The sequence below is a fragment of the Leptolyngbya sp. FACHB-321 genome, assembly GCF_014695975.1.
Taxonomy (GTDB): Bacteria; Cyanobacteriota; Cyanobacteriia; order Leptolyngbyales; family Leptolyngbyaceae; genus Stenomitos.
In genome coordinates, this window is the sequence record NZ_JACJPI010000070.1 from 1 (window position 1) to 57671 (window position 57671).

General features: G+C 48.0%; 48 protein-coding genes and 2 tRNA genes (1 of these 50 running past the window's edge). 26 read left to right on the forward strand and 24 right to left on the reverse strand.

Features of this window, described 5'->3' with window-relative positions; all coding sequences use genetic code 11:
• Window positions 1-209: 209 nt before the first annotated feature.
• The 5 genes from H6F76_RS18880 to cruF form a co-directional block, all read right to left on the reverse strand.
• Complete coding sequence (locus H6F76_RS18880; RefSeq protein WP_190510612.1) at window positions 210-887, reverse strand: tetratricopeptide repeat protein; 678 nt, start codon at window positions 885-887, stop codon at window positions 210-212.
• A gap of 92 nt (window positions 888-979) precedes the next feature.
• A complete protein-coding gene (locus tag H6F76_RS18885; RefSeq protein WP_190510614.1) occupies window positions 980-1984 on the reverse strand; it encodes a DNA-formamidopyrimidine glycosylase in 1005 nt (334 codons plus the stop codon).
• Between the two features lie 90 nt (window positions 1985-2074).
• A complete protein-coding gene (locus tag H6F76_RS31555) occupies window positions 2075-2473 on the reverse strand; it encodes a photosystem I reaction center subunit IV (RefSeq protein ID WP_190448344.1) in 399 nt (132 codons plus the stop codon).
• A gap of 259 nt (window positions 2474-2732) precedes the next feature.
• On the reverse strand, window positions 2733-3911 hold the full coding sequence (cruG, locus tag H6F76_RS18895; protein WP_347276066.1) for a 2'-O-glycosyltransferase CruG: 1179 nt from the start codon (window positions 3909-3911) through the stop codon (window positions 2733-2735).
• Window positions 3908-4885 carry a gamma-carotene 1'-hydroxylase CruF gene (gene cruF / locus H6F76_RS18900; RefSeq protein WP_190510621.1) on the reverse strand — a complete coding sequence of 326 codons (978 nt, stop codon included), beginning with the start codon at window positions 4883-4885 and terminating at the stop codon, window positions 3908-3910. The genes cruG and cruF overlap by 4 nt, the downstream gene beginning before the upstream one ends.
• A 326-nt stretch (window positions 4886-5211) precedes the next feature.
• On the opposite strand from cruF, the gene H6F76_RS18905 reads away from it, so the two are divergent.
• Together H6F76_RS18905 and H6F76_RS18910 are read left to right on the forward strand one after the other, a co-directional pair.
• Window positions 5212-5285 (forward strand) — tRNA-Pro (locus H6F76_RS18905).
• 527 nt (window positions 5286-5812) lie between these two features.
• A complete protein-coding gene (locus H6F76_RS18910; RefSeq protein WP_190448342.1) occupies window positions 5813-6670 on the forward strand; it encodes an SDR family oxidoreductase in 858 nt (285 codons plus the stop codon).
• Between the two features lie 323 nt (window positions 6671-6993).
• Here the strand turns inward: H6F76_RS18910 and H6F76_RS29795 are convergent, their stop codons facing one another.
• The 6 genes from H6F76_RS29795 to nuoB form a co-directional block, all read right to left on the reverse strand.
• Complete coding sequence (locus tag H6F76_RS29795) at window positions 6994-7812, reverse strand: DUF4142 domain-containing protein (protein ID WP_199322208.1); 819 nt, start codon at window positions 7810-7812, stop codon at window positions 6994-6996.
• Window positions 7813-8217: 405 nt separating this feature from the next.
• Window positions 8218-9030 carry a beta-carotene ketolase CrtW gene (gene crtW / locus H6F76_RS31560; RefSeq protein WP_190510630.1) on the reverse strand — a complete coding sequence of 271 codons (813 nt, stop codon included), beginning with the start codon at window positions 9028-9030 and terminating at the stop codon, window positions 8218-8220.
• Window positions 9031-9510: 480 nt separating this feature from the next.
• Window positions 9511-10260 carry a bifunctional 2-polyprenyl-6-hydroxyphenol methylase/3-demethylubiquinol 3-O-methyltransferase UbiG gene (gene ubiG, locus H6F76_RS18925; RefSeq protein ID WP_190510637.1) on the reverse strand — a complete coding sequence of 250 codons (750 nt, stop codon included), beginning with the start codon at window positions 10258-10260 and terminating at the stop codon, window positions 9511-9513.
• A 658-nt stretch (window positions 10261-10918) separates the two neighbouring features.
• The gene (locus tag H6F76_RS18930) at window positions 10919-11158 is read right to left on the reverse strand and encodes a hypothetical protein (protein ID WP_190510639.1); all 240 of its coding nucleotides are present in this window, start codon (window positions 11156-11158) and stop codon (window positions 10919-10921) included.
• Window positions 11159-11607: 449 nt separating this feature from the next.
• Window positions 11608-12222, reverse strand: a complete 615-nt coding sequence (gene ndhI, locus H6F76_RS18935) for an NAD(P)H-quinone oxidoreductase subunit I (protein ID WP_190510641.1) — start codon at window positions 12220-12222, stop codon at window positions 11608-11610.
• A 4-nt stretch (window positions 12223-12226) separates the two neighbouring features.
• Window positions 12227-12970: an NADH-quinone oxidoreductase subunit NuoB gene (nuoB, locus tag H6F76_RS18940; RefSeq protein WP_190510643.1), complete on the reverse strand. Its 744-nt coding sequence runs from the start codon at window positions 12968-12970 to the stop codon at window positions 12227-12229.
• 661 nt (window positions 12971-13631) lie between these two features.
• On the opposite strand from nuoB, the gene H6F76_RS18945 reads away from it, so the two are divergent.
• Entirely contained in the window at window positions 13632-14348 is a 717-nt protein-coding gene (locus tag H6F76_RS18945) for an SAM-dependent methyltransferase (RefSeq protein WP_190510737.1), read from the forward strand.
• A gap of 634 nt (window positions 14349-14982) precedes the next feature.
• On the opposite strand, the gene H6F76_RS30605 is transcribed toward H6F76_RS18945, so the two are convergent.
• The 3 genes from H6F76_RS30605 to H6F76_RS18960 all read right to left on the reverse strand — a co-directional run bounded on the left by H6F76_RS30605 (window position 14983) and on the right by H6F76_RS18960 (window position 16574).
• Window positions 14983-15561: a WGxxGxxG family protein gene (locus H6F76_RS30605; protein ID WP_190510645.1), complete on the reverse strand. Its 579-nt coding sequence runs from the start codon at window positions 15559-15561 to the stop codon at window positions 14983-14985.
• 256 nt (window positions 15562-15817) lie between these two features.
• On the reverse strand, window positions 15818-16027 hold the full coding sequence (locus tag H6F76_RS18955; protein ID WP_190448334.1) for a chlorophyll a/b-binding protein: 210 nt from the start codon (window positions 16025-16027) through the stop codon (window positions 15818-15820).
• 103 nt (window positions 16028-16130) lie between these two features.
• Window positions 16131-16574 (reverse strand): DUF4383 domain-containing protein, encoded by a 444-nt coding sequence (locus H6F76_RS18960; protein WP_190448333.1) that lies wholly within the window; start codon window positions 16572-16574, stop codon window positions 16131-16133.
• Window positions 16575-17581: 1007 nt separating this feature from the next.
• On the opposite strand from H6F76_RS18960, the gene H6F76_RS18965 reads away from it, so the two are divergent.
• Window positions 17582-20662: a PAS domain-containing protein gene (locus H6F76_RS18965; protein WP_190510647.1), complete on the forward strand. Its 3081-nt coding sequence runs from the start codon at window positions 17582-17584 to the stop codon at window positions 20660-20662.
• Window positions 20663-20708: 46 nt separating this feature from the next.
• Here H6F76_RS18965 and H6F76_RS18970 read toward each other — a convergent pair whose 3' ends face one another.
• Entirely contained in the window at window positions 20709-21107 is a 399-nt protein-coding gene (locus H6F76_RS18970) for a hypothetical protein (protein ID WP_190510649.1), read from the reverse strand.
• Window positions 21108-21499: 392 nt separating this feature from the next.
• The gene (locus tag H6F76_RS18975; protein ID WP_190510651.1) at window positions 21500-22213 is read right to left on the reverse strand and encodes a Crp/Fnr family transcriptional regulator; all 714 of its coding nucleotides are present in this window, start codon (window positions 22211-22213) and stop codon (window positions 21500-21502) included.
• Window positions 22214-22812: 599 nt separating this feature from the next.
• On the opposite strand from H6F76_RS18975, the gene H6F76_RS18980 reads away from it, so the two are divergent.
• The 21 genes from H6F76_RS18980 (at window position 22813) to H6F76_RS19075 (ending at window position 47232) form a co-directional block, all read left to right on the forward strand.
• On the forward strand, window positions 22813-24786 hold the full coding sequence (locus tag H6F76_RS18980) for a glycoside hydrolase family 2 TIM barrel-domain containing protein (RefSeq protein WP_190448329.1): 1974 nt from the start codon (window positions 22813-22815) through the stop codon (window positions 24784-24786).
• Complete coding sequence (gene galT / locus H6F76_RS18985) at window positions 24698-25798, forward strand: galactose-1-phosphate uridylyltransferase (RefSeq protein WP_190510653.1); 1101 nt, start codon at window positions 24698-24700, stop codon at window positions 25796-25798. Before H6F76_RS18980 ends, galT begins: the two co-directional genes overlap by 89 nt.
• Window positions 25799-26112: 314 nt before the next feature.
• On the forward strand, window positions 26113-26340 hold the full coding sequence (locus tag H6F76_RS18990) for a hypothetical protein (protein WP_190510655.1): 228 nt from the start codon (window positions 26113-26115) through the stop codon (window positions 26338-26340).
• A 109-nt stretch (window positions 26341-26449) separates the two neighbouring features.
• On the forward strand, window positions 26450-26980 hold the full coding sequence (locus tag H6F76_RS18995; protein WP_190510739.1) for a DUF2243 domain-containing protein: 531 nt from the start codon (window positions 26450-26452) through the stop codon (window positions 26978-26980).
• Window positions 26977-28089 (forward strand): M24 family metallopeptidase, encoded by a 1113-nt coding sequence (locus tag H6F76_RS19000; protein ID WP_199322211.1) that lies wholly within the window; start codon window positions 26977-26979, stop codon window positions 28087-28089. Before H6F76_RS18995 ends, H6F76_RS19000 begins: the two co-directional genes overlap by 4 nt.
• Entirely contained in the window at window positions 28089-29147 is a 1059-nt protein-coding gene (galK, locus tag H6F76_RS19005) for a galactokinase (RefSeq protein ID WP_190510742.1), read from the forward strand. The genes H6F76_RS19000 and galK overlap by 1 nt, the downstream gene beginning before the upstream one ends.
• A gap of 452 nt (window positions 29148-29599) precedes the next feature.
• Window positions 29600-29854 (forward strand): hypothetical protein, encoded by a 255-nt coding sequence (locus H6F76_RS19010; protein WP_190510657.1) that lies wholly within the window; start codon window positions 29600-29602, stop codon window positions 29852-29854.
• A gap of 29 nt (window positions 29855-29883) precedes the next feature.
• Window positions 29884-30111 carry a hypothetical protein gene (locus tag H6F76_RS19015; protein WP_190510659.1) on the forward strand — a complete coding sequence of 76 codons (228 nt, stop codon included), beginning with the start codon at window positions 29884-29886 and terminating at the stop codon, window positions 30109-30111.
• A gap of 69 nt (window positions 30112-30180) precedes the next feature.
• A complete protein-coding gene (locus tag H6F76_RS19020) occupies window positions 30181-31221 on the forward strand; it encodes a hemerythrin domain-containing protein (protein ID WP_190510661.1) in 1041 nt (346 codons plus the stop codon).
• A 417-nt stretch (window positions 31222-31638) separates the two neighbouring features.
• A complete protein-coding gene (locus H6F76_RS30030) occupies window positions 31639-31785 on the forward strand; it encodes a hypothetical protein (RefSeq protein ID WP_206754397.1) in 147 nt (48 codons plus the stop codon).
• Window positions 31786-31787: 2 nt separating this feature from the next.
• The gene (locus H6F76_RS19025) at window positions 31788-32252 is read left to right on the forward strand and encodes a DUF4383 domain-containing protein (protein WP_190510663.1); all 465 of its coding nucleotides are present in this window, start codon (window positions 31788-31790) and stop codon (window positions 32250-32252) included.
• Between the two features lie 155 nt (window positions 32253-32407).
• Window positions 32408-33253, forward strand: coding sequence for a phytanoyl-CoA dioxygenase family protein (locus H6F76_RS19030; protein ID WP_199322213.1), 846 nt, complete (start codon window positions 32408-32410; stop codon window positions 33251-33253).
• A 778-nt stretch (window positions 33254-34031) separates the two neighbouring features.
• Window positions 34032-35012, forward strand: a complete 981-nt coding sequence (locus tag H6F76_RS19035; RefSeq protein ID WP_190510665.1) for a glycoside hydrolase family 43 protein — start codon at window positions 34032-34034, stop codon at window positions 35010-35012.
• Between the two features lie 583 nt (window positions 35013-35595).
• Window positions 35596-36495 (forward strand): manganese catalase family protein, encoded by a 900-nt coding sequence (locus H6F76_RS19040; RefSeq protein ID WP_190448319.1) that lies wholly within the window; start codon window positions 35596-35598, stop codon window positions 36493-36495.
• A gap of 790 nt (window positions 36496-37285) precedes the next feature.
• Window positions 37286-37828, forward strand: a complete 543-nt coding sequence (locus H6F76_RS19045; protein WP_190510667.1) for a hypothetical protein — start codon at window positions 37286-37288, stop codon at window positions 37826-37828.
• A 667-nt stretch (window positions 37829-38495) separates the two neighbouring features.
• Entirely contained in the window at window positions 38496-39824 is a 1329-nt protein-coding gene (locus H6F76_RS19050; protein ID WP_190510669.1) for a glycosyltransferase family 1 protein, read from the forward strand.
• A 65-nt stretch (window positions 39825-39889) separates the two neighbouring features.
• The gene (gene glf, locus H6F76_RS19055; protein WP_190510670.1) at window positions 39890-41173 is read left to right on the forward strand and encodes a UDP-galactopyranose mutase; all 1284 of its coding nucleotides are present in this window, start codon (window positions 39890-39892) and stop codon (window positions 41171-41173) included.
• A gap of 39 nt (window positions 41174-41212) precedes the next feature.
• On the forward strand, window positions 41213-43456 hold the full coding sequence (locus H6F76_RS19060; protein WP_190510672.1) for a family 1 glycosylhydrolase: 2244 nt from the start codon (window positions 41213-41215) through the stop codon (window positions 43454-43456).
• 15 nt (window positions 43457-43471) lie between these two features.
• Window positions 43472-44323: an MBL fold metallo-hydrolase gene (locus tag H6F76_RS19065; RefSeq protein ID WP_190510674.1), complete on the forward strand. Its 852-nt coding sequence runs from the start codon at window positions 43472-43474 to the stop codon at window positions 44321-44323.
• Window positions 44324-44648: 325 nt separating this feature from the next.
• Window positions 44649-45572 (forward strand): isoaspartyl peptidase/L-asparaginase family protein, encoded by a 924-nt coding sequence (locus H6F76_RS19070; protein WP_190510676.1) that lies wholly within the window; start codon window positions 44649-44651, stop codon window positions 45570-45572.
• A gap of 391 nt (window positions 45573-45963) precedes the next feature.
• Complete coding sequence (locus H6F76_RS19075; protein ID WP_190510678.1) at window positions 45964-47232, forward strand: ATP-grasp domain-containing protein; 1269 nt, start codon at window positions 45964-45966, stop codon at window positions 47230-47232.
• Window positions 47233-47624: 392 nt separating this feature from the next.
• Here H6F76_RS19075 and H6F76_RS19080 read toward each other — a convergent pair whose 3' ends face one another.
• The 7 genes from H6F76_RS19080 to H6F76_RS19110 form a co-directional block, all read right to left on the reverse strand.
• Window positions 47625-48554 (reverse strand): hypothetical protein, encoded by a 930-nt coding sequence (locus tag H6F76_RS19080; protein WP_190510680.1) that lies wholly within the window; start codon window positions 48552-48554, stop codon window positions 47625-47627.
• Window positions 48555-48667: 113 nt separating this feature from the next.
• Window positions 48668-50731 carry a glycogen debranching protein GlgX gene (glgX, locus tag H6F76_RS19085; protein WP_190510682.1) on the reverse strand — a complete coding sequence of 688 codons (2064 nt, stop codon included), beginning with the start codon at window positions 50729-50731 and terminating at the stop codon, window positions 48668-48670.
• 137 nt (window positions 50732-50868) lie between these two features.
• Window positions 50869-52077 (reverse strand): HhoA/HhoB/HtrA family serine endopeptidase, encoded by a 1209-nt coding sequence (locus H6F76_RS19090; RefSeq protein ID WP_190448309.1) that lies wholly within the window; start codon window positions 52075-52077, stop codon window positions 50869-50871.
• A 177-nt stretch (window positions 52078-52254) separates the two neighbouring features.
• Window positions 52255-52326: transfer RNA gene (locus tag H6F76_RS19095), tRNA-Val, on the reverse strand.
• Window positions 52327-52371: 45 nt separating this feature from the next.
• Window positions 52372-53103 carry a DNA repair protein RadC gene (gene radC / locus H6F76_RS19100; protein ID WP_190510684.1) on the reverse strand — a complete coding sequence of 244 codons (732 nt, stop codon included), beginning with the start codon at window positions 53101-53103 and terminating at the stop codon, window positions 52372-52374.
• A gap of 176 nt (window positions 53104-53279) precedes the next feature.
• On the reverse strand, window positions 53280-53705 hold the full coding sequence (locus H6F76_RS19105) for a photosystem I reaction center subunit II PsaD (RefSeq protein ID WP_190510686.1): 426 nt from the start codon (window positions 53703-53705) through the stop codon (window positions 53280-53282).
• Between the two features lie 143 nt (window positions 53706-53848).
• The gene (locus H6F76_RS19110) at window positions 53849-55882 is read right to left on the reverse strand and encodes a DICT sensory domain-containing protein (protein ID WP_190510688.1); all 2034 of its coding nucleotides are present in this window, start codon (window positions 55880-55882) and stop codon (window positions 53849-53851) included.
• Window positions 55883-56199: 317 nt separating this feature from the next.
• On the opposite strand from H6F76_RS19110, the gene H6F76_RS19115 reads away from it, so the two are divergent.
• A complete protein-coding gene (locus H6F76_RS19115) occupies window positions 56200-57561 on the forward strand; it encodes a lipid-A-disaccharide synthase (protein WP_190510690.1) in 1362 nt (453 codons plus the stop codon).
• 82 nt (window positions 57562-57643) lie between these two features.
• On the opposite strand, the gene H6F76_RS19120 is transcribed toward H6F76_RS19115, so the two are convergent.
• Window positions 57644-57671 carry the end of a hypothetical protein gene (locus H6F76_RS19120; RefSeq protein WP_199322215.1) on the reverse strand. The gene runs 575 nt beyond the window's last position, so the window shows 28 of its 603 coding nt (coding positions 576-603); the start codon falls outside the window, past its right edge; it ends in the stop codon at window positions 57644-57646.

The window sequence follows — 57671 nt, forward strand, 5'->3', positions numbered from 1 at the left end:
GCAAAAAAGTGCTTCTAGACTAAGCATGAGGGCAAACCAGGCATGAGATTTTGCATTTTCAGCCTATCGGGTTTGCCCCTTTCTTGTCCCAGTTCTTATCCCGAACTCAGGTTAGCTAGCAAGCTTTTAGCGATCGCTCCGACGCTTAACTTGTTCTGCTACCTTAATTCGTTGTTCACGGGCAGTTCAACGACTCACTGTTAGGCTGCCTAGCGCACGGTTTGAAGCACTAGTTTCGATCGCTCAATCTGATCCTGGCTGAAACCTGCTTCATCCAAATAGTTGAGGAAAGCAGCATCGCTATAACGTGGATCGACGCTGAGTGCTTGACGATATGCCTGTTGCGCCTGAGCGTTCTCACCATTGCCCCAATGCGCGATCGCCAGCGCTACAAAGGGGTGTGGATTTGTGGGTTCTAAGCGAGCGGCTGTTTTGGCAGTGGCGATCGCGAAGTTGTATTGTCTAACTCGCTCAAAGGCAAGACTGAGGTTGTAGGACGGAATTTCGTTTGTGGGTTGCAGTGTCGCTGCCCAGGCGTGAGCGGTGATTGCCGCTGTCAAGCGTCCCTCCACAAGGTAAACAATGCCTAGCGCATTCAGAGTTTGCACATTGAAAGGGTTTAGCTGCAAGGCTTGCAAGAGCGTTTTGGCAGCAGCCGCATTCTGCTTTGCCTTATGTTGCGTCCAGCCCAGTAAAACCTTGCCAGACAGATTTGTTGGTTCAAGGGCAACTGCTTGCTCAAAAGCAGCGATCGCCTCCGAGTAGCGCTCCTGCTCTCGATAGCTCAAGCCCTGTTGCCGATATTTGTCTGCCAATGTTGCTGATGCGGGAGTACCTAGTAGCAGACTAGCGCTCACCAATACCCCTGCAACTACTAATCCTTTCATCCCTCGTTCCTCAGCAGTTAGCAGTCAGCAGTCAGCAGTCAGCCATAGGCTTCCACTCAAAACTCAAGCTTTTATACTTTATCCTTCATCTTTTATCCTTTCTTCAGACTTTGACACGTTGGGCAAAAGTGCGCCGATCGCCCTGCCATTCTAAGACGCTCGATTTCGGTTGTACAATTGCGGCAAACATCGCCATCCCGCCCATACACCCAGGCAGAACCGCCATAGTTACCGTTGACTCCTGCCACACTACGAAACGTGCGAAACGTGGTGCCTTTTGCCTCAATGCTTGCTTCAAGGACTTGAATAATGTGCGATCGTAGTCGCTCAATTTGCGATGGCTGAAGATCAATGCAAAGCGTTTGGGGATGAACGCCGCTGAGAAAGAGCGCTTCATCCGCGTAGATATTACCAATGCCAGCAACGATCGACTGATCCAGCAGCGCATTTTTGATGGGACGGCGGCGCTGGAGTTTCTGAGTAAAATAGGGAACCGAAAACTCTTCTGAAAACGGTTCGGGTCCTAGCTGTTGCAAGCCCGTGATGATCTGTTCTGGCTCGTTCTCTGGCGGCACCCACCACATTTGTCCAAATGTGCGCTGATCCACAAAGCGTAATTCTTTCCCACCCCCAAAAAATAATCGAACTCTAGTGTGTTTTTCCAGCGGTTCAGTTTGGTCTACCCAAAGGAGTTGCCCTGTCATGCGAAGGTGGACACCGAGCCAGGAGAGGTGAGGAGTGAAGGATGGGGAGTGGGGAGTGGGAAGTGGGGAGTGAGAAACGGCTGAATAGGTAGCTGAGGGAGAGGCGGCGATCGGGCGATACGGTAGTGCAGAAATTTCAGATCGGCTGACGGTTGACGGCTGACGGCTGACCACTGACTGCTCTAATGACGGCTCTAATTCAGCTAACAAATACTTACCGCGTCGATGCCACTGCACGATCGCAGTTCCTTTCAATGCCGTTAAAAAATCTGGCACTGAAAAAGGGTGGGCGATGGTGCGATCGAGCAACACATCCCCACCCTGAATTGTTTGGGCCAGGGTTACGTCGTTTAACCCCCGCCGAACTGTTTCTACTTCAGGCAATTCAGGCACAGAACACGAAACCCTAAACTAAAGATGTGCAGCGCTGGACATTGAACTTTAGTCTAACGTCTACAGTCCCAAGTCCAGAGTTAGCGATCCCTAGCGAGCTTCTGTACCTTGGTTAGGATCGCCTTCAACAACGGTATTGCCGCCGGGCGTTTCTGCCTTGGTCGTAGGCTTGTTGACTGCTGAACCGTCTGGTGAAACGCCAGGTCTGCCGACCTCACCATCGCTGCTTGTTTTACGGATAGAAGCGTCGATCGGGGTTTGTCCACCGGTCGTTTTTGCTTTACCTGTTTTCTTCGATGGCGGTGCTACTTCAACTACTTCATTGGCAGCAAAGTTGTTGGTGTTCACGCCCGCGTAATTAACTTTATCAAACCGCACAATCACGGAGTATTTAATGCCGCTCTGATCGATCGATGCAACTGTTCCATAGTCCTGGAACCAGTAAGACTCTTTACGAAGAATTTTGACTTTAGAACCGCGCTGAACCATGAGTGTTTTTCCCTCTTGATTGTTAAGCTTCAACTCATACAGCTTTATTGCCCTTAACTCTACTACGAACCGAAGGCACATTCAGCGTGAGCATCAGTGGTTGAAACAATCTGAAATATTTGGAGGGTGAGAAGGCAAGGGAGGGAGGTGGTAAAGGCTAAAGGCTTAAATAACTCGAAGCTCCCTTCAGCTTAGCTTCGACGTTTAGCGCAGCCGAAACGAGCTTAGGTCGAAAGCAACACTCAAAACGGCTCCTTCCTCACCCCTTCCCATAGCTTCGACCTCTCCACTGGGTCGGCGTTTGCAACGAAGATAGAAAGAGCCGCAGAACGGCAATTGGGTCAGCGAGGGGAGACAGCCAGAAGAGCCAGGCAGAGCTAGCGTGGGTGCGATCGCAGGAAGGCGAGATCGCAAACGTCAGACCCACACGGATGAGTACCAGCAATACATTCAAGCTAAACGCCGCTAGCACCACAGGCGTACTGCCACCGCTGATTATGTCACTTAGCAGTAGCAGCACGATCAGGATCGGGAGTCCTTGTACTGCCAGCAGCAGCAACCAATCGCCCCAAACTTGACCAGGCGAAGCAGCATCTTTGAGGTCGAGCGATCGTCCCCATTCGCGCCAGGTTTCGGCGGCACCTTCATACATCCGCACTTTCAGCAGGTTTGCGCCATCCAAAAAAGCGACCTTAGCACCCTGAGCCGCGATCGCGCGTGCTAGCGTCACATCATCACAAAAGGAACGACGGGCAACCGTGTAGCCACCCACCTGAGCAAGCTGTGATCGACGGCAAAAAAAGCATTGCCCATTTGCCATCACGCGATCAGGACGATTTCCTGTTTCGCCAGCCGGACCAAAGCGGTAGACCAGCGTCAGCAGTAGCGCCGGATGCAGCAGCAATTCACCTGGATACTTCAGGAGAAACTGTGGTGCCAGCGAGATTAGGTCGTAGCCCTCACGTTGTGCGGTTTCAAGTAGGCTAGCGACCAATCCCGGCTGAGGCTGCGTGTCTGCATCAATGCCCAATACCCAATCACTCTTCTCGGCGCTCGACAAAAAGCCGTGCTGCAGCGCCCACGGACGACCCACCCAATCCTTGGGCAGTGGATCATCATTTAGGAGACGAAAGCGTGGATCAGCTTCCTGGGCTGTCTTTACCAGCTCTGGAGTGCGGTCAGTGGAGTAACTGTCTACAACCAGAATTTCCCGCACCTCGTAGCTTTGACGACTTAGCCCATCAAGACAGGGCGTAAGACGCTCTGCCTCATTTAACGTTGGCACAACGACGCTTACTGCGCCTAACTGCTCTGGCGTTGGTGTCTTAGGCTGCAAAGGCGGATAGCGACTAGGACCGCGCAGCAAACGGGATAGCAAAAGGGCTGTGGCTGGTAGTTGCGCTAGCAGCAGCACTAGCAATAATGCGTCTCTGATCACGAGGATGATTTTGATACAACCGCGATCGGCACTGTTGATACATCACTCTGTGAAGCAGCTGCCTTGCTTGCCTCACTGCGAGCAGTCGCATCGGATGGGATGATGAGGATTGTCGGCTCGGTCGCGGCAGCAGGCTTAGCTATCCACCAAAGCCCGATCGCAGGGAACACGCCCAACAGAGCACCGATCGCAGTGGGAATCCAAAACCGTATATCCAACTGGTTGAGCGTGATAACGGCTCCAAAGGCAAAATTCACCAGATAAATGACAAGCGGCACCGTTAATTGAGCGCGCGTAAGGGCGATTGTCGTCTTGCGCCAAAAGAACGCTCCAACAGACATAAACAGTGCCCCTGTGCCCAGCCAACCCGTCAAGTTGCGGTACGGCATCCCAAAAAACTGACCCGGATCACGGAACTCCCAAAAGGGATACGCTGTCTGGCTCATAGCAGGATCAAGCACGAAGTCCCAGGCGGTGAGAAGCAGAGAGCCAAGGGCGATCGCACCCACTTGCTTCACCCAACCTTTGAAACCGATCGCCTCTAGCCCAACCCATGCCAGCAGATAGGTAGATAAACCGACGTAGAACCAGGAAAGGGGAATCGTAAATGGCACCAACCCAGCAATCTTGTAGCCTAATCCATTGAGATAGCCATAGTGTCCAAACGGAAAACCTGTGCTGGTGCCTAGCAACTCGCTGCTTAGCGATAGCCCCATCGACGGCAGCATAAATAGTAAACAGGCACGCCATCCCAACGTGCGAGATGCATACAGAGCGACTGTCACCGCTCCTAAAAGAATATAGACAACGCCACCCCCTGCCATGCTCCAGCCAAAGAGACCTTGACCAAAAGCAGGCAAAGTAGCAATAAACTCAGGGTTTGGCAAAACCAACAACAGCCCTGCCAGCCCAAACACCAACGATAGAATATGACCCGTCAGGCAAAAACGCTCGATCGCAACCAGCTGTCTCATGGAGACTCCTCAAAACACAGGGTACTGAAAAACCGCTAGCTATAAGTTTACAAATGTTTATGTAAATAGTGCAGACTGCGATCACTTTTTCGATGAGATTAGTGAAAAAAAGCAAGAGTAGCAAGTAAGAAGATGACCAGGTACCTGGTAACTAGTAGCCTAATCAGTCTTAAAACCACGTCCCCCCATAATCCCCCAAATTTGGGTAGTGCGTTAGCTAGAGACATTGAGATCATCGATCGCCAATGCCGCTAATGATTCACGTTCGCGCTGAGCAGATATGATATCCTAAACTAGAGCAAAGCAGTAGAAGCTTTTTGCTTTCGCGGGATGTGGCGCAGCTTGGTAGCGCACTTCGTTCGGGACGAAGGGGCCGCTGGTTCGAATCCAGTCATCCCGATTTTCGTTAGGTGTATAAATAAATCCTTGAACTACCTCCGTTTCTATGCTGTTGTGTAGAGCCTGAGAAAACAATAGAGGATTTTGTCTTAATAGTCTCTCCCTACAATCTGTTGTAAGCGTTGCGTTAAATAAAGCGTTGAACAAACTATCTGATTACCAATAGAGCGTAATCGAGAAAATTGACCTAATTGGAGACTCAATGCCGTTGAGTGGCTTGAGCTAGTTTGGCTTCACACAGCAACTTTTCTTGTCAAAACAGGCTTACTAATGGCTTACCAATTAAAGCCTGAGCTTATACCTTGAGCAGTGTTTTAGGCTACAAGTTTTGTTGCTCCAGGATTGCTCTGTCGGCAGACTGATTGACTCTGCCATTAGTAAGAGCAATTAATGATCGGCTTTTCCTAAAGTGAAATCTCCCACCGCTGGTAGCGATTACCTGGCTGCAACGCTGAAAGGATTGCACCATAAAAGCGGTAAGACTCAGAAAAAGCATTTTACAAGCGATAGAAAGGAAGGATTAAAACGATGTCTCAAACACAAGAATTACAACCAGCGCAACAGCAGAATCCACCTGGCAGCGAAGCGGAAATGACACCAAAGCCTCAAGCGCAAGGCTCTTACTATCGGGGGAGCGGTAAGCTTGAAGGTAAGGTTGCGTTAATTACAGGCGGCGATAGCGGCATTGGTCGCTCTGTTGCCATTCTATATGCAAGAGAAGGGGCAGATGTGGCGATCGTTTACCTTAACGAGCAGCAAGATGCTGAAGAAACGAAACGTCTGGTAGAAGCCGAAGGCAAAAAGTGTCTGCTGCTGATGGGTGATGTGGGTAGTGAGGAGTTTTGCCAGCAGGCAGTGCAACAAACCACAAGTGAGTTAGGGCAGCTTGATATCTTGGTCAATAATGCGGCTGAACAACATCCTCAAGAGAGCATCGAAGATATTACGGCTGAACAGCTAGAACGCACGTTCCGTACTAATATTTTTGGTATGTTTTTTCTGACCAAAGCCGCACTGCCGCAGCTAAAAGAAGGTAGCGCCATCATTAACACAACCTCTGTTACAGCGTACAAAGGTAACCCTCAGTTGTTGGACTATTCATCAACAAAAGGGGCGATCGTATCGTTTACTCGATCGCTATCGCAATCGTTGGTAAAGAAAGGCATTCGTGTTAACGGAGTGGCTCCTGGCCCCATCTGGACACCGCTGATTCCATCAACCTTTCCAGAAGATAAAGTTGAAAGCTTTGGTGCCCAAGTGCCAATGCAACGAGCCGGACAGCCAGAAGAAGTTGCGCCTAGCTTTGTGTTTTTAGCAGCGAATGACTCCTCTTATATGTCAGGTCAAATCCTACATCCTAATGGAGGTGAAGTTGTCAATGCTTAGGCGTTGACACTATGAGAAAGCAAGTGGGTACATCAGGCGATCGTTAATGCTGGATGTTTATCCATAAATACTTTTTTCACTTCGATCGCCATGATTACGCTGTGTTCTCAATTGCCCTCATGAGGCTGCTCGAAACTCCGTAGTTCATGGCGATCATGGCGTTTGATGGAAAGCTGCTTAAGCGAATAAGCCAATATCAAAGCCTATTTATCAATCCGCGTGCTACCAGTTCACAACGGTGCCCCCACTCCATTAGCAATGGCTAACGGAATGGGGGCAGGTTTGCTCTTTACAGAGTATTTCGATGCTTTAGCGCAAGGCTACTATTGTGCTCTTGCAGGTACAGGACTAGCCTGCGGCAGTGAGGCACCTGAGCCGCCCTGGGTATTGTTATATTTGCGAGGCACTTGAGCAAACTTATAGTTAGTCAAAGTGCTTGCAGTTTCAAAGTGTTGCCGAATAGTAGGCAGTCCTTTGTTAACAAGTGTTAGCAGGTCTGGGTTTTGACCAAAGGCAGCTTCGCGTTGATAAATAGACGCATTTTCTAAGTGAGCATTAACGCCGCCTTCATCTAGATAGGCACGATCGAACTCTTGACCAGAAAGCTGGGATAACCGTGCTAAAGCAGCCTGATGACGAGGTGCAGGAGTGGTAGGAGGCGTAATGCCAATCTGTGGACCAATGCGCGCTAATTCGGTCTTCGCTTGTGTTTGTTCATTAATTTCAGCTTGAGCAAACTGCTTTACCTGAGGAGCAGAGGCTCGCTGTAGCGCCAGTTGACCCAATTGAATGTTACCAACCCCAGCTTGAGCTGCGTCCATCACAAAGGCTCGGTCAATAGCATTTGATTGAGCATTGCTGCGTGCAGGGGCAGTTTGGGCACCAGGGATAGTTTGCTGACCTGGCGCAGTTTGCTGGCCTGGTGCAGTTTGCTGACCCGGTGCAGTTTGCCGACCAGGGGCAGTTTGCTGACCCGGTGCAGTTTGTCTACCAGGCGACGTTTGTGCACCAGGGACAGTTTGCGTACCAGGGGCAGTTTGGGCATTGACAGCTTGATTTCCTTGAAAAATTGCGTTGACTCCTAAGGATGTCAACAACCCGATTGCAATAAAAGCGATCGTAAGGAGAAATCGTTTAATCATGATGAAAACGTTCCAATGCTACTGAGATTTGCTAACGTGCAATTTATAGTTAAGGCGGTCAGGAGCTAGCAGCACTACTCAGGCATCTTGAAAAACATTTTGCTCTCAACTCTCAATGCTGCTCTGCTGCTTATGTAACCGTTAGTCATGTTTTGGCTGAGCAGCGCTTGGCTCAGTGACCGCAATTACTATAAAAAGGTCACTTCTTCAATAGTGGTTTGCTTAAATGGGAATCCCTCTCTCTGGAGACGTGTTCGCTTATTAAATTGCGATGTAAAGATGTTGCTTCAAGGGACACGATCACCATCTTTAAACCGCTGGAACAAAATATAAAAGCTCTGCAAGACAGCGGTAATGTTCACAAGCGCAATCCATAGAGCAATATTATGGCGAGTGGAAGAAAAGCTACCCGTATTGAGAAGAGAGCTTCTTCCTTAGCTGATAAATTTTGGGCAGTTGCCACCAAGGAGCTTGAGGGTATTCATGATGTTCTTGGTGGTAGCCAAAGTGATAGCAGGTAAGAAACGACCAAAGGATAGAAAAATTGGTACTTTTAGCGCGGTGAGCATTGGTATACCCTCCCTCTGGCTCACGATGAGTTAAATACGTACCAAAATAAAACAGCTGCACCGAGCTTAAGATAGAAGGAAGAACCCAAAACAGCAGCATATTCAGTTCAGGAACATGGAGAAAAAAGTGAATTCCGTTAAATAGCAGTACTAATGCTGCCATCCTACGCCAGCTCCAGTAGTGCTTCATAAATTGCAGATACCAGATCAGGCTAAAGCTATTACCACGATGAAAATCGGGATCATGCTCTGTACTAGGGTGCTTATGGTGTAGCCAATGTTTTTTCAAAAGATCTTGGTAGGAAAATAGACCGTAACACATTACTGCTAAAGCACCAATAGCGTGATTGATTCTAATATTGGTAGGAAAAACGGTCCCATGCATTGCATCATGAGCAGTAATGAACAAGCCAGTATATAAAAAGGTTTGCCAGATAAAAGCAGCAGCAATCATCCAAAGGTTCATGGTAGAAACATTGATTGAAAGCAGCCATGAGAAGCTAACTAGCCACGTAGTTAAAATCACCCCTGAAATAACAAGCCCTTTCCATGGTTGAGGATTTAGCTCTCGAATGGGAGATTCTAACTGTTTAGCTCTAAACGATAGCGTTTGCTTTGCTTTTGTCTGAAAAGATGTTGACTGAACCACGCCTAATAATTCCTTAGTACCAGAGAATAAGCTTCTAACGATCGCAGAAAAAACAACCGATGGAACGCTTATTGGTTTTCTATTTGAATCCTAGCGGCTTATTTGTTAACTTTTGTATATCTTTTGTCTAGTTGTATCACTATAGCTAAAGTTCTAAATCTGTTTTTCCGCTTAATTAACTAACAAAATGCCTAAAACCTCTGCTTTTCCGTAGGTTGACATTGAGCAGAGCAAAATTAATGGAAGCTATAGCAGTCCTAAATCATTTGTGAGCAAGACTAAATCATTTAGCGGTCAGCGATCTATTTTTTTGCTGGCTGCTAACCGCTGACTGCTGATCGCTCATATCAGTGTAATTCTCATTATCTAAATAGGAGCGCTATGTGCCAGCGCTAGGTTTTACTAAGTTTGACCAAATTCCCTTCACAAGGTTTGCCGCTACAGCTTTTTTCTACAAACTTGGCTATCGTTCCATATGGCTTATTGTTTAATTGCTTTGCCGATATAGCAGACAGAAACGTCATTATTTAGTTGGATTGGAAACAAGCCGTCTCTTTGATACTCTTTCAGACCTTTGCTCAAGATCTTTTGAAACATCCTAAAATCAGCCTGATTGGTGACATCAAACCCTCTTATTTCAGTCTGACTAAAGCCATTTTTTGCCAACACTTCTGTCAGTTCCTGAGGTGGTATAAATTTATTCCAGTCATGAAATCCTTGAGGAAGCTGCTTAAGAATATTTTCTAGCAGCCAAATCATGATTACTTTCGATTTTAGAGTTCGATTAATAGTGTCAAAGAAGAAAAAGCTGCCTGGCTTTAAAACCCGATGAATCTGTGCAATCACCTTGCTGACATTAGAAAGATGCTCTAAGACATCAAAGCAAAGTACACAATCAAACGTATTATCTGGATAGGGTAAGTGCTCTGCGTTTCCTGCGCGATAGTCGATCGCTAAGTGATTCTGGTTTGCATGAGCTTGGGCAGCCGCGATCGATTGCGCTGATTGATCAAGCCCTGACATAATCGCGCCTGCACGAGCCAGTGTTTCACACGCCAGTCCGCCACCACAGCCAACATCCAGAACGTTCAAGTTTTTCCAGCTAGGAATATACGCTGCTGTAAATTCAAAACGAGTTTTATTAAAGTGGTTGGAAAGGTGCAAAACCTGACCTTCTTCCCACCAGGTACTAGCATGTCGGTCGTAGTATTCTAAATCATTTCTGATCATAATTCGCTGCCTGGCAATTTATTATTGCCATATAGCTTTAATTACTTTTTACGAGGCTTACTTTTACAAAGCGATTTGCTTGTTTAACGGATTATCTTAAGCTCGTTATTAAGCGATCGCTTATTCCATCTCTGGCTCATGCCATTGCATCTCTGTTTTATAGAGCAGAATAATTGTTTCTCAACCCTGCTATTTCTACTATCTCTTATAACTAGATGGACATTGTTGTTTCTCTACCTATGGTTTCACGCTGTGATTGAAACCGTATACCAAGAGAAACAGCTAATTGTCTTTAAACAGTGTGATCTAGTTTAATAAGAAACAGCTGTCCTAACTCGATCAACACTATTTTATGACGGCTTAAACTACAGCAAAAAAGATATAGTTTGCGGCTATGTTGAAGCTATGAAAACACTTTCTGGAGCCTTTAAAGTGAGGTGCGTCTACTTACATCAAGCCTTAATAGGCAGAAAACATAGAGCAACTTCAAAAAAGTCCTCTTTGTCAAGGCTTAATACCAATGCAAAAAGTGCTAGCTACACATTCTTTTATTAAGCACCCTCATGCCTCCTGATAAAAGGGAAGCGATAGGCAGAGAAGTTGTTGTTTGTAGCGTTTGAAGAGGAACTAGTATAACTGACAGTTGAAAGGAATCACTTTAGCGAGAATCAGTACCCTGATTGGGACCGCCAACAACTTTAACGTCGCCTCCAGCAGCTTCGGGTTCGGCACCGGAGCGTGTTTCGGTATCAGCTTCTTGACCCGTCATACGATAACGTTCATCAAGTGGGGTATTACCCTCCTCTATAGTTGGGGTATGAGTTTGAGTACCAGGGTTATCTTGAGGGTCATATTTCCCCTCTTCTGGTCGATCGTCTGGAGGACTATTTGTTGTCATTATTCTGTACTCATAAATAGGTTGTTCTATAACACTAGTTTTTAGCTTTTTGCGAGCTTTATACCCTTGGAGGTAACTGTTTGTGCAACTAAATCAAGAAGCAGTTAAAGCAAAAGTAATTGCAGCAGGTATACCTAAACACAATAGGCTTATCCTTGCCAGACTCGCCTATAGCACACGAACATGGAGCCAGATCTAGGGGCTTTAGTGCGCCATAAGTTTACCTGAGTAAGCTCTTTGGTTAGACTTAATTCGCCTGAACTGAAATTAAAGTTAAAAAGAGCAGTTAACTTTGGCTTTAGACCAACTTTGTATAAATCTGCTTAGAAATTTAAGCTGGCTTAAGCTAAATACAACAATCAGCGATACGTGTAGTGCTCCAAAGTCGAATTTATTTAAGCCTGCAATCTGTTGATCGCAGGCTTTCTCAGTCACAATTCAATTAACAGTTAGGCTGATGGCGATTGCTCCTGCTTTTCCTCAACCTTCTGCTCTGCTAGGATTTCGCTAGGAAACTTACCAGCGCGGCGTGCCGAGGCAGGCAGATCATGCGGATCCATCACCCCTTTTGGTAAGTAAACTAATTCTCGTAACGGTGTCACCATCGGGTCTTCAGTAACTTTGTAAGGCAGCCGACCGAGTGCCACGTTATCCATATTCAGTTCGTGGCGATCGTACACAGCCATTTCATACTCTTCTGTGAACGAGAGGCAGTTTGTGGGACAAAATTCAACGCAGTTGCCACAGAAAATGCAAACACCGAAGTCGATGCTGTAATGATTTAGCTGCTTCTTCTTTGTCTTTGCATTGTATTCCCAATCAACTACAGGCAAATTGATGGGGCAGACTCGCACACATACTTCACAAGCAATGCACTTATCATATTCGAAGTGAATTCGTCCTCGAAAACGTTCTGAGGGAATCAGCTTTTCGTAAGGATATTGAACTGTAACAGGACGCCGATTGAGATGATCGAATGTGACTGAAAGCCCTTGCCCAATATACCGAGCCGCTTGAATCGTTTCTTTAGTGTAATTGCTAACCTGTCTGAGAAAGTTGAACACGTCTTTAAGCTCCTGAGCCGTCACCAGTTTTTTGAGGCTCCCACTGTTGAAGAAGTTCTGGCAAAGGTATGCCAGTCTCTGCTGCTAACTCGGCGGGTGGTTTCTCACGAGTTGGCGATCGCAAATAGAGACTGTCATGAGCTTGGGCTAACGGCTTCATGTGGTGTGGAATGGTGTAATACCGATGGGTTTGCCGAGTCACGCCTCGTTCTTGTATCGACTCGTTAGCAATCTTTTTACGCAGCTTGATGATGGCGTTAAGGATGGCTTCGGGTCGTGGTGGGCAACCGGGAATATAGACATCGATCGGCAGAATTTTGTCAGCACCACGGATAGCGGTCGGAGAATCAGCACTGAACATACCACCTGAGATCATGCAGGCTCCCATCGCAATGACATACTTAGGCTCTGGCATTTGCTCATACAACCGCAGCGTTGGCGCTGACATCTTCATGTTGAGTGTGCCTGCCAGAATAATTAGGTCTGCTTGACGAGGACTGGCACGGGGAATCAACCCAAAGCGATCGAAATCAAACCGGGAGCCAATCAACGCTGCAAACTCAATGAAGCAGCAGGCGGTACCGTATAAAAGCGGCCATAGGCTGGAAAGCCGTGCCCAAGTATAAACATCATCAAGCGTTGTCAGAATCACGTTTTCGGACAATTGCTGTGTGATCGGGGGATAGCTAGCAGGGCTAATGATGTCGTCGGCAGAAACAAAATCGGACGGACGATCGCTGAGAGTCATAACAATTTCCGCACAGCTTACGATGGTTCTCAAACGCTAACGATTTGCTCTTAACTTAGCCTTCTATCACGAGAAGGAGTAGTAATTAAAGCTAACTGTGCAGATGAATACCAAGAAGCGCTTTAGAAAGCGATACTGATTTGCTTAGTGAACCTAGCACTTCTTTAATTAGTGGATGCAGTACATAGTAATCCCCAACTCCTGCCATCTTCCTTAAGTAAGGAGCGGTTGGAGCGCTCGGTTAGTTCCAAAGATCCATAGCACTTATAGTTTCGCTCGCCGGAAAATATACACTATGGCAGATTAGAATCTTTTAGAATCAGGTCAAAAGACAGAGGCTTTAATCTTGAAAATATGGGTTCTACTCTATGTTTGCTTTGTTCTTTTTTGAAGAACGTCATTAACTGGCTATAAAGCTTACAGGCATAAAAATGTGTAAGTGAGGCTACAGTTTTAAGCTGTGAAAAGCTACCTCTTTTGGCTACGTAAAAACCTCCCCCTAGCCAGTAAATTTGGCAGGAAGTATAGATCACTATGAGTATATGGGTAAAACCTGACTCTTGGACTTTTATACTTCGAGGACATTACATTGACTGGAATCTTACTACGTTCTGGGCAGGCAAGTGAGGCAGTGGCTCATGCTGGGCAAGCACGCGAGACAGTGGCTCAAAATGCTTTTACTCACAATGAGGTCTTTTCCTGCCCTGAAGAATCTCACTTTTATTCCCATTGTTTAGAACGTTTGGTTTTTAACCACTGCAAAAGCTCTGACGTTGTGATCGAGTTTGGCTCTGGTGATGGTAGCCCCATCATTAATTCTCTATTGAGAACGCAGTTTAACGGCATTATTCATGGCTATGAGTTAAACGCTTCAGCGCACAAAGTTGCTCACTCTCGGATCCAGCAGTGTGGACTTAACCACAAATATGTTGTTCATAATGAATCATTTTTTGATTCTAAAAAGCCAGAGGCAAACTACTTAGTTGCTAATCCTCCCTACTTGCCTGCGCCAGATAATGATATCTGTATGCCCTTGCTGCATGGGGGCGTTGATGGAGCCACTATTACGAACCATTTGTTAACGTTGGGTTATCCAAATGTGATGCAGTTGGTCTCTAGCTACTCTAACCCTGTAGGGACGATCGCCGCCGCTTCAGAAAATGGTTACGCTGTTGCCGATTTTATGATCACTTCCTTGCAATTCGGCTACTATAGCTCTGAACCAAAAGTGAAGAATTGCATTGCGGCTCTACGTCAAAAACGTCAAGCATTCTATTCCAACAAGATTTATCTTCTAGCAGGCGTTTTGTTTAGAAAACAAAGTCTTTCCAAGACAAATTTAGCACCTGAGCTAATGCAAGTAATAACGGCTTTGTAAAAGAGAAAAAAGTTGGAAAGCTTAGAGTCCGAGTCAGGTAGCCATTAAAGAAATCGTGCGTGGCTATAGCGATTCCTAAAGGAGTAGTTTAAGCAATTTAGGAAGTATCAAGAGTCAGTACTCAGCAGGTGGCAGCAGTGGATCAATTTCTGATTCCTGCTGCCTGAATACTTGCCAATATATACCGCAGTTGAGCAAGCACCGTTATCTTACTGCCTAGCGCCTATAAGTGCCTAACAGATAAAACTTCCATTTACAAACGTAAAACTAGCCTTGCCCAAGTATAAAACGTACTGAAGCAAGGCTAGTTTTTTGGCTGTAGGTGGGACAGGAGCGATCATGCTCCATCAATACTCTTGGTCGCGGCAGTCGATCGCTGATTCAGTCAAAGCAGTATAAGGATGAACAGTACATTTCAAGCTGTGGTTATACGTAAAGTATTGACACTGGGCGCACGGAATTTCGTGCAGGCGTTTAATTACGTAGAGGAATTCTGATAGAAAGGTCAACGTCAAAACCTAGCCGCTAAGTAGTGCTCAATTTAGCCCTCCTACATACACCAAAATAAGCAGGTAGGGCATCTAGCCCTACCTGCTTACTGTCACCTACTATTAATGTAATTAAAGGTCAGCGATTAACGGATGCCAGTGCGGGTGCTGGGATCGGGTTCGCGGTAAGCGGTAGGCTCATGCTGCTTACCACGCAACCCAGCCAGACCGGCCAGCCCTAACAAACCTAACCAACCCCAATCAAAACCATCATTGTCGTCTTCGGCATTCTGCACACCTTGATTAGTGGTAGCGCCAGAGTTTGTACCATAGGGGCTAGCGCTTGTGCCAGTCGTGCTATTAGGTGCGGTTGTGGTGCCAGTACCACCAGGAGCAGTATCCATGCCGCTAGCGCCAGGCGCAGTTGTCGTACCTGTGCCGCCAGGTGCAGTTGTGGTGCCAGTCGTGCCACCAGGTGAGGTTATGGTGCCAGTGTCACTTGGTGCAGTTGTGGTGCCAGTCGTGCCACCAGGTGAGGTTGTGGTACCAGTGCCAGTAGGATCAGTCGTTGTTGTGCCGCTGCCACCAGGTGTAGTTGTGGTGCCAGCACTGCCAGGTGAAGTACCACCTGATTGGGCAGAAGCAGAGAATGCAAGGGGAAGCGTACCCAGGCTAAGGGTTACAGCACCGACCAAAGCGGCTTTAGTTAAGTCTGAAAGTTTCATGATTTCGATTCCTTGTTATGCGTTTATTCGTGTGGACGGTCGACTCATACAAGCGATCGCATTATGAGCAAAAAGCTCTGGAACGCACGAGCGCTCAGCGAACTACCTTTAAGAGAATAGTGTTATGGAGTCGCGTCTACCTCTAGCAAAATAGGCAGATTAAACAGGTTGAAGTGTAGACTTCTGAGCAAGGCAGACTGTAGTTAGAAACACCTATCATTTAATGTCTGACTACAAAAGCCATTGCAACGATTGCCTATTTAACTAGATGCAAAACGTTGCGGACGACGCTATAGCCAGCCCAGTCCCAGAGCAGGTAAGCAGTGAAGCCAATCATCGCCAACCGTCCATTCCATAGTTCTTGCTGTGCATTCCAGCCAAAGAACCAGGCGTTACGATCGACCCCATTATATTCAGGCGACTCTAGGGGTAGGGTGCTGGGTTTGGTTGTATTAGGAGCTACCATTCTTTTTTCCTCAGTAAGTGGGCTTTAGTAATGAAATTCAGTTGTGGAAGTGAAATTGTGTGATGCAAGCGTTAAAAACGCAGTCAAACGAGCTAGTGCCTAACTATGCGGTAGGTGTTCCTGCACTTTTGTTCATTGCTGCTGGCTTAACGAACCCAAAGTAAGCTGCTGCTGCCGCAGTCAGAGCATTCAACCAGACGTTATTACCATAAATCGGCATCGTACCAAAGAGAGTATTTGCACCAGGGAAGAGACCCAAAAGCGCTTCTCCAAAATAAAGCACTGCAAAAATTTGGTTGAAAGTAATGGAGCCAACCAAGCTGGTAGAAGCAGCAATGCCCCAAAGACCAACCAAAATTCTGATAGCATTATGGAGGTAATTAGTGGGAAACAGCCCTAAGAGATAGCCGAAGCCCATTGTGGAGACCGCATCTTCAGGCACAGAAACAAAATTGGGTAGAAAGCCAATCACGCCCATGAGCAGAAACATAACGCCTAGGACGAGGGCAGTAGTACGGATTGGTCCTTCAGTAGAGGGGGTTTGCATAGTGTCTTTAACTCCTGACAGTAGTTCTTTCTAAGTATTGGCAAACGTTTAACCAGCAGCCATCAAGCCTAGATTGAAGGCATAGAACGAATGGTGCAGATGGGTTAAAGCGTTAATGGATTTCAATGGGTAAGCGATCGAGCGTTGTCTAAACATTCGCCTTGCTTCCATGCTCCTATTCAAGTGCAGGTTTAGTTTCTTAACGTCTTCCCTATAGTGAAGATCTGTTAAAAATAATTATGTCCTTGGTCGTAATTTGGTATAGAGCTTGTTGGTAAGCAAGGTTACAACGCTTGCAGTAGTCAGATTGGTAATAACAGAGTACGAGGGCTTCAGCACAAGCGCTTAACCGAATAATGGAACGTTTCAATCCAACGTCCTTATGCTTGTAGCAACTGTAATACACGCGATTGGTTACGGTTTAGGGCTGGAAACGCCTAGTTTGCTCCGTGACCGGATCAACCGTGACCAAGCTTGATGGCAACTGTGCTTCGTCTCACGGCTTATTTAGGCTTAATCACTCTTCAGAACTATTAAGCTATGAATATTAAGCTGTGAATACAGTGTATTTCTATCAACACAACTGAGCTTTTCTTCGTTAGTCTCTTTAATTTACAGAGCAATAATTTAAGAGGCAACGATCGTCATTAAATTCCTTTCCTACTATTTTTACTAAGAGATGTGCTTTTCGCTACTTTTACTCTTGTATAAACGTTCTGTCGCAAAACAGATGAAAGCGGCAGACACCTTTTTACACACTAAAAGATTGCTTCCTGTATAAATGTTACACAGAGATTTTTTATAGCTACTAATTCCTGATCTCTCAGGTAAGGAGTACTTTTGGTAGAGTAATGAATAGAGAAAGCTGTTTTTTCGTAGGTAAGTGAAAAAAATTCAGGGTAAAGCTGCTAAATTAAGCACGTTTTCTTTAACTGTCATTCAACTGCTAACTATTCGACTACATCAGGGAGACTTCCCTTCTTTATTAAGGGAGTGGAAGTAGAGACATGAGTGATGAAGGTATTTCTCTAAGCGATGTTTTGTTGACAGAGGCGTTGTCCTCACGATCGCCCCACGAACTAAACTTACAGGCTGAAATTCAAATACTGCGATCGCTGGGGCAACATCTTACACAGCCACCTCATATACTCCTGAATCACTTTGCTGAGATTGCAAAAGATCTGTGTCAAGCAGGAACAGCCGGAGTGAGCCTGCTAGAAGCAACCCTAGAGGGACAAGTCGTCCGCTGGGCTGCCCTTGCTGGAGCTTATAAGCAGTTTGAAAGATCTACCTTTCCCCTTGATGACAGCACTTGCGGTATTTGTCTAGAGCTAAGGAGCGCCCAACTATTTTCCCATCCAGAACGCTATTTCACTGCCAGACAAGCAATTACACCGTGGGCAGTTGAAGAGTTAGTAGTGCCACTTCTACTAGAAGAGAAACCAGTTGGCACGATCTGGATTGTGACCCACGATGGGCAGCGACAGTTCGATCATGAAGATGCGCAGGTCTTAACCAATCTGGCGGCGTTTCTTGCCGTGGCGTTGTCCAGCGCTCAGACCCGACAAATTGCTGAGGAGCGACAAAGAGCTTTACATGAAAGTGAATCGCGGGTGCAAACGCTAGTTAGAAATATGCCTGGAATGGTGTATCGCTATCACGGTGATACTGGCACCTTTAGCTATATTAGTTCTGCATCCCGTGAGCTTTTTGAATTAGAGCCAGAAGTGATCCTTCAAGATGCAAACGCTCTTTGGTCATTGTTTCACCCAGACGATGCACTGACTTTACGAACTTCTATTACTAGCGCCGTTCAAAATTCATTACCCTGGCAGTGGGAAGGACGGGTGACAACGCCATCAGGTCAGTTGAAGTGGATTCAGGGTAGTTCTCGCCCAGAAAGCAGCAATGAGGGGCTAGTTTGGGATGGCTTTGTGATTGATATTAGCGATCGCAAACGGGGTGAAGCCCATCGTCAACAGTCAGAAAACGCGCTGCGTGAGCAAAAAGCGCGTCTGCGTTTGATCATTGAGAGTGCTAAAGACTATGCCATCTTTACTCTCGATCTCCAAGGAAACATAACCAGTTGGAACTCAGGCGCACAACGCATACTGGGCTACGAAGAAGCCGAGATTGTAGGACAAACTGGACGCATTATCTTTACGCCTGAAGATGCCGCGCTAGGAGAGCATGAAAGAGAACTGCATATTGCCCTGACTCAAGGACGAAAAGAAAACGAGCGGTGGCATCTGCGACGCGATCGAAGTCGTTTTTGGGGTAGTGGGATTGTCATGCCCTTGAATGATGAAGACGGTGAAGTTCGAGGCTTCGTCAAAATTTTGCAGGACAAAACGACTCAGCGACAGGCGGCAGAAGACCTGCGCCAAAGTGAAGCTCGGCTCCAGCTTGCTCTTAGCGTTGGGCGCATGGGCAGTTGGGATTGGAATCTGCAAACCAACGTTGTTAGATGGTCAGAAGGGCACTTTACCCTACTAGGCTTACAGCCAGGTGAGGTTGAACCTAGCTACACCACCTGGCAGAACAGTATTCACCCAGAGGACTTAGCGGTAACCGAAGCAGCCTTGCACCAGACATTGGAGGCAAAGGTAGAGTATCACCACCAGTACCGCTGTAGGTGGCGCGATGGCTCAGTGCACTGGCTAGAAGCGAGAGGGCAATATTCCTACGCTAGTGATGGGCAGCCGACTCGTATGATCGGCATCATTATCGACATTTCCGATCGCAAGCAGGTAGAGCACGAACGAGAGCAATTACTTGTCAATGAGCAGGCAGCACGGGAGGCAGCCGAAACCGCTAATCGGATTAAGGATGAGTTTTTGGCAGTGTTATCGCATGAGCTACGATCGCCCCTCAATCCCATCTTGGGCTGGGTTGGCTTACTTCGTAATGGTAGGCTCGACGCAGTGCAGTCGTCTCAGGCATTAGAAACGATCGAGCGTAATGCCAGATTACAGGTGCAGCTCATTGAAGATTTGTTAGACATCTCTCGAATTCTGCGCGGCAAACTCACCTTAAATCAGGTTCCCATCAATCTAATCACCACTATTGAAGCGGCTATGGAAACCGTGCGGCTGGCAGCAGAGGCTAAAGGCGTTGCCTTGAACTTTGTACTTGCGACTGAGAGCGAAAGGAACCATGAATCGCAACCTGCTAGAGCGCACACGTCTTTCTCTTCTCGCTCCTCTAACCGTCCGTCCATCAGGGTTTTAGGAGATTCTGTACGCCTTCAGCAAGTAATGTGGAATTTGCTGTCTAACGGCGTTAAGTTCACGCCTGAGAGCGGTCAAGTAGAAATCCGGTTGGAGCAAGTTGGCGGTCAGAAAGCAGAAGCGCTGAGCGGCGATCGCTCGTCTCAAGTATCACTCTCTTCTGCATACTCCCCCGCCTTTGCTCAAATCACTGTCAGCGATACGGGTAGAGGCATTCCAGCCGCTTTCCTGCCGTATGTGTTTGAGTCGTTTCGGCAAGCCGACAGCACGACAACCCGTTCGTTCGGTGGGTTAGGGTTAGGGTTAGCGATCGTCCGTCAATTGGTCGAACTGCACGGCGGCTCAGTGTATGCAGATAGCTCCGGTGAAGAGCAGGGAGCCGTGTTTACAGTTAGGCTACCACTGCTAAGAGAGAATGACAGGACGAAAGTTGAAGACAATCCTGTGTGCTTTATGCCTCATGCCTCATGCCTGACCGGTATGCAAGTGCTGGTAGTTGATGATGAGCCAGACGCAAGAGACTTTATCACCTTCATGCTGGAGCAAAATGGTGCCATTGTCACCTCGGTGCCCTCTGCAAGCGATGCACTGCAAGCGATCGCCCAAACAAAACCGGACGTGCTAATTAGCGATATCGGTATGCCTGAAATGGATGGTTATGACCTCATCAGGCAAATTCGGTCAATGGTGAAAGGCAAGCAAGTGCTGGCGATCGCGCTGACTGCCTACGCTGGAGAAGTCGATCGCCAGCAGGCGATTGCGGCAGGGTTTCAGGAACACGTGACCAAGCCAGTCGAACCAGAAACCTTGATTCAGATTATTCAACAACAGTTAAATCAACCACTTGATGGCGACTAAAAAACACCCTTATACCGCTTCTGCCAAGGAATGAGAACTAAACGCCCTAAACAGGACATAGACGATACAGAAGTTCCATCAACTGGTCACCATGTTCAAGGTAGGTGATGTATTCATAGGCACCAAGCTGAACATCTTGACCTTCCAGATCTTCCCCATACTTTTCTGCCAGCACCACAATAAAGGCATTGATAGAATGTTCTGCACTCTGCTGACGAATTGCTCGACCGCCATCAAGCAACTGGTCGATCGACTGCCCTACCTGGTTAATCAAAATAAGCTCAATCTTTAGTGCCCCTTCTCTAACCCGCTCGATCGCATCTTTAACATCCAGCGACACAATGACACGGTAACCCCATCGCTGCACATTATGCACTAGGGCTGGTCGTACCTCGTCATCTGATTCAACAATCAGGATAACTGGAGGCTGTTGATCGGTACTCATTTTGTGCTAGCTCATCCTAAAGAATCATCAGCCAAGGATCTATAGCAGTCGAAGAAAACTTCAGGACAGATATCCACCTTGAATCTCCTTTAAGCAAGGGTTTCCATTCATCATGTTGCTATAGAGCCTGCTCCCAAGACGACTTTGTACTGTAGCAATTTAACACCAGATGTATGCACTCATATTCATATGTGCTTTCCCAAAGAGAAAAGGTTTGAGCTTTATTCTGGTTTAACTTTTACGATTAATCGATCGCTAGAGTAGAAGCGGCTAAAGAGCGTTTCACAAAGCTTACGCATCATCTACTTTAAACACTGAGCGTCATTTGCATATATATATATAATTGGGATATTGGGTAAGAAGGCTTTGAGCAGCAGACAGCAGTCTTATCCTTATGCAGAAAGGCTTGGTATTTCCCCAAGTAAGCGATCGTATTCGTCTTTAACCATCCTGAAACACTCACAGGCAGAAGCTTCTAACCCTGGCAAATCAAGGATTTCGACAGTACCACGATGGTAACGAATAAGACCAGCCTCCTGAAATCTTTGGGCTGTTTGGGTAACACCTGCACGACGTACACCAATCATTTCTGCAATAAATTCCTGGGTTAGCCTGAGAGTAGGCTGTTCCATACGGTCTTGAACCTCTAGCAACCAGCGTGCAAAACGTTGCTCCATACTATGGAGAGTGTTACAGGCCGTTGTCTGTGAAATCTGGGCAATGAATGCTTGAGTATAGAGCAGCATTACATCGCGCATTTCCTTATTGGTATCAAATTCATCCAGCAGCACCTTTGCATCTAGTCTTAGAGCGCTACCTGCAACCTGCACAATATAAGTAGTCTGGGTCGTCTCTCTACCACCCATAAAGGCATTGATGCCGAGTACTTCTCGCTTGCCGATAATACCCGTTTCAGCCGTATCCCCATTCAGCATACTCAGGGTGATCGAGAGCGCACAATCCAGAGGAAAGTAAAGGTCAATGATCGGCGCACCCGGTTCGTGGATACGCTGCCCCCGTTCCAGACGCACCAGCTTCAAATGAGGATCAAGCTTCTCGTATAGCGTACGGGGCAAGGCATTAAGTAAGTGGTTTTGAGGTGCCATATACAACCTTTCGATAAAGAGAGAAAATTACGGTAAGTTTTAGATAAGTAAGCTACAGCTTTGTGAAGCAATAAAGATGTAGTTTACGCAAATAAAAACGGCTGCAATCCAAGAAATGACTATTAGTGCAGTCACTACATATAAATGGCTAAGTAGCTGGGCGCAACTATCTACAAAACGCATCTCGATCGACTGAGCACTTGCGCCGAGGTCTCAATGCTCCTAGTTCCGTGTGGCAATGGGTTGAGCGCAGCCGAAACCCAGTCTCTCAGGAATGCTTAATTTAGCCCTCCTACTTAAGTATACAAAAGCTACCCTTGTACCTCTCTTATTTTCAGCGCAGCGACATAGTAGCGTGAGAACAGCAACCAGAACGACGCACTATGACTTTTAAGGTTCAGAACTTAGATTGAGCAATCGCCTGAAGTGAAGCGCTCGCTTTCAGAAACAGATCACTGAATCGGCTGAACCAGCAACATCGGTTCAGATCATGCAATAACAATTAAATTCTGAGTAATGAATCCTAAATAGCTGCGAAAATAGTATATGTGGGTGCCTAACAGGGCATCCTTAGCAGATGCAGTTTGGTTGAGTCCCTCATGAAAACCTTCGGTAAATGTCTCGAAGAACAATATCCGTGCGATCTGGCGAGCACAACCAGATTGCAGACCGATTTAGCGTATCCCCGCCCCCAACTTCAACGCTCTCAGTGGACTTCCCTTAACGGTACATGGAAGTTCACTTACGATGATGAAGGGCAGTATACGCGCCCCAGTAACATTCCGCTTTGGGATCAGTCTATAGAAGTTCCCTTCGCTCCCGAATCTATCCGTAGTGGTATTCACAACACTGGGTTTCATACTAATTGCTGGTATGAGCGCGAATTTGATGTAATGCCTGGGGACGATCGCGTTTTGCTGCACTTTGGTGCCGTCGATTACCGGGCGCGGGTTTGGGTCAATGGGCAGTTTATGGCTGACCACGAAGGCGGGCATACTCCTTTTTCAATGGATATTACGGCGGTTTTGCACCCAGAAGGACGCCAAACGGTGACGGTCTGGGCAGAAGACGACCCGCATGACCTGGCAAAACCCAGAGGCAAGCAAGACTGGCAGCGAGAACCGCATAGCATTTGGTATCCCCGCACCAGTGGCATTTGGCAAACAGTGTGGCTAGAGCAAGTACCACAGACCTACATCGATCGCCTCAAGTGGACACCCCACTTTGACCGTTGGGAGATTGGCTTTGAGGCATTTGTGGCGGGCAAAACTCAGAAAGAAATGCAGCTAAAGGTGCGGCTAACCGTGGGCAACCAACTGCTGGTTAACGATACCTATGAAGTGCTAAACGGTGAAATTCATCGCCGCATTGCCTTGTCTGACCCAGGCATTGACGACTACCGCAACGAGTTGCTGTGGAGTCCAGAAAAGCCAACCCTCATTGATGCTGACATTCAGCTTTGGTGTCAGGGGCAACTCGTGGACGTAGTGCAATCCTACACGGCAATGCGGACGGTTAGCATCCAGCGCGATCGCTTCATGCTGAACGGGCACCCGTACTATCTACGTCTAGTGCTAGATCAGGGCTATTGGGAAGAAACGCTGATGACCGCTCCCTCAGATGAGGCACTGCGGCGTGATGTCGAGCTTGCCAAGCAGATGGGCTTTAATGGCGTGCGGAAGCACCAGAAGATTGAAGATCCTCGCTTTCTCTATTGGGCAGATGTGCTAGGGCTGATGGTTTGGGAAGAAATGCCCAGTGCCTATCGCTTTACGCCTAAAGCGGTCGAACGGCTCATGAAAGAATGGACAGAGACGATCGAGCGAGATGCCAGCCATCCTTGTATTGTCGTCTGGGTGCCGTTTAACGAATCCTGGGGTGTGCCCGATCTAACGGCAACTCCGGCACACCAACACTGTGTACAGGCGCTCTACCATCTCACCAAAACGCTCGATCCCACTCGACCTGTCATTGGCAACGATGGTTGGGAAAGTACAGCTACCGATATCCTGGCAATTCACGACTACGACACCAAGCCGTTGCGCTTAGCTAAACGCTATGGTCCTGAAGTGAAGCTATCAGATTTGTTCGATCGCCAGCGTCCGGGTGGTCGCGTGCTCACGCTGGATGGCTACCCACATCAGGGGCAGCCGATTATGCTGACGGAGTTTGGTGGCATTGCCTTCACAAAGCCCGAAGAGAATCCTCACACTTGGGGCTACACTCGCTCCCACAATGCTCCAGAGCTGCAACTGCAATACACTGCGCTGTTACAAACGGTGAACAAAGTGGAAATGTTTAGTGGCTTCTGTTACACCCAGTTGACCGACACATTCCAGGAGGCCAATGGACTGCTTTATATCGATCGCACCCCTAAGTTTCCGTTAGAGGCGATCGCATCTGCCACTTTGGGAAGGGGCATTAACAACGAGGACGATACTATCCTTCTAGAATCTGTCAAAGTGGCATGGTCACAAATGGAAGATGTATTCTCAGACGCTCTTAAAGCCAGACGGACGCAACCTCATCCTGTACAGTCGCCAACCCATTGCGGCGGGGATTATTGCCCCTAGTCCAAGCAACGACCCCGTTCAAGCGAATCCTCACCTGCGCTGGCATCCCCTGCGCGGTGAGTGGGTTGCCTATGCTAGCCATCGACAGGGGCGGACGTTTATGCCGCCCCCTGAATATAATCCGCTGGCTCCAACCAAAGACCCTCAGTTCCCGACCGAACTGCCACAGGGAAACTATGACATTGCGGTTTTCCCTAATCGCTTTCCCTCGTTAACGCCCTTAGCGGCAGATGCACCCTCAACTATTGTGGAGACGCTGCCTGCAAACGGCGCTTGTGAAGTCGTTGTGTTTACCCAAGACCCAGAGGCATCATTGAGTTCTTTGCCGCTAGATCATCTGGAACTCCTGTTTCAGGTGTGGAGCGATCGTACTCGTGCCATTAGCGAGCATCCCCAAATTCAGTACGTCCTGCCGTTTGAAAACAAAGGCGTTGAAGTCGGTGTAACGCTACATCATCCTCACGGACAAATCTACGCTTATCCCTTTGTGCCACCAGTTCCGGCGCGGTTGGGCGAGTGCCAACTTGACTATTACCAGCAGCATCAACAGGGCTTATTGCAAGGCTTAATTCAAAACGAAATTTCTGATCAGCAACGGGTGCTGTATCAAGATGAGTGGGCGATCGCTTTCGTCCCCGTGTGCGCCCGTTATCCATACGAAGTCTGGATTGCGCCGATTAAACCCGTTGCTACGTTTATGGATTTGACCGCAGAGCAGCGATCGAGCCTTGCCAAAGCCCTCAAAACCGTGACGCTTAAATATGACGGCTTGTGGAATCGTCCCTTCCCTTATTTGATGGCATGGTTTCAGGCTCCACTCGATGGACAACCTCATCCCGAATGGCATCTACACGCGGAGTTTTACCCACCCTACCGCACGTCAGACAGACTCAAGTACCTGGCAGGAACAGAACTTGCTGCCGGAATGTTTGCGAACGATGCGTTGCCCGAGGCAAAAGCAAAAGAGTTACAAGCAGTAACTGTTGAGCTAGAACAGGTCGTGCCGGTTTGAAGGGGACGATCGCAAAAATATGCTCTCATCAGTTGTGTACCTGAGCACAACTTCATGTAACGCTGGATACCCATTTTGCTTGAGCAGAGTCAGCGTTAAGAATGAAGTGCAATGGCTAAAGGTGTTTTCTAATAAGGAAGTAACTCATACCAACTTCGGATGAAGCTACATAGAATAAAAACGGAGTGAAGCCGAATAGAACCCAGCAGAGCAAAGACTATTGTTGGTTTCATGTGCTTAACCCAATTAATCAACAATTCTATGTCTCTTCAAAAAGAACTGGTATGTACTAGAACAAAAATGGAGCAACCCTTATGAGCAGTGGTCATGCCAGTCATAAAGGTGGTGGAATCAAACAAAGTCACGACAATGGACAACTTGATTCTGCTGCTACAACGCCAGTCGCTAATCCAGAAGATCTACTAGGCGAAGGGGAAGGCTATCCTTTCAACGCGCAGGGTACAGAGGTTAATCCTGCTGCTACAGAACGTCCTCAAGAATCCTCGGCAGAGCCTCAGCAGAGCGGGCAATCCAACACGTGATTACTGGCGTAAACAGGTTGATTGGGTCTTCTTCATGCCGTCTGCTTTCACAATGTCAATAACAACATAAGACGGTAGTGAAGCAAGCAAGCAGTGAAGTAAGGAAATGATGGAAACAACTAACCCAGCAAGCGTCAGCAGCCAGGTTCAAGCACAGGAAAATCCTCTCAGCTACCGCCCCTTAATCCTAGCCGGACTTGTTCTGGGGCTAGGACAGGGCGGTTTTTTTGATGGCATTGTTTTTCATCAACTGCTGCAATGGCACCATATGTTTTCCAGCATTGAAACCGATATGACGATCGCTGGCATGGAACTAAACACCTTTGGCGATGGTTTATTCCACCTCTTTGATTGGTTGCTTACGTTGGTTGGCATTTTTCTACTTTGGCGTGCTGGACAGCAAGCAAAGGATGCCTGGTCGGGTCGGGTGTTTCTGGGTGCGTTACTGCTAGGTGCAGGGCTCTTTAACCTGGTTGAGGGCATTCTCGATCACCACCTTCTAGGCATTCATCACCTGAAACCAGGTGCCCATGAACTTTTATGGGATCTTGGCTTTCTTGGCTCTGGCGTTCTACTGATAAGCATTGGAGTACTCTTAATCCAGGCAACGATGAAAGAATCTGGTACTTTAACGCCATGAGCGCCAACACTATGAATGTATCTGACGAAATTGCCCGCAAGCTAGAGTTAATGCGGGACGCACTGCACGAAACTGGAGCCGCTGGCATCCGTCTGCGTGGAACAGATTGGTTTGCTTGGGCAACGGCGGGTGGTTCTAATACAGTGCTACTGGCGGCAGAAACAGGAGTCGCTGAAGTGCTGGTGACGGACGAAGCTGCCTGGATTCTTACTGATGAGATTGAAGCGCAACGGTTAAAAGATGAACAGGTTCCAGCTGATGCTGGCTATCAGTGTCACGTTAGCCCGTGGGCACAGAGTCGCGATCGCGAAGCCTTTGTGCGTGAGACTACCAGTAACGGCAAGGTTTTAAGCGATCGCCCCACTCAAGCAGAAGCAGCATTACCCCGATCGCTGCTGCACCATAGGCGCATCATGTTGCCCGGAGAACTGGAACGCTATCGGCAGGTTGGGCGGCTTGCTAGCGAAGCAATGACAGAGGTGCTAACGCAGGCTCAACCAACCTGGACAGAATATCAGCTTGCTGGAGCGGGTGCAGAAGCGCTATGGGCACGTGGTCTACACCCTGCCTTGACACTGGCAGCAGGCGATCGCCGCTTGCCGCTTTACCGCCATCCCTTACCCAGTGGAGAGACGATCGGACGGCAGGCAATGCTGGTCTTTTGCGCTCGCGGTAGTGGGTTGATCGTGAGCTTGACTCGCTTCGTTTGTTTTGGTGGCTTCACGGCAGAAGACAAGCAGTTGCATCGTACCATTGCGGAAATTGAGGCAGTGGCGCTCAAGCATTCTCAAGTAGAAGCGCCCTTAAATGAGGTGTATAACGCACTAGCGACAGCCTATGAACAGCAGGGCTATCCACACGCTATTCAAGAGCATCATCAGGGCGGTACGGCAGGCTATGGGGCACGCGAAATTGTCGCAACGCCGGAAACCAGCGATCGTTTGGCTGCAAACATGATCATTGCCTGGAATCCCAGCATTCCGGGTGCAAAGATTGAAGATACATTTGTCTTAAATGCGGATCACAGCCTGGAGAATTTAAGTTTTGACACTCACTTTCCTCATGTTGAAATTGAAGGTCGGCTGCGCCCTGTACCCCTTGAACGATGATGGACTTTCAACAAATCTTTCAGACAAAACCTGATATTGAAGCAAGTGCGCCGGGTCGCGTGAATTTGTTAGGCGAACACACTGACTACAACGATGGTTTTGTGCTGCCAACGGCAATTCCACAACAAACAAACGTTTCAATTGGATACAGCCCCGACGATCGCCATCATTTCTATTCTGCTGAATTAGAGGAACGGATTGATGTTGAGCCAACAGCAATGGCTCTCGAAGGCTTTGCCAGCTATGTCAACGGCTGCATTCAAGTATTGAAACAAGCAGGCTATGAAAGCCCTCCTGTTAATGTTTTTGTCACCTCATCAGTGCCGATCGGCTCAGGCTTGTCTAGCAGCGCGGCATTAGAAGTGGCAACGCTGCGAGCTTTGCGATCGCTCCTCAAGCTTGACCTTGATGATGTACAGATTGCTCAATTGGGGCAACAGGCAGAAATTCAATATGCAGGCGTAAGCTGTGGCATTCTTGATCAAATGGCATCCAGCCTTGCCGATACAGAGCATATGCTGTTTCTAGATACTCGCACACTCGATCGCCAAATTCTACCGTTTCCTGCTGGGGCAGAGATTGTAGTGATTGATAGTGGTGTAGCGCGATCGCTGGCGAGCAGTGGCTATAACCAACGTCGATCGGAGTGTGAAGCCGCCGCCCGTCAGTTGGGCGTGAAGGCATTACGAGACATTAGCGATCCTCAAGCAGTAGAAGCCTTACCTGAACCTATCCGTAAACGTGCCCGTCATGTAGTCACCGAAGACAACCGGGTTTTAAAGGCTTTAGACGGTGTTTCGGCTCCTGTATTTGGTGAATTAATGAATGCATCCCACGTTAGCCTGCGAGATGATTATGAAGTCTCTGTACCCGCGTTAGACACGCTAGTAGAGCTTTTGCAGGGCACTCCCGGTGTCTTTGGCGCACGTCTGACAGGAGCAGGCTTTGGAGGCGCATGTGTTGCATTAGTCACTCTGGGAGAGGCACACACAATCGCTCAAACGGTGCTCGATCGCTATAACGCCGCTGGGTATAACGGTCAGATTTTGGTTGACTGAAGACTGTTTACCTTAGTTTGTGTATGGAGCATCACAGGTAAACATTGCTGCATTCATTCCCAAGCCAGAGGCAATTGAAAAAGCAAGTTTATATGCTGAAACCATAACAAGGTTTTAGATTTGCATTTTACGTTTGCAAAATTGGCATCGCTGAATTGAGGTATGAGGGGCAGATCATGTTGCGTAGTGTGCAACCCTGGAACGTCTGTAAGGATGCCTTAACCCTAGCCCTCTCCGAATGGAAAAGGGGGTAGAAAGTCTGTTGAAGTGTTTCTCCCCAGAGGAAAGACTTCTTAGAAAAAAGGATGCAGCTTAAAGGATAGACCTTGTAGGAAGCAAGCCATACAAATGGATGCGGTTACCTTAATTGCGTCTTTGCCATACAGGTAATCAACCAGCTAACCAGTGATGTCCTAAAACCATTTTTTTAACAGCTATAAATGTGAGGGGTTATGAAACTTCAAATTGAATGCAACAAAAGTCTGCCTCAGCAGCAATCTTGTTGGTTATGTAAGCAATCGTTTGAGGTTGCACCCGCCAGAGTTATTGCCTGCGATGACCAAGGCAACGGGTATGGAGAAGTTTGTTCTCAATGCTTAGGCAAAGGGTTCGACTGGCTTAGCGATCGCTTTGACCATCTAAACCGACCGAAGAAACCAGTCTTGCTGCGACGACATCAGAAATTAGCTGTACCTGTTAGTGCTTGAAGCTGAAATTAATGATCAGTAAACAACCTATGAGCATTGACTCAGAACAACAGAGCAACGTCGCAATGATTCACCAATCAATTAACGAACTTCATCAACTGCTTTCTGACTTAGAAGTACAGAGCAAGTTAGGTCTTTTAATTGAGCCACTGAAATTAGAAACGATTGAAGTGGTCGCGCCAGAGGCTCAATTGCCCATTTTGGATGATGGCTACTTCCGGGTAGATGAGTTGAATGGATTTAGAGCGTGTGATTAGTGAGTGCAAAGCATAGCATCACAGTAGTTTTCTTTTTTTCAATCGTAACTTTCAATAGGGGAATAAATCATGGTTGCAACGTTAGATGATACAAAGCGAATGACACTTGGCGAACGGCTAGCAGATTTGAAAGCCCTCCAAAATTTGATTATCGCCAATGATCAAAAGCTTATAGAGGCTTGTCCTGATGCCGATATTCGCGATCGCCTTCAGAATATGCTTCAGGATGACCAAAAAAACCTGGGCATTATCGAAACAGTGATTGTCCAGTATGGCATTCCAGCAGAGCCAAGTGCCGCAACCAAAACCTTTACGCAGCAGTCTGAGCAGACGATGACAGGCGATGAGTTTACGTTCTATCAAAAACTGCTCCACCACGAATTGATGAAGCATGGTCAAACCATGAGTGGCATCATGATCCATAAGGCTGCTCAGGTGGTAGGGGCTGATATCGAAGTGGCAATTACTCCTTTAAACACCGTTAACTTCGAGAGCCGTGCTCACCAAGAACAGCTTAAAGGGATGCTGGAGCAAGCAGGCGTTCGAGAAATGACGGGTAAAGAAGCCAAACAGGGGCTGTGGGCACGAGTACAAGATGCAGTTGCGGCTTTATCGGGTATTGCTGGGAGCGTCATCACCCAAAACTCTGACAAGAAGGACATGAACATTCAGACGTTGATTCGGCTGGATCACAATAAGGTAAATACCATTTTCACTGAAATTGGAGCCACAAAAGATCCCCAAAAGCTGCAAGAGTATTTTGGGCAGCTCTACAAAGATCTTTTGACCCATGCACAAGCTGAAGAAGAAGTAGTCTACCCTAATGTGCGATCGTTCTACGGCGATGGCGACACGCAGGAACTATACGATGAGCAGGCTGAGATGAAGCGTATGCTGGATGAAATCAAAGCGAGTGATCCTCATGCAGCCGACGAGTTCCGCTCAAAGATTAAAACGTTAATGGATGCTGTCGGTGATCATATCCGCCAAGAAGAAAGCACTCTGTTTGCTGCCATTGATAAAAATTGCAGTAGTGAACAAAAAGAACAAATGGCAACTGAATTTAAGGCTGCCAAAAGCAAAATTCAACAGCAAATGGTAGCTATGTAATTGCTTTCAGCACATTACGTCCAGCAGATTGCTTGAATTAAAGAGCTTGTGGGGTGTAGCATTGCTGCGCCCCTTTCTGTTGCGCCATGTATTGTATGTACATTGTGAAGTTAGTTTAAGCTCTCCCCTGAGAAATGCAGTGCCCCTGATCTTTTTATAGAGGGTGGATTAAAGCGCAACGAATACGTTAGTAGAAGGACTTGCTTAAGCACAAGTTGAGACTTCTAATATCGCGCTTCATTCGCCCCATAGAACTCAGTAAGAAAAATGTATGATTCAGCATTTTGCAACAACGCTGCTAGCAGCTTAATACCGGCCTGAAGTAATGCATTAGCTGCATTATCTGCCGTTGGTTTAAGTAGCTAACAGCGATTAATTAGCACTGACATTTCTTGCAGGATCACTTTTTTTACTGCTTTGATTGCAGATATTGCTATGGCATTTGCCTTCCAGTTTTTACTTGGCAACCTTTCGATCGCAGTTGGTATCTCTGTTGGCATCAATCTAACAGGTACGAATGACCAAAGTGGAGTATTCAAAGAACACAAATTTTTAGGAGCTTAATCATGAAAGCAGGACAATACTTTGCTTTGACTATTGGCATCATTTTCGTGTTGATCGGTGTGGCAGGATTTATTCCAGACTTGGTTAAACCTCCGATCGCTGACCCAGATGCAGTGAACCTCAGCTATATAGAGGGGTACGGTTACTTGATGGGGCTATTCCCGATCAATGTGTTGCACAACATTGTTCACCTTACAGTGGGGCTGCTAGGTATTTTTGCTTCTCTCTCGTTGGGTAGTGCCCGCCTTTTTAGTGGAGTATTAGCGCTTTTCTACGGGCTGCTCACCATCTTAGGACTGTTTCCACCAACTCAGTCTATGTTAGGTTTAGTCCCTCTCTTTGGTAATGATCTCTGGCTACATGCAGGTACCGCTGTGATCGCAACCTACTTTGGCTTTCTCGCTAAACCCGACTTGCTGGAACTTCGTGAGCAGGGTCATGACGAGCAAGCTAATCCTTCAAGCTAAGGTAAAAACTCAAGAGCAGCTTAAGATAAGGCTTCAATTCTATTGACTTAAAGAAATTGAGTTTTTTGAAGAATTGCTGGTTAGATCGTCATTCTGCTTTTGCGATTGGGGACAATAAGGAATGTATAGAGGGTTACGTTTTCTCTACCAAAGAGATGAATTTAACCCTCGCATTCCCAATTGGAGCGGATAGTAAGTTGGTACAAAGTGTAGAGACTGTATTTACCGAGAGTGAGCTAGATCGGTTTGCAGAAGAGCTGAATCGAGATGGTATTTGTGTCATTCGTGGCTTATTCGATCGTGACCTGATTGATCGCTGGAAAGTCGCTTTCGATGCCTTATTTCAAGAGCGGCAACAGCGACCTGGTGGTTTGGCTCCCCGTGGTCAGGCGCGCTGTTATGCAACGTTGCCCTGGGTAGCACCGTTTGCGGACCCGGCTGTATATGCCAATCCAATCATCCGGGGAGTACTCAATCGCGTCTTTTTTCAAGAGTACAAGCTGGTGCAGCTAGCGGCTGACATCCCCTTGCAAGGTTCACAGTATCAGGAGATTCATCGCGATTTCCGTCCACTGTTTTCTGATCAAATTGTGACCCCACTGTATGCGCTGGCAGTGAATTTTTCGCTAGTTGAAGTAACAGAGGCAAATGGTCCGTTTGAGATGGCGCGTGGTACTCATGTGATGTCGCGTGAGGAAGGCTTAGTTAAGATCCATGCCGGTGAAATTCCGATGGAGCAATTTTATATGCAGCCAGGTGATGTCATGATTCGATCGCCCCTGGCACTGCATCGGGGTACGCCTAACTTAACGCCACAGCCCCGACCTATGATTGTGATGGGTTATGTTATGCACTGGCTTCATACTCAAAAAGTAGATCTCACACTGCCACGGGCTTATTACGAAAGCCTATCGCCAGAAATACAAGAGCTACTTCGATGCAGAGTTGTAGATCAGTTAGCAGACAGTGAAGTCGAAACTTATATCAACTTCGCGTATTAAGCAGATTCATGCAGCCACTAAGCATCTGAAAGGTGCTCTACAGTAGAACACCTTTCACAGATTTGTTTGGTAACGATAGACATGCTGGCGACCCTACTGTCACGATCGCTACACTATGACAGAGAGCACCAGCACACTTTATATCAGCCTCTATCTAGCGGTGAGAGAAGACAGGCTGAAGGACTGAAGTTGTTATCTCAGGCATTAATCATACTTAGCGTTGTGTAGCCCCAGACCATTTTTTTGAAAGCCTGAGTGAAGCTTAGGTTGAGTTTAATAAGACTCAAACAAGTTAAGGCTGGTGTTGAATTTAACGCTATTCAACCTAACTTGTAATTAATATTCTATAGCAGCCTTAAATCAGTTATGAGATTGAGACGCTTCGTGAGAAACGCTCCTACTGGAATCCATTCTTACAACCCAGATAGGAACGCTATTGTCTCTTTGAAAAGAGCTAATCTACTCAGAAAAACTCGTTAATTAACTGTGTAGAAAGCATAAACATTATGTTTGAAATTGGCGAGTACGTACTAGATTAAAAAGCAGGAAAGATTGGCAAAGTAATTGGCTACGGGCGTCGAATGCTAAACGATAGCTATACAACGACCCTAAAAGTATTGGTGGATCATGCGCTTGCTTCTAACAAGCGAGGGTTCATCCAAGAAAATTTGCATTCAGCCCGGGTGAAGTGGTGAGGCTTTTATACTTTTACTCTTTAAAGTGAGTAGGAAAGGCTGGTTCAGGTAGTCTTTTCTTAAATGTGCCGTTATAAGTCATTATGAACACCTATACCAATCCGGTTTATCAAGATTATTTCGCTGACCCCTTTGTTTGGAAGCATCAGGGTGTCTACTATGCGATCGGCACTGGTCCCGCAGAAGCAGCAGGGCAGGTGGAGGAGAAGTCTCAGCAGCGGGTCTTTCCACTGCTTCAGTCTGATGATTTGGTGAACTGGCACTCTGCTGGGAAAGCGTTGCTGCGACCCGATCCTACTTTGGGCAATAACTTCTGGGCACCCGAAGTTGCCTACTGTGATGGCACTTTTTACCTCTACTACTCCATTGGGCATGAGGATAAACACCATCAATTGCGAGTTGCCACCAGTACTGATCCGTTGGGACCATATGAGGATACAGGTGAGCCGTTATTAGACCCCAAAACCTGCCCATTTGCGATCGATCCCAGTCCCTTTCAAGATGATGATGGGCAATGGTATCTCTTTTACGCTCAAGACTTTCTAGATACTGACAATGGTGTTCGGGCGGGAACAGCTCTGATGGTCGATCGCCTCAACACGATGACGAAGCTAGAGGGCAAAGCAAACGTGGTTCTCCGCGCTCGTCACGATTGGCAGCGGTTTTTGGCAGATCGCCCTATGTATGATGATATCTACGATTGGCATACGTTAGAAGGTCCTTGTGTTCGTAAACATGGCGATCGCTATTATTGCTTTTACAGCGGTGGACGGTGGGAAACTGAAAGCTATGGCGTTGATTATGGTGTTGCCGATCAGGTGATGGGTCCCTATACCGATGCTGGTAATGAAGCGGGTGCGCGGGTGCTGCGCTCAGTGCCAGATTATGTGTTGGGTCCCGGTCATAACTCGATCGTGGCTAGTCCCGATGATCAAACCGAGTATTTGGTCTACCACGCTTGGGATACAGGAATGCAAGCCCGCCGTATGTGTATTGATTCGCTTCTTTGGACACCTGATGGTCCTCGTTCTAAGGGACCAACCTGGACGCCACAAACTATCTAAGTGGCTGAATTAGCTGCTGCTATAAATTGCTTAGTATCTATTTTGACACTGGCATAAAAAAGGAAAGAGAAGAAGTGTAGCGATCGCAGTAAAGATTTGCTTGACAGGAAGCAACTTTCTCTATGCAAAGGATTAGCGCTTCTTCTCTTTGTTTGTTTCCGTCTATACTAACTTTTGGTTAATAGATTAATCGCTTGAGAGACTGTTAGCAAAGGATTTAAGCTGTTTCACAGTTTTATAGCTTCAAATCTAGACTGGAGCCAAAACCTACGCCCAGAGCCATTTTTGAGGTTTGGATATCAATTCAGCTGCTTTATCTCAAAATTATTTTCATTCGTCTCTCTGTTGCTGGATAAACCTGAGAATATTTAAGTGTTTTGCCTTATAAAAGGCAATTAATTTCTCTTCTTCTCATGCAACCGTAGACTGATTAATTCAAACTTTAAGGACGTTAAAACGGTTATTAGTTAGAGCCATTTCGTTGCCATTTTCTTTTTGCCAATGCTCTCTGAGATAGTAATTCTAAAGAGCAGGTTTTGGCTTTTCAAAAAGTTGAATGAAAATTTGATTCAGGAGAATTAGAATGTTTTATCACGATAAGCGTTTGCAATACTACACAGCGCCTGAGCGACCTGATCCGCTTTACGCTAAAAAAGTTCAAGAACTGATTGGCGGCACCTTTGGCGAGATGACGGTAATGATGCAGTACCTCTTTCAGGGCTGGAATTGCCGGGGTCCCGCAAAGTATCGAGATATGCTGCTTGATATTGGGACTGAGGAAATTGGGCATATCGAGATGCTGGCGACCATGATTGCTCACTTGCTTGATGGTGCTCCCCTCAAAACCCAGGAGGAAGGTGCTAAAGATTCAGTTATCGGTGCTGTGATGGGTGGTTCAAATCCTCGGGATACGATCACCAATATCATCGCTAGTAGCATGAATCCACAGCATTCAATTGTGTCAGGTTTAGGGGCTACAGCATCTGACAGTGTTGGCTTCCCTTGGAACGGGCGATTCATTGTAGCAAGCGGTAATCTCTTAGCTGACTTCCGCTCTAACCTCCATGCAGAGTCACAGGGTCGCTTGCAAGCAGTGCGTCTGTATGAAATGACAGATGATCCTGGAGTACGAGACACGCTTAGTTTCATGATTGCCCGCGACACCATGCACCAAAACCAATGGCTGGCTGCGATCGAAGATCTGGAATCTTCTGGGCTTGAAACAACGCCTGTTCCGAGTTCATTCCCTCAAGACTTAGAGAAGTCGCAGCATGCTTATCAGTTCTGGAACCACTCTAAGGGTGAAGAAAGCGCCGAAGGTCGCTGGGCAAAAGGACCTTCAATGGATGGCAAAGGAGAATTTGAATACGTTGCAAACCCCGAACCCTTAGGTGAAGCGCCTGTCCCTCCATTAGGTGAGCCAAGGCTGTACACCACAAATGAGGCATCCAAACCGCCTATGTCAATCAAGAAAGATAGTTAGATGCTAGTGCTTTAGAGAGGTTGCTTTTGTTTCAAGAGACAGTATGTGTAACGTCCTGCAATGTGCAACCTTTCTTAAGTATCTGCTTAGGCTACCTATCCTTCGGGAAGCAAGCTATAAGCCTAGCCCTCTCTTAGTGGACAAGTGAACTGGAATGGTCTCAAAGCCCTTCTCCTTGCGGAGGAGGGTTTACCGCTAGCAAGCTACTTGCAGGAAGCAAGCACCAGAGAGGAGAAGGGTAGGTTAGTCACACCTCGCATAACCTACTGTTGAGTAGGGTTAGCAACTAACAGGGAATCTTTTTTAGCTACAGCTATCCCATAGATTCTCCTTTCTTTTCTAATTGCAAGTAGTAAATCACCAGCAGCTTTTGTATCAAGAGATACTGGTTTCTTTAACACAAGCTCTGTCTTACATAAAGATTGCGATCGTCCAGTGACAGAGGTTTGTGAGAACAGCGAGATTTATATTTTAAGTTTATAAGCACCAAAGAGTAGTAAAACCCCTGCCGAACCCAAAGAAGCAATTTCGGCTACTTTTTTTAGGCAAGTAGAGCAACTCTTTACCTCGGCTCATATCCAAGCAGCAGGGCAGTTTAATCAGCAAGCGATAAAACTACAGGTGCATTCTGGAATGGAACTGGGAAATGAACATCTTTCTACTGCGGCTGCCATCCAAACGTTGCTGGATTAAGAAATGGTTTATGCAGTAGAACCAGCAAAAGTGCCTGCGGCAGAGCTATTAATAGCTGTGCTTTGTTATCGATAAGTGAAAAGTAAACAGGAGAAAAATGGTGAATACTCAGCAGAAACGTGCACTTGGAATCCTTTCGGGTCACGAAAATACAGAAGGATCGCTCAAGGCATTGCATAGCTCTGGCTTTCCAATGGACAAAATCTCTGTCGTTGGTCGAGACTTAAACCCAGAAGCTGAAACACCAGGTAATGTTGAGATCAGCAATCAAGTTGGCGATACCAAAGTTGATGCGACCCAAAGCGCTGTTAGCAATACTGCAACGATAAGTGCAACTGGCTTTACGATGTTAGGGCTAACAAGTTTGGCATTACCTGGTCTTGGAGTTGTGCTTGCTGCGGGAAGCTTTGCAGCAGCATTAGCAGCAACGGTTGCCAGTACTGGGGTTGCAGCAGTAGCCGCAAATAACCTGGTTAAAGCATTATCTCAAATGGGTATTCCTGATGCTCAAGCTAGCTTATATAGCGATCAACTCCATCAAGGAAACTACCTTGTCATGATTGAAGGCTCAGAGGAAGAAATTCATCAGGCTGAGTCCATTCTCCGCGATTACAAAGTCGCAGATTGGAACGTTTACTAGATCATTATGTTCACTATCGATTTCTTTCTTGACCAAAAGCTACCCTTTTGCTGCTAGGGCTATACCACCATTTGAAAAACGTATTTTTGAATGCAGTTCAGATGTTGAAATGACAGGTGCTAGTAAAGCAAGCTAACTTCTGCAGCCAGCTCGACTGCAATAACTGGGGTTGCTGAAATGTGAGGAGACGATCGCTAAAAGGTTTGAAGCTTTTTTCAAAACTAGCGGAACGAACCCACTACGCAGCAACACCCAGTTCTTTAAAACCCTTACAAATAGAGCTTTTGAGCCTTTACCTCTAAAGAGATATAGTGAAAGCCGTATATATCGTTGTATCGTTGAGTACACCTATTTTTTACAATTTCAGCAAAATAGCCTTACTTAGGAATGAGCTAAGTTCTTCTCGCAGGAGGGACTTAAACTGAGCTAAAACTGTTATTTTTTAAGCAGTCAATACTTCAGCGAAAAACAATCTAGCAATTTAGCGCTTCTGCAACATAAATGAAATCTTTGGTTTCAGTTTATTGAGCATGGAACTTAGATTGCGGGATCTACAGGTTAACTTTTAAACCTGGCTCCTGGTTGAAAACTGCATAACTTTTTTGAAAGGTTTAGTTTCTGTGTGAGTCTCATCCGCTCACTAAGTTCGTGATTTATGAGGTAATCAATGTCCACATATCCCGCTTCGGATCAGCGCTTTGAAGAAAAGGACGCATCAGAAAAGCAGTCTTCAGATATTCCTTTTCAACTTGAACAAAACCTTATTTATCTGAAGTGGTCTGAAAAGACGGATTTAGAATCTTTAGAATCTAATACCAGCGTATCTGATCTAGTTTGTTTCTCTCATCTACGATGGGACTTTGTGTATCAACGCCCCCAACATTTACTTAGCCGTTGTGCACAAGCTCGCAGAGTATTTGTTGTGGAGGAGCCGCTCGATAGCCCAGATGATTCTTACTATTTAGACATCAGCAGGCGTGAGTGTGGTGTTTGGGTTGTAGTGCCACACTTGCCTCAAGGTTTGAGTGAAGACCAGGCGATCGCACTGCAACGGCTGTTAGTTGATGCCTTGATTGCAGAGGCTCAAATCCAAACCCCAATTCTCTGGTATTACAACCCGATGGCAGTGCCATTCACTCATCACTTAGATGCTTCAGCCATTGTTTATGACTGCATGGATGAGTTATCTGCCTTTCAAGGAGCGCATCCAGAGTTGCAAACCCGCGAAGCGCATCTCTTTGAGCTAGCTAATTTAGTTTTTACAGGCGGGCTTAGCCTCTACGAAGCTAAACAGCATCAGCATTCCAGCGTTCATGCGTTTCCCAGCAGTATTGATGCAGCCCACTTTGCTCAGGCAAGGGTAATTGGTGAAGAGCCATCAGACCAAGCAGCGATCCCCCATCCCCGTTTAGGGTTTTATGGTGTGGTTGATGAGCGGATGGATCTTGCTCTGCTAGAGGGTATAGCTCAAACACGACCCGATTGGCACTTGGTCATCATTGGTCCCGTTGTCAAAATTGACCCGGCGCTCTTACCCAAGTATCCCAATATTCATTATTTAGGCGGCAAATCTTATCAAGAATTACCTAGCTATTTGGCAGGGTGGGATGTAGCGCTGTTGCCCTTTGCCCGTAATGAATCAACCCGTTTTATTAGCCCAACTAAAACGCCAGAATACCTTGCAGCCGGTAAACCCGTTGTCTCTACGTCTATTCGGGATGTAGTACGACCTTATGGTGATGAGGAACTGGTTTATATAGCTGATACGGTACCAGAGTTTGTGACAGCGATCGAAAAAGCGTTAGCTCAAAGCCAAACCAATAATGATTGGTTGAACCGAGTGGATGCTTTCTTATCACAAATCTCTTGGGATTTGACCTGGCAAGCGATGAACGAGTTGATTGAAGCTGTGATCGCCGCCCCAAAGCAGGGAAAAAGCAGCATACAACAAGAAGAAACGTCTACGGCTACTGAACTTGTTTCATCACGCAAGTAGCCCATTGCGATCACTAACGTTAACCGATCGCCGATTTAAATTATTTACTACAAGGATATAGACCCATGTTCGACTATCTCATCGTCGGTGCAGGCTTTGCTGGCAGCATTTTAGCAGAGCGTCTAGCAAGCCAGAGCGACAAAAAAATCTTGATTGTCGATACTCGCAATCATATTGGTGGCAATGCCTATGACCATTACAACGAAGACGGCATTTTGGTGCATAAGTATGGTCCCCATATTTTCCACACCAATTCGCGTGATGTGTTTGAATATCTCTCTCGCTTTACCGAATGGCGACAGTATGAACATCGGGTGCTTGCCAGCGTAGATGGTCAACTGGTGCCAATGCCAATCAATTTGGATACGATTAATAAGCTCTATGGCTTGAATCTAACCGCTTTTGAGCTGACAGAATTTTTTGCCTCTGTTGCTGAACCAAAAGAGCAGATTCGCACCTCTGAAGATGTAGTAGTTAACAAAGTGGGACGCGAACTCTATGAAAAGTTCTTCCGCAACTACACAATCAAACAATGGGGTATTGATCCATCTGATCTAGACAAATCGGTGACCGCTCGTGTGCCTACTCGCACTAACCGGGACGATCGCTATTTCACCGATACCTATCAAGCGATGCCGCTACACGGTTATACGCGAATGTTTGAGAAACTGTTAGCGCATCCCAATATTAAAATCATGCTCAACACGGATTACCGTGAGATTCAAGGCGTCATTCCTTACAAGGAGATGATTTATACGGGACCTGTTGACGGGTATTTTGATTATCGGTATGGCAAACTACCCTATCGATCGCTTGAGTTCAAACACGAAACGTTGAACGAACAAGTGCATCAGCCCCAAGCAGTGATCAACTATCCCAATGAGCATCTCTATACTCGTGTCACAGAGTTCAAATATTTGACTGGGCAAGAGCATCAAAAGACCAGCCTTGTGTACGAATATCCTAGAGCAGAGGGCGACCCTTACTATCCCGTGCCTCGTCCTGAAAATGCTGAACTGTACAAGCAGTACAAAGCTTTGGCTGATGCCACACCCAACGTTCACTTTGTCGGACGGCTTGCCACTTACAAGTACTACAACATGGATCAAGTAGTGGCTCAGGCACTGTCTCTTTATGCTCAGTTAGCTGAACGCCCAAGCTGGCATCCCGAAGAAGAGAGCGTACCTGCTAAGAAAGCGATCGCGCCTGATACTGCCAGCAATCGTTCGTTCCAGCCCTCTCCAAGCAAGCTACCGCTGACAAACTTTCCTACCTCTAGCTCAGGCAAGTCAGAAAAGTTGAATGGTAATGGCAAGGCGCTTTCACCCACTCAAAATGGTTCAGCCTGACCGCGATTGATCAGTTTTTAACAAGGATATGAGGACGCTATGAGTTCAAAACAAGTGCCGCCGCTGGAACTGTGGGGCGGCATTGAATGTACTGTGAATCGCGTTGGTGAGCAGTACTTTGACCAACTCGATCGCAACGGACATAATACTCGGATTGAAGACCTCGATCAATTTTCAGCTCTGGGTATAACAACGATCCGCTATCCCATTTTGTGGGAGCGTATTGCCCCCAATGGGCTAGCGCAGGCAGATTGGAGTTGGGCAGATGAACGCCTGAGTTATCTAGATACGCTCGGACTTCGCCCGATCGTCGGTTTAGTGCATCACGGCAGCGGTCCTCGTCACACGAGTTTGATTGATCCTGCTTTCCCAGAAAAGCTCGCTGAATATGCAGGTGCAGTCGCTCAACGTTATCCCTGGGTTAGCCACTATACCCCGGTTAACGAACCTTTGACGACGGCACGGTTTAGCGGGCTGTATGGTCACTGGTATCCGCATGGTCAAGATGATGCCACGTTCGTGCGTACGCTGCTTAATCAGTGCCGTGCGACAGTGCTATCAATGCAAGCCATTCGGCAAATTAATCCTCAGGCTCAACTGGTGCAGACAGAGGATTTGGGTAAAACCTTTAGTACACCGTTGCTGGCATACCAGGCAGAATTTGAGAACGATCGCCATTGGCTTTCACTCGATTTACTGTGTGGTCATGTCAATCCCTCGCACCCTTTATGGAGCTATCTGCGTCAGTCAGGGGCTGAGGAAGCCGAGTTGCTATGGTTCCAAGCCAATCCCTGCCCACCAGACATTGTTGGTATTAATCGCTATGTTTGTGGCGATCGATTTATTGATGAGCGGATTGATCGCTATCCTGAGCGCACACGTGGTGGCAATGGGAAACACCAGTATGCTGATGTGGAAGCAGTCTGGGTCTGTGCCGATGGCATCTATGACCATGCCATACTGCTAAAGGAAGCATGGGAACGTTACCAGCGCCCTCTTGCTATCACGGAAGCACATCTAGGTTGCACCCGTGAAGAACAGTTGCGCTGGCTCAAAGAGATTTGGCAGGTCGCTCAAGGCTTGCAAGCTGAGGGTGTAGCGATGCGAGCCGTAACGGTTTGGTCGCTGCTGGGGACGTATGACTGGAATAGTTTGGTGACTCGCGCCGACGATTTCTATGAGCCGGGTGTGTTTGATGTGCGGTCTCCCGTGCCGCGTTCCACTGCCATTGCCACGATGCTGAAATCTCTTGCTCAAGGGCAGGAATACACCCATCCATTGCTTGATCTGCCCGGGTGGTGGCAGCGATCGCAACGGCTCCTTTACCCACCTGTAAGTTATGCCAAGAGCCTGGGGGGCTGGGCTGATACTGCTCCGGTAGAGACGCTTGCTACCCCCATGATGCGGCGCACAAAAGGTGCAAAGACCACGATCGCATCCACTCCGCCCCTAGTGATTACAGGTGCAACGGGCACTTTGGGTCAAGCCTTTGCTCGCATCTGCGAGATCCGTGGGATTCCCTACTACCTCCTGTCGCGTCAGGAGATGGATATCACGAAGCCAGCTACCGTTACAAGTGTGTTGGATGAGTTGCAGCCCTGGGCAGTCGTCAATGCCTCTGGCTATGTACGGGTAGATGATGCCGAGCGAGAACCTTATCTTTGCCGCCGCATCAATGCTGACGGAGCCGCCATTCTGGCGGATGCCTGTGCCCAACGCAGTCTTGGCTTAATCAACTTTTCGTCTGATTTAGTCTTTGATGGCGCTCATAAGCAACCATATTTAGAAAGTGATGGAGTCTCACCGCTGAATGTGTATGGTCATAGCAAAGCAGCGGCAGAACGGTGGGTGTTGCATCACCATCCCTGTGCGTTAGTCATTCGCACAAGCGCCTTTTTTGGTCCTTGGGATGAGCATAATTTTCTCACGATCGCCCTTCGCACCCTAAGGGCAGGCAATGTGTTTATGGCAGCAGAAGATGCAATCGTGTCACCAACGTATGTGCCCGATCTGGTTAATGCCAGCCTCGATTTATTGATTGATGGTGAGTGCGGTCTATGGCATCTGGCAAATCCTGGGGCAATTGCCTGGTCAGAGTTAGCCCGGTGGACGGCACAGCTTGCCGGACTCGATGTCTCCTCAGTTCAATCTTGCTCTACCAAAACCCTTGCTCTTGCTGCACCTCGCCCAGCTTACAGCGTGCTGGGAAGCGAACGCGGCATCTTATTGCCTGATCTCAGTCAGGCGATCGAGCGTTACCTGGAAGAGTGCCACCAACTCTAGCAACGGTGAAACGTTATGCATATCCATCATCTCAATTGTGGCTGTATGTGTCCCCTTGGCGGAGCATTGTGGGATGGTTTTAGCCGTGGTTTAACAGCACAGCTTGTCTGCCACTGCCTGCTCATTGAAACCGAGCAAGGGCTTGTTCTGGTCGATACGGGCTTTGGGCAGCAAGATGTTCAAGCGCCTTATGCACGGCTCAGCCCATTTTTTGTTCACGTCAACAATGTTCAGTTCAATTACAAAAACACCGCGATTGAGCAGGTTAAAAGCCTCGGCTTTGCTGCCAGCGATGTTCGCCATATTGTGTTGACGCATCTTGATTTTGACCATGCAGGTGGTCTAGAAGATTTCCCTAATGCAACAGTGCATGTGATGCAGGCTGAACGTGATGCTGCCCGCGAGCGACACGGGTTTATCAACCGTCGGCGCTATCGTCCCAAGCTGTGGGATGAAGTCAAACAGTGGCGTTACTATGCTGCCGGAGGCGAACCTTGGTTTGGCTTTGAGGCAGTCCGTGACCTGGATGGGTTACCGCCAGAAATTCTGCTGATTCCCCTGACTGGTCACACCCGTGGTCATGCAGGCGTAGCGATCAACACTCCCGATGGATGGCTGCTCAACGCGGGTGATGCCTACTTTTATCGACATGAAATGGATGCTACTAACCGCCACTGCACGCCAGGATTACTTGCCTATCAGCGAGTTATGGAAGTAGACCGTCAAGCACGGCTCCATAATCAAGACCGGCTGTATGAACTGGCGTGCGATCGCGCTAGCAATGTACGCCTCTTTTGTAGCCACGATGCGATCGAGTTCAAAACATTTTCTGAACAAGCGGCTCCAGCCTCTCAAGTCCAAGCTTAAAAGCCTTGCAATGTGTGAAAAGCCAGTGATTTATGACTTTTGCTTAGGCTTTTAATTCCTGATTAAACGTCTGGTGAAGTAGGAGCCTTTTTAGGCGATCAGCAGTTGACAGAAAAGGGTTCTGTCCAGCTACGGTACTGCTTCGATAGTCTTGCTTAATAACCCTGAAACCAATCTTCTAGATTAAGCTCCATTTTCAATATCACCTTGGACGGGTGCAGCAAAAGAGCTTTTGAGCGCTGTGTTATAGAGCGCGATCGCGTTAATGACAACATCACAAAATTTCCAAAATTTCGTTTAACAAGTTATCCATTGGTAAGAGATTATGACTATCGCAATTGTTGTACATGGCGGAGCAAAAACTGTCTCCCCAGATAAGGAGCAACCCAATAAAGAGGGGTGCTTAGCTGCTGTTCAAGCCGGCTGGCAAATTCTGGAACAGGGAGGCGATGCTAGAGCTGCAGTTGAAGCTGCCATTCGTGTGCTTGAATCTGACCAAACCTTTAATGCAGGGTTCGGCTCGACTCTTAACAGTGAAGGTGAGGTTGAGGTTGATGCCGCAATGATGGAAAGCAAAACATTGCGATGGGGAGCCGTGGCAGCGGTGCAGGGACTGCGTCATCCAATCTCTGCTGCTCGCAAGGTGATGGAAGAGAAACCACGGCTACTAGTCGCACGTAGTGGAGAACGCTTTGCCCGTGAACATGGACTGGAGTTGTGCCCTAAAGAAGACCTCGTCAGCCAGGAACAACGACAAGAGTGGGAAGAAGAGGTAGAGGTGATCGATCGTCCCAATACAGTTGGCTGCGTGGCATTGGATGTCAATGGCATTCTGGTTGCTGGCACCTCAACAGGAGGCACAACGGGTCAACCTCAAGGTCGAGTGGGTGATACAGCATTAGTTGGCAGTGGCTTGTATGCCGATCACCGGGGGGCTTGCTCCACCACAGGCGACGGCGAATCGATTATCCCAGTAGTGCTGGCAAAGACAGCGGTTGACTTTTTATCGGGTGACGCTGCCAGTATGGACGGTGTTCTTGCGGTTCATCCTGAACAAGCTGCTGAGAAGGCAATTGAAGTACTAAAGCAGCGAGTTTCTGGAGAGGCGGGCTGTATTTTGCTCGATCAAAATGGGCGCATCGGCTGGGCATACAACTCTCAAGACATGGCAGTTGCTTACATGCATGACGAGTTGCAACAGCCTGCGGTCTTTATCTCTAAGGAGGATGAAGCACCTGTAAATATGTAGGTACGGCTTCAATCCATTTATTTTTGGTGGGGGCACTGCTTTGTCTAAGGAGATTTCCGAGAAGGAATGTACTGCTTGTAGGGGGCAGGTTTTGCCAGAATCTTTGCTACCAGTCGAGCACTTTGGTATCAAATCTGCCCCTACGGGTATTTTGTTTGCTAGAAATCTCCTAAGCATAGCCATGCTAGAGGCTCTCGCCCCTATAGATTAAGAGGTTTAGACCGACTCCCTTTTCATAAGCTACCAAGCAAGATCCTCCTAATTAGCTTCCACTTAATTTCCACTTGATTAAGGGGACTAGAGGGGGATTAACTAGGGGAATTTGTTAGCTAGCATTGTTTGGATTGGTATTACGGGTCATTTAAGGCTCGCTCCTTAACTAGAATTTCTCATGATTCCGCAACGCAACTTTCAATTCTTTCAGGGCAATTCGCTTTCAGATTTATTCGCGCAGGATATTGGCGATCAACGCTGTGCGCTGCTTTTGAATTATCCTGCAACTGCTAGTTGGGCAGCCTACCCCAATACCCAACAATACTTTCTGCAAGACGGCAGCGGCGAAGCAACAAAAGTGTCTTTCGATAAGATCTGCCAGAAAGAACCCTGGAAAAACCTGGCGGTGTTGGGTAATACGTTGGCAGGAGTAGTCATTACTCAGCCGCCAAACCTTTTGCTACAATACTGGCGCGAACACTTTGGTCACGATACCCATTTAGAAAGAATGGATTGTGCCACCTATCTGGATGACTTGAACAAGAGTGATCGCGTTGAGCAAGTTGTTACTCTTTTTCCCTTCGATCACTTACTGCCCGAAAAGCATGCAGTACATCCAGATGTGCATTACCGCTTACTGAGTAAAGCAACGCTTGCCGAATTGGGGGTGTCTTGTCCTAACTACAAAACGTATCAACTGGATCAGGTTAAACTCGATCAGATTCAGCTTCCCCAACAGTTTCCTTACTTAATCAAAACATCGCACGGTCTCTCTGGCGAAGGCACCTATATTATTCGCAATCAAAGCGATCTCAACTACTGTCAGGAAGAACTGAATAAATATCTTAAGATCAACCTGCTGAAAACCATAATTGTTTCAGAGTTTGTCAAAGATGAAATCCACAATTACTGTGTCCAGTTTTATGTCAACAAACAAGGAGATATTACTCTCATTGGCGTGACTCAGCAGCTTGTTAGCTCTGCTGGCAGCTATCTAGGTGGGTTAATTGATTACACGGACGATTTAAGCCCGTTCTCGGAAATGATTGCAGCGGTTGGTCAATACGCGCATCAACAAGGCTATTTCGGTGTCATTGGTTTCGATGTGCTGGAAGATAAAAACAGGCAATTTTACGCGATCGATGCCAATTTTCGTATTAATGGTTCAACGCCCCTTTGCCTACAGCGCCACCAACTATTGAAGCAAAATAAGGCGATCGCAAAATACTCCAGCGATTACCGCATGAATGGAACCCTTGATTCTATTCTTGCTGCCCTCAAAACACACCTGGAGCGCAAAGACTTGTTGATCCTCTCGGCGTTAGAAAAAGTGAAATACGGCAAAATCTATACCGAAATCTATGGCATTGTTGCTGGAGAAACGCTGCAAGAAATGCAGCAGATTGAACAGACCTTGCACACCAAAGGTTTGCAGCTAACAAGTTAAATCAGCTTGTCTTAGGATTAAATAAGTTCGGTCTTTGGTAGGGGTGGGTTTTGCTGTCAAATTATTGCAGGATGCAGTTTGGTCTGCTAAACCCGCCCGTACAGTTTGCGGATTGATTAAATCCACGATCCTTAGGAAATTTCTAGCAAACAAAATACCCGTGGGGGTAGGTTTGATGCCAGCGTGATCAGCTATTAGCAAAGATTCCGACAAAACCCGCCCCCTACAAGCGGTACATTCTTTCTCAGCAATCTCCTTAAGGTCTACTAAATTTTTCTAGAAGTTGAAGCACATGGACTAGAAAGAACTCTGTGATCGTCTAACGGGTTCCCAAAGTGTTCACATCCCTTCACCCATGCGCTCAACGAATGCACCTTAGAGTACCCTGCCCCTTACCAACCACCAGGGATGCCACCGCCACCTTGTTGAGCAAGGTACTGTTGGTAACCGCTATTGTAGCCATTGGCATAAGCTCGTTGTTCTGCCGCCGTTACCAGACCCCGAAGGTTAATGCCTCTGTTAGCATCCTGGGAAGCGTTTAACCGAGCATCTGCATAACCGTCGTTATAGCCGTCTTGTCGTAGTTGAGCCAGCAAACCTGGAGAAACTGTTGGCGATGGGGAGGGGGAAGGAGATGGCTGTCGTTGATAGCCAGAGTTGTAGGCAGTGGTGTAAATCTGTCTCTCAGTAGGATTGGTTAACCCTAGAGCAGTAATCCCACTACCAGGATTGGCAGCAAAACCAGACTCAGCATCGTTTCTGCCATCTTGATAGCCCTGTCGCTGTAGTTCGGCTCTTCGTTGAGGTAAAACAGTGCTGGTAGGGGAAGGGGAAACAGTGGTAGTAGGTGAGGGTGACGATTGCTGTCCTTTGCCATCAGCATAGCCACGGTTATAAGCGTCTGTATAAATTTTCTGTTCAGTGGGATCGGTAAGGTTCTGATTTGCAACACCGACGTTGGGGCTAGCTGGAAAACCGCCTGCTCCGTCTTCGTAGCCATCGTTGTAGCCCTGAGTCGCAATCTGGTTTTGGCGATCGGAGTTGTAACGCTGCACCGGGGGCGATGACCGAGCCGAGGGTGACGTGTTTAGAGGTGCAACTTGTTGTTTAGAGGTTTGGGTTGACGGGGCTGAGCGTGAGGGCAAGAGTGTGCCGCAACCAGTAACCAGAAGCAGTGCCAGCGTCAAGATGGATGCTTTCATCCCCGATTGCCCCTGCAAGAGAAAAAACAAGCGATGTAGCAACGTTTCTCCATGGAAAGAAGGGTCTAGATTATCCTTCGATCGCAGGTTACGGTCTTCAAGCAAGGGATGACGACCCATGAGCAGCACATTACAATAAATTCCTAATGCTTTAATATGCCATCAAGCCAGCCCCTTTTGAACGTAGCCAGGGGAACTCTACAAAAATCTGGCAGACGGCATAGACTAAGACGTTAGCCGATGCGCGCCATGAGCACGACGGACGATCGCGCCTCAACAGCATACTTTTTCCGCCGGACTTGTGGAGCGGTTGTTGGTTCTGTAATGTCTTTGGGTGACGGCAGCGCTGTGTCAATAATTCTGTACCACCGTTCGCCTTTACCTAATGGCGGCAACTCAAACGTAAGCGTGTCCCAATAGGCGTTCAGCATGACATGAAAGTGCTCCGCCGCTTCTGGGTGGCGCAAGGTGAAGGCAAGACAGTGGGAATGTTCGCTCCAGTTCGGTTGACCAAGCTCAGTGCTATGCCAGACAACGTGTGGTTTTTGGCTAGCGTAGGAAACTTCTAACAGCCGCTCGTGCCGAAAACTTTCGAGCGATTGCGTGAAACGAATCAGCGTTTGCACAAAGCGCAATAGCCCTGCTTCTCGTTTAACGCTGCTCCAGTCAAACCAGCTCAGTTCATTATCTTGGCAGTAAGCATTGTTGTTACCCTGCTGCGATCGCCGTACCTCGTCGCCCATCCAGAGCATCGGCGTACCCTGCGAAAAGAAGAGAATGGTAAGGCAGTTTTTGATTTGCTTCAGGCGCAGTGCGTCGATCGCTGGATCATCTGTTGGACCTTCAACACCACAGTTCCAGCTATGGTTATCATTCGAGCCATCACGACTGTCTTCCTTATTGGCAGCGTTGTGCTTTTCGTTGTACGACACCAGGTCATTTAGTGTAAAGCCATCATGACAGGTGACAAAGTTAATGCTGCGGCTCGGTTCACGATCGGGATGGGGATAGATATCGGGGCTGCCCAGCAGTCGGTCTGCCAACGTGGAGACCATATTGCTGTCACCTTTGATAAAGCGCCGCACATCATCGCGAAAGGGTCCATTCCATTCGGCAAAGCGATCGCCAATAAACGACCCCACTTGATACAGTCCTGCGGCATCCCACGCTTCGGCAATAATTTTGGTGCCTGCCAGAATGGGATGCGATTCGATTGTCCACAGAATCGGCGGATCTTCGAGGGGTTGACCTGATCGACTGCGCGACAGCACGGATGCCAGATCAAAGCGAAAGCCATCAATGTGCATTTCTGCTACCCAGTATAGAAGGCTTTCCAAGATCATCCGTCCAACGATATCGTGGTTTGCCTTCAGCGTATTGCCGCAGCCGCTGTAGTTGCTGTAGTATTCCTGGTCTGGTTCCAGAATGTAGTACGCCGAGTTTTCCAAGCCTTTAAAGGAGAGTGTGGGTCCATCCTCATTACCTTCTGCGGTGTGGTTAAACACTACGTCAAGAATGACCTCAATCCCTTCTCGGTGCAGTGCTTTCACCATGTCTCGGAACTCGTCTACAGGTCCCATTGGGTCGCGTCGAGAGCTATAGCCCGTGTGTGGGGCAAAGAAGGCGATCGTGCTGTAGCCCCAATAGTTCGTCAAGCCAGGTTGCACATCTTGTTCGTCAAACTGATGCACAGGCAGCAATTCCACTGCCGTTACCCCTAGTTGCTTCAGATAGGGAATTTTCTCAATCAGCCCAGCATACGTGCCGCGCTTTTCTGGTGCCACGCCTGAGTTAGGGTTGCGCGTAAACCCGCCCACGTGCATTTCGTAAATCACACTGTCTTCGTGAGGAATACTCAGTGGCGCGTCGCCTTCCCAATCGTAGGCACTGGGATCAACCACTACGCCTCGTAATGCCTGGGCGCAGTTGTCGCCAGGATGCATCGCGGCTTCACGGCTGTAATGCTCCCAACCAACGACAGCTTTAGCGTACGGGTCTAACAAGACTTTGTTGAAATCAAACCGATGTCCCAGTTCTGGAGCAAACGGACCGTCGGCACGGTAGGCGTAAATTTGCCCAGCACCAATCCCTGAAACAAAAACGTGCCAATAGTAAAAGGTTTTATTTTGCTTGCGATCGAGTGTAATTACGCGGGCAGGCAGGGGATCGCCAGCGCGATCGAACAACAGCAATTCCAACGCCTTGGCACTTTTAGAAAAAATCGAAAAATTCACGCCATTTGGATAGACAGTCGCACCAATGGGAAAACTACGACCGGGCAAAACTTCAGACTGCATAACGTTGAGACGGTAGAAGAGGCTTAAGACGAAACAAACAGTCAGGTGAGCCTTTAGAAACCAGGAGCAGGGGCACACCAAGCACTCTACCCCTCTCCCTTCATGCCTCACCATCCAATTGGGCTAAATGCTAACCACTAACTACGTTGACTAGGCTCTCTGACAGGGAGCGGTTCTGGTTTTACCGCCACTGTTTGCGTTTGTCCATTACGGTTAACGGTGATTTGAAGTGTACCGCCGATCGTGGCTGCTTCTACCTGTTGCTGCACTTGCTGCGCCGTTTGAATGGGTGTGCCGTTGATACTGGCAACAACATCACCAGGGCGTATACCTCCACGCGCTGCGGGAGAATTGGAGGCTACACCAATAATCAACACACCCTGATCCTGATTAATCTTGAAGCCTGCATTGCTCTGATTAATCTCGTTACGAATTTCAGGGGTCAGCTCTGCCATCTTGACACCCAGGTAAGGATGCTCTGCCTTACCTGTAGTCACAATTTGCTGGGCAACCCGCGAAGCAGTCGCAATGGGAATCGCAAACCCCAATCCAGCCGCGCCCTGGATAATGGCAGAGTTAATGCCAATCACTTCGCCTTCGCCATTAATCAGCGGTCCACCTGAATTACCTGGATTGATAGCGGCATCGGTCTGAATGAAGTCTACTCGCTCGGCTGATACACCCACATCAGCCGCCGATCGCCCCGTCGCGCTAATGATGCCTTGTGTGACAGTGAAACTTAGACCAAGCGGATTGCCAATAGCGATCGCAGCTTGTCCCGGCAGCAAATTATCGGAATTGCCCATTTTAACGGTCGGTAGATTTTGGGCATCAATTTTGATCACTGCCACATCAGTAGTCGGATCAGCACCAACCACAGTGCCCTTAAACCGTCGTCCATCCTTAAGCACGACTGTCACACTATCAGCACCCTGTACGACATGGGCGTTAGTCAAGACGCGCCCATCAGCCGTTGTGATAAAGCCAGAACCAGTACCTCGCTGCACCCGTTGCGCGGGTGGCACCTGAGCGCCAAAAAACCGCTCAAAGCCAGTATCACCAAACGATTGCCCCACCGTGCGAGTCGAATCAATGCGTACAACAGCCGGTCCAACCCTCTGCACGATTTGCGCCACATAATCCAGGCTTGTTAGCTTGGGCGGTGGCAAGGGGGAAACAGCGATGGGGCTTTGCAATGGCGCAGCCGATTCTTGTGGAAGCGATCCGCCAATTTCGCCAATCTCACTACGAAGAACATTACAGCCGGCGCTACTGCCAAGCAGCAACAGCAACAGATAAAAGGATGGCTGTTGAAAGCGATGAAAGTATGGTGGCAGTATTTTCATGAAACCAATCTTATATAGCAACGATCTTACCCTTTAAGGTCGTCTGTGCGCGTGGATCATACTGCATCGCCCATACTGATGTTTCACGCGATCGCCCTTGAAGCAAACCTACGATGATCGTTGTCATACGCCTCACCGCGATCATCGTGTAGGGGCATGGAGAAGAATGTATATGTATGGGCGATACTGGATTCGAACCAGTGACCCCTTCCGTGTGAAGGAAGTGCGCTACCACTGTGCTAATCGCCCAAGGATTCTCAATCTATCATAGGCTGTGTAGGGCTACAACAAATCTTACTCATCTTGAGGACACTCGTTCCAGAGGCTAGTAGTCTGACGCAGGCTCAAGAAATTGCCGTTGCCTAAGATAAGGTGATCGAGCAAAGGAATACCTAGAAAATCGGCACCCGAAAGCAATTGGCGTGTGAGGATAATATCTTCGTTGCTGGGTTCCACGTTACCAGAGGGATGATTATGCGCCACGATGACTCGTGTTGCGCCCTGTTTGAGCACAGCGCGAAAAATGTCGCGCGGGTGGGCAAGGGTTTCTGTGGCAGTGCCGATCGTGATGACCTGCGTTCCCAGCAAGCGATGTTTGACATCCAGCATTAAGATGGCAAAGCGTTCTTGGGGCTGCCACATGAGATCTTGGCTTAGGGCAGCAGCGGCAATGGAAGGATCATCGACGATCGTGTATTCGGCGGGACGTGATTGAAACACACGCTTGCCCAACTCGATCGCCGCCAGGATGGTTGCTGCCTTAGCTTCACCAACGCCTGAGATGACAGTTAATTCTGGAATGCTGACCTCTCGTAAAGCCGAGAGTGGGTCGTGCTGATGCTTGCCAACTAATTGCAGGATGTATTGTCCTAAGCCAACTGCAGAGAGTTTGCCGGGTCCCTGCCCCGTAGCAAGAAGAATAGCCAACAGTTCAGCCGTAGCTAGATGTTTTGCTCCGTACGCAACCAGACGTTCGCGTGGACGCTCGCTCGCAGGCATATCTGCGACCTTCAAACTATAAGTCATGCACCCAGAATTCATTGCAAAGAGACGATTGTTTAGTTATGCCCACCCAACAGTCTGCATCTGACAAGGGCAGCAGGAAAGAATAGTCATGAAAAAATCGCCTCAGAGGTTAAGGTCTGAGGCGATCGCGGAATAATTTAGTTAATTAAACTGGTTAAGAAACTAAGTGCAACACACTAAGCTTCGTAGGTTGGTGTGCCGCTAAACTTCAGCTTGGCAGGTTCAGGATTGCTACCAATGTTGCGTGCATTGCTGTTAACCTGTGGGCGACCAGCGTTAACCTTCTCTGGGAAAACACCATCTTTGGGATGCAAATACTCAAGGTCACCATTAGGGTAAACCCGATAAATTTTGTAGTCTGAGATCTTAAACTTTGCACGCAGTTGCTGACCGCCAAGAGCCATGCACTGCTCTTTGCGAGCCATATAAAGCAGGTTTTCACCTTGCTTCATCACGGCTGCGCCGCCCGTTGGCATTTCAAAGACTTGCTCTTTAGGGCTTGTCCAGGTAATCGCGTATTTTTCTTCAACAAGGGCTTTTGTTAACAGTCCGCCTGTGCTACCGCCAAAGATAGGGGCTTGTCCAGAAAGAGTTTCTGCCATTTGGATGTCTCTCTCGATATTTTACAAAATCGTATCACTGAGTTTGTCACGCTCTGAAACGTCTGGCGGTAACTGTAACAGTTGTTAGCATTTGGAGAGGAGTTGAGGTCTCACTGAAGCAAGGAATCGTCAGCCTCATTCTGTCAGTTGCTTCTCACACGGGAGATTTTGCTTCTCCCCGTTTTAGTTTGGGTGCGCTTTTCGCCTGGTTCGCTACGGGCGATCGGAAGGGTGAAATGAAACTGGCTGCCCCGGTCTTTGCCTGCGGATTCCGCCCAGATACGTCCACCAAGCCCCGTTATGATTTGCCGACAGATGGCAAGCCCCAAGCCAGTGCCGCCTGTCGTGCGGCGTAAAGCACCTTCTTCTTGATAGAAGCGATCGAACACAGTTTCGAGGCGGTTGGGTTCGATGCCACGTCCGGTATCAGCGACCGTCACTTCGAGCATTTGCCTGCCATTGGCATGGGCTTGAATCATGATGCGCCCCTGCGGCCCTGTGAATTTACAGGCGTTGTCTAGCAGTTTGGAGAAAACTTCGACCAGCCATTCGCCATCAGTTTTCAAAAGCGGAAGGTCAGGTGGCACTTGCGCAGTAATTTCAGGCAGATCGCTTTGGCGTTGACGAGTGCGGATGCTGCTGAGGGCAAGGTCTACACATTCTTGTAGCGGTAGGGCTTCGAGATGCCACTGCACGCGCCCGCTTTCAAGCTGCGACAAGGTAAGAAAGTCTTGCACTAGCTTTCGCATCCGTTCTGTATCAGTTAGAGCAGACTGAAGCATCACCTGACGCAGCTCTGGAGGCATATCAGGTTCGGTAGAGAGGCTCTCCAGGCAAATCTGAATAGTGGATAGGGGGGTACGAAGTTCGTGCCCAGTAATGGCGATAAGGTTGCTACGGGTTAGGTCGAGTGCTTCAAGCTGTTGGTTCAGGTCTTCCAGGTTCGCATACGCTTCTGCCTGAATGAGGGCAACGCCAATTTGAGCCGCGATCGCGTCTACTAACCCCAGTTCTGCGTCTGTCCATTCATGGAGTGTGCCACCACAGGTATGCAGTTCAACCATGCCCAGCAGTCGATTTTGATGCATTACAGGCACCATCAACCAGGATTCAATTGTCCAGCGCTGCACGACTGATTCAGACTGAGAGCCTGTAGCGATCGATCGAGTTGGCAGTACAACACGCTCATCTTCTAACACCCAGGGATTTGCCTGAGCATCGGCAACGTACACTCGCTCCTTTCGCTGTACGACTTCTTGAAACAAAGGATTATCTTGCAAAGCCCAGCGTTGACCCAAAAGTGAACCAGACGCTGCACCTAAGTACTCGTGCTGGATCACAACATGAGTATCAGTCTCTTTGCAGCGGTAGATGAGGCAGCGACAGATTCGCAAAGCCTGCCCTAGTTCTCGCACAGCGACGGTGAAAATTTCTTCGGGATCGAGCGATCGTCGGATGGCAGTAGTGATGGAATTAACCAGACGCTCTTTACGTTCTTTGGCAGCGATCGAGCGATAAGCCTTCAGCAGCTTGTACTGTCCGGCTTGCAGGTACGTGACCAGACGCTCAGCAAACGGTTCCGGATCGGCATCGTTAGAACCAGTCTGTTGTTCAATCTGGAGCTGTGCCTTCGCCTGGGCAAGCTTTGCCCCTAGTTCTGGGCGATAGGGCAATATCCGATCAAGTAATAAATTTGCGGCGATACAAACGGTCTGGCGATCGAACGTCCAGATGCCTTCAAACCGTCTCGCTTGATCAGTGGCAACCGGCATCGTTGCATCAGCAGTGGCAACAGGAACCTGCTTTTCGCGACAAATCAGACAGGCAGCATAGCGAGGACCAACGACAACCAGATGCCATTCTTGCGCCAGGGCATCCGTAGGGACAAAGGCGATCGTTTCGTACTGGTCGGAACGGCTGGTAAAATCAGTTTCGGGTGCTGCCAGCACATAGACCTGCTCTGCCCGCTCTGAAATGCGTAAGTAGCGGTGCGCCTCTTGGCGGTAAAAGCGTTCGCGCTGGAAGCTAGCAATCACCAGTGAACAATCAACACCCGCCAGCACCTGATCTTCCATTGCATGAGAAAGGGCGGTCAGGGATGACTTGAAGTAAAGCTGGGGTCTGAGGTCAGGTAGGGCTTGCAGCAGATCTTCCAGGACGGAAGTAGGGTTGCTCATCGAGGTTAACTCTACTCGTTGATGCGGAGAACAGTCCCCAGCAATTGGAGGTCTTAACACTGATAGTACATTGCTTCAGGCTGACCAGGGTTGTTTCAACGCACCGATTGATCAGGTTTTAGCTAGATGCCTTTAGCTTATCAAGTAACTACGCTCACTATATCGTCTCATTACCTGCCAGCGATCGCCCAATTTTGACCAGGTGGTTCCGTCTGTTTATATCAGTTATTTCACAACCCTGTACTGGCTTTAATCGCCATAGGTCAAACCAGAAGCCTAAAACGCTATTCTAGCTAGGACGGAGAAAGGCTAAAACAGTGCGTCATCCTATTGATATTTTGATCTTGTCGAATGGACCGGGAGAGTTAGCAACCTGGGTCAAGCCGATAGTGCAGGCATTACGCCAGCAATTAGGTGACGATCGCGGCCAGGTCCGGCTTTCGGTTGTCCTCTCGCCCTGCGCGAATGCCAGTGGGCAAGAAGCCGCGATCGCCCGTCGCTATCCCGAAGTCGATCGGGTGCAGGAGGCAGAGCATTTCTTTCCTTTTCTGCTGTGGGGCAAAACGGCTGAAGCTTGGGACTGGCGCTCGCACGGTGTTGTCCTCTTTCTTGGCGGCGACCAGTTTTTTCCCGTTGTCATTAGCAGACGGCTGGGCTACCGTAGCGTTATTTATGCTGAGTGGGAAGCCCGCTGGTATCGCTGGATCGATCGTTTCGGTGTCATGCGCGAAGACATTCGCAGCCGCGTACCGCAGAAGTACGCCCATAAATTCACTGTGGTCGGTGATTTGATGGCAGAAGCGGGGCGATCAGAGGACGGGGAGAACAGAGCAGGAGAAGGTAGGGAGGCAGAGGAAGTGGGGGCGAAGAGCGAAGAGACTGCCTCACCCCACTGCCAAGCGGAAGCAAACTACATCCCTCATCCCTCCGCCTTGATAGGTCTTCTTCCTGGCTCCAAACCGACAAAGCTTGCGCTGGGAGTACCGCTTTGTCTGGCGGTTGCAGAACAGGTTGCTGCCGTTCGACCAGGTACGCGGTTTGTGATTCCCGTTGCGCCCAGCCTGACGCTAACCACTCTCGCAATGTATGCTAACTCTAAGGAGAATGCTGCGATCAATGAACTGGGCTGGGCTGCGGCTGAGTTAGTGTTGCCGACACTTCCTGACGAGCGTCCGTTTCTCAAAACTGCTGCTGGGCTGCGGGTCGAGCTATGGACAGAAGCTCCCGCTTATAAGTTGCTTTCGCAATGTAGCCTGTGCCTGACAACGGTCGGCGCAAACACCGCTGAATTAGGCGCGTTGGCAGTGCCAATGCTGGTGCTGATACCACTTCAGCAGATTGATCGCATTCGCACCTGGGACGGGATACCGGGTCTACTAGCAAACTTACCGGGCATAGGGGGACGAGTTGCTGCCATGATGACGCGTCTGGCGTTAAGACGGTTAGGGCGGTTGGCATGGCCTAACATTTGGGCAAACGCCGAAATTGTGCCAGAACTGGCTGGCGACTTACAAACAGACGCAATTACCGCGATCGTCCTGGACTTGCTTGATCACCCAGAAAAGCTGAAGGAGATGCAAACTAACCTCCGTCATGTTCGTGGTCAAGGAGGCGCAGCCGCAAAGTTGGCACGAGTCGTAGTAGAAACGTTAGCAAACGATGAGGCAATTGAAGCTTGACGCTTTTGGCTGGTGCTGTTTGAAGAAATCAAGCTTTACTTGAAACTTGAAAAACGTCTAAGCTTCGACTGCTCAAACCCCACTACTGCCGTACATACAACGTATAGTCT

What these genes read in the sequence shown, in the direction of transcription:
- H6F76_RS18975 (WP_190510651.1), bottom strand. Translation starts at nt 22,213, where the DNA reads ATGGCACCTCAAAACCACTTACTTAATGCCTTGCCCCGTACGCTATAC.
- H6F76_RS19080 (WP_190510680.1), bottom strand. Translation starts at nt 48,554, where the DNA reads ATGGGTCGTCATCCCTTGCTTGAAGACCGTAACCTGCGATCGAAGGAT.
- H6F76_RS18990 (WP_190510655.1), top strand. Translation starts at nt 26,113, where the DNA reads ATGAGCAGTGGTCATGCCAGTCATAAAGGTGGTGGAATCAAACAAAGT.
- H6F76_RS19090 (WP_190448309.1), bottom strand. Translation starts at nt 52,077, where the DNA reads ATGAAAATACTGCCACCATACTTTCATCGCTTTCAACAGCCATCCTTT.
- H6F76_RS19015 (WP_190510659.1), top strand. Translation starts at nt 29,884, where the DNA reads ATGAGCATTGACTCAGAACAACAGAGCAACGTCGCAATGATTCACCAA.
- H6F76_RS18930 (WP_190510639.1), bottom strand. Translation starts at nt 11,158, where the DNA reads ATGACAACAAATAGTCCTCCAGACGATCGACCAGAAGAGGGGAAATAT.
- glf (WP_190510670.1), top strand. Translation starts at nt 39,890, where the DNA reads ATGTTCGACTATCTCATCGTCGGTGCAGGCTTTGCTGGCAGCATTTTA.
- galK (WP_190510742.1), top strand. Translation starts at nt 28,089, where the DNA reads ATGGACTTTCAACAAATCTTTCAGACAAAACCTGATATTGAAGCAAGT.
- H6F76_RS19070 (WP_190510676.1), top strand. Translation starts at nt 44,649, where the DNA reads ATGACTATCGCAATTGTTGTACATGGCGGAGCAAAAACTGTCTCCCCA.
- H6F76_RS19075 (WP_190510678.1), top strand. Translation starts at nt 45,964, where the DNA reads ATGATTCCGCAACGCAACTTTCAATTCTTTCAGGGCAATTCGCTTTCA.
- H6F76_RS18880 (WP_190510612.1), bottom strand. Translation starts at nt 887, where the DNA reads ATGAAAGGATTAGTAGTTGCAGGGGTATTGGTGAGCGCTAGTCTGCTA.
- H6F76_RS19035 (WP_190510665.1), top strand. Translation starts at nt 34,032, where the DNA reads ATGAACACCTATACCAATCCGGTTTATCAAGATTATTTCGCTGACCCC.
- H6F76_RS19000 (WP_199322211.1), top strand. Translation starts at nt 26,977, where the DNA reads ATGAGCGCCAACACTATGAATGTATCTGACGAAATTGCCCGCAAGCTA.
- H6F76_RS19065 (WP_190510674.1), top strand. Translation starts at nt 43,472, where the DNA reads ATGCATATCCATCATCTCAATTGTGGCTGTATGTGTCCCCTTGGCGGA.
- H6F76_RS18965 (WP_190510647.1), top strand. Translation starts at nt 17,582, where the DNA reads ATGAGTGATGAAGGTATTTCTCTAAGCGATGTTTTGTTGACAGAGGCG.
- H6F76_RS19020 (WP_190510661.1), top strand. Translation starts at nt 30,181, where the DNA reads ATGGTTGCAACGTTAGATGATACAAAGCGAATGACACTTGGCGAACGG.
- H6F76_RS31555 (WP_190448344.1), bottom strand. Translation starts at nt 2,473, where the DNA reads ATGGTTCAGCGCGGTTCTAAAGTCAAAATTCTTCGTAAAGAGTCTTAC.
- H6F76_RS18955 (WP_190448334.1), bottom strand. Translation starts at nt 16,027, where the DNA reads ATGGTAGCTCCTAATACAACCAAACCCAGCACCCTACCCCTAGAGTCG.
- H6F76_RS18980 (WP_190448329.1), top strand. Translation starts at nt 22,813, where the DNA reads ATGAAAACCTTCGGTAAATGTCTCGAAGAACAATATCCGTGCGATCTG.
- H6F76_RS29795 (WP_199322208.1), bottom strand. Translation starts at nt 7,812, where the DNA reads ATGATTAAACGATTTCTCCTTACGATCGCTTTTATTGCAATCGGGTTG.
- H6F76_RS19060 (WP_190510672.1), top strand. Translation starts at nt 41,213, where the DNA reads ATGAGTTCAAAACAAGTGCCGCCGCTGGAACTGTGGGGCGGCATTGAA.
- H6F76_RS18970 (WP_190510649.1), bottom strand. Translation starts at nt 21,107, where the DNA reads ATGAGTACCGATCAACAGCCTCCAGTTATCCTGATTGTTGAATCAGAT.
- H6F76_RS19040 (WP_190448319.1), top strand. Translation starts at nt 35,596, where the DNA reads ATGTTTTATCACGATAAGCGTTTGCAATACTACACAGCGCCTGAGCGA.
- H6F76_RS19050 (WP_190510669.1), top strand. Translation starts at nt 38,496, where the DNA reads ATGTCCACATATCCCGCTTCGGATCAGCGCTTTGAAGAAAAGGACGCA.
- H6F76_RS30605 (WP_190510645.1), bottom strand. Translation starts at nt 15,561, where the DNA reads ATGAAACTTTCAGACTTAACTAAAGCCGCTTTGGTCGGTGCTGTAACC.
- H6F76_RS18995 (WP_190510739.1), top strand. Translation starts at nt 26,450, where the DNA reads ATGGAAACAACTAACCCAGCAAGCGTCAGCAGCCAGGTTCAAGCACAG.
- H6F76_RS19045 (WP_190510667.1), top strand. Translation starts at nt 37,286, where the DNA reads ATGGTGAATACTCAGCAGAAACGTGCACTTGGAATCCTTTCGGGTCAC.
- radC (WP_190510684.1), bottom strand. Translation starts at nt 53,103, where the DNA reads ATGACTTATAGTTTGAAGGTCGCAGATATGCCTGCGAGCGAGCGTCCA.
- H6F76_RS18960 (WP_190448333.1), bottom strand. Translation starts at nt 16,574, where the DNA reads ATGCAAACCCCCTCTACTGAAGGACCAATCCGTACTACTGCCCTCGTC.
- ubiG (WP_190510637.1), bottom strand. Translation starts at nt 10,260, where the DNA reads ATGATCAGAAATGATTTAGAATACTACGACCGACATGCTAGTACCTGG.
- H6F76_RS19025 (WP_190510663.1), top strand. Translation starts at nt 31,788, where the DNA reads ATGAAAGCAGGACAATACTTTGCTTTGACTATTGGCATCATTTTCGTG.
- H6F76_RS19110 (WP_190510688.1), bottom strand. Translation starts at nt 55,882, where the DNA reads ATGAGCAACCCTACTTCCGTCCTGGAAGATCTGCTGCAAGCCCTACCT.
- H6F76_RS19010 (WP_190510657.1), top strand. Translation starts at nt 29,600, where the DNA reads ATGAAACTTCAAATTGAATGCAACAAAAGTCTGCCTCAGCAGCAATCT.
- nuoB (WP_190510643.1), bottom strand. Translation starts at nt 12,970, where the DNA reads ATGACTCTCAGCGATCGTCCGTCCGATTTTGTTTCTGCCGACGACATC.
- cruF (WP_190510621.1), bottom strand. Translation starts at nt 4,885, where the DNA reads ATGAGACAGCTGGTTGCGATCGAGCGTTTTTGCCTGACGGGTCATATT.
- galT (WP_190510653.1), top strand. Translation starts at nt 24,698, where the DNA reads ATGTATTCTCAGACGCTCTTAAAGCCAGACGGACGCAACCTCATCCTG.
- H6F76_RS19105 (WP_190510686.1), bottom strand. Translation starts at nt 53,705, where the DNA reads ATGGCAGAAACTCTTTCTGGACAAGCCCCTATCTTTGGCGGTAGCACA.
- H6F76_RS18910 (WP_190448342.1), top strand. Translation starts at nt 5,813, where the DNA reads ATGTCTCAAACACAAGAATTACAACCAGCGCAACAGCAGAATCCACCT.
- H6F76_RS19030 (WP_199322213.1), top strand. Translation starts at nt 32,408, where the DNA reads ATGAATTTAACCCTCGCATTCCCAATTGGAGCGGATAGTAAGTTGGTA.
- glgX (WP_190510682.1), bottom strand. Translation starts at nt 50,731, where the DNA reads ATGCAGTCTGAAGTTTTGCCCGGTCGTAGTTTTCCCATTGGTGCGACT.